The sequence below is a fragment of the Roseburia inulinivorans DSM 16841 genome (genome assembly GCF_000174195.1).
In the GTDB taxonomy this organism is placed as follows: Bacteria; Bacillota; Clostridia; order Lachnospirales; family Lachnospiraceae; genus Roseburia; species Roseburia inulinivorans.
Map to the genome: position 1 here is coordinate 1 of NZ_ACFY01000084.1, position 57671 is coordinate 57671.

At 42.1% G+C, this 57671-nt stretch carries 53 protein-coding genes, 3 pseudogenes and 2 riboswitches (1 of these 58 running past the window's edge); of the genes and pseudogenes, 7 read left to right on the plus strand and 49 right to left on the minus strand.

The features are described from left to right. The 32 genes and pseudogenes from ROSEINA2194_RS08030 to ROSEINA2194_RS08175 all read right to left on the minus strand — a co-directional run. Positions 1-516, minus strand: a 516-nt coding sequence (locus ROSEINA2194_RS08030) for a restriction endonuclease subunit S (RefSeq protein ID WP_007885485.1), incomplete at its 3' end; no start/stop codon positions are given. Further along, positions 497-2146, minus strand: coding sequence for an HsdM family class I SAM-dependent methyltransferase (locus ROSEINA2194_RS08035; protein WP_007885486.1), 1650 nt, complete (start codon positions 2144-2146; stop codon positions 497-499). The genes ROSEINA2194_RS08030 and ROSEINA2194_RS08035, both read right to left, overlap by 20 nt. Continuing rightward, positions 2146-4872 carry a DEAD/DEAH box helicase family protein gene (locus ROSEINA2194_RS08040; protein ID WP_252832568.1) on the minus strand — a complete coding sequence of 909 codons (2727 nt, stop codon included), beginning with the start codon at positions 4870-4872 and terminating at the stop codon, positions 2146-2148. Before ROSEINA2194_RS08040 ends, ROSEINA2194_RS08035 begins: the two co-directional genes overlap by 1 nt. Before the next feature lie 2 nt (positions 4873-4874). Further along, positions 4875-5159, minus strand: a complete 285-nt coding sequence (locus tag ROSEINA2194_RS21955) for a hypothetical protein (RefSeq protein ID WP_007885488.1) — start codon at positions 5157-5159, stop codon at positions 4875-4877. Between the two features lie 35 nt (positions 5160-5194). Then, positions 5195-5572 (minus strand): hypothetical protein, encoded by a 378-nt coding sequence (locus ROSEINA2194_RS08045; protein WP_007885490.1) that lies wholly within the window; start codon positions 5570-5572, stop codon positions 5195-5197. 136 nt (positions 5573-5708) lie between these two features. Next, entirely contained in the window at positions 5709-6083 is a 375-nt protein-coding gene (locus ROSEINA2194_RS08050; protein WP_007885491.1) for a hypothetical protein, read from the minus strand. 4 nt (positions 6084-6087) lie between these two features. Beyond that, positions 6088-6744, minus strand: coding sequence for a DUF3990 domain-containing protein (locus ROSEINA2194_RS08055; protein ID WP_007885493.1), 657 nt, complete (start codon positions 6742-6744; stop codon positions 6088-6090). Between the two features lie 243 nt (positions 6745-6987). Beyond that, the gene (locus ROSEINA2194_RS08060) at positions 6988-7398 is read right to left on the minus strand and encodes a YolD-like family protein (protein WP_007885494.1); all 411 of its coding nucleotides are present in this window, start codon (positions 7396-7398) and stop codon (positions 6988-6990) included. After that, positions 7391-8938 carry a Y-family DNA polymerase gene (locus ROSEINA2194_RS08065; RefSeq protein ID WP_007885496.1) on the minus strand — a complete coding sequence of 516 codons (1548 nt, stop codon included), beginning with the start codon at positions 8936-8938 and terminating at the stop codon, positions 7391-7393. The genes ROSEINA2194_RS08060 and ROSEINA2194_RS08065 overlap by 8 nt, the downstream gene beginning before the upstream one ends. A 404-nt stretch (positions 8939-9342) precedes the next feature. After that, positions 9343-10959 (minus strand): sirohydrochlorin cobaltochelatase, encoded by a 1617-nt coding sequence (locus tag ROSEINA2194_RS08070; protein WP_044927505.1) that lies wholly within the window; start codon positions 10957-10959, stop codon positions 9343-9345. A 204-nt stretch (positions 10960-11163) separates the two neighbouring features. After that, a riboswitch (cobalamin riboswitch) is annotated at positions 11164-11374 on the minus strand. Positions 11375-11465: 91 nt separating this feature from the next. Further along, the gene (locus ROSEINA2194_RS22920; protein ID WP_330370383.1) at positions 11466-12011 is read right to left on the minus strand and encodes a hypothetical protein; all 546 of its coding nucleotides are present in this window, start codon (positions 12009-12011) and stop codon (positions 11466-11468) included. Next, positions 11954-12991: a cobyrinic acid a,c-diamide synthase CobB gene (locus tag ROSEINA2194_RS08075; protein ID WP_007885511.1), complete on the minus strand. Its 1038-nt coding sequence runs from the start codon at positions 12989-12991 to the stop codon at positions 11954-11956. The genes ROSEINA2194_RS22920 and ROSEINA2194_RS08075 overlap by 58 nt, the downstream gene beginning before the upstream one ends. After that, positions 12992-13180 carry a hypothetical protein gene (locus ROSEINA2194_RS21960; protein WP_252832569.1) on the minus strand — a complete coding sequence of 63 codons (189 nt, stop codon included), beginning with the start codon at positions 13178-13180 and terminating at the stop codon, positions 12992-12994. It lies immediately after the preceding gene. Between the two features lie 5 nt (positions 13181-13185). Continuing rightward, positions 13186-15039: a precorrin-6A reductase gene (cobK, locus tag ROSEINA2194_RS08080; RefSeq protein ID WP_007885513.1), complete on the minus strand. Its 1854-nt coding sequence runs from the start codon at positions 15037-15039 to the stop codon at positions 13186-13188. A gap of 56 nt (positions 15040-15095) precedes the next feature. Further along, the gene (gene cobJ, locus ROSEINA2194_RS08085) at positions 15096-15845 is read right to left on the minus strand and encodes a precorrin-3B C(17)-methyltransferase (protein ID WP_007885514.1); all 750 of its coding nucleotides are present in this window, start codon (positions 15843-15845) and stop codon (positions 15096-15098) included. Next, positions 15835-16794, minus strand: coding sequence for a cobalt-precorrin 5A hydrolase (locus ROSEINA2194_RS08090; RefSeq protein WP_007885515.1), 960 nt, complete (start codon positions 16792-16794; stop codon positions 15835-15837). The genes cobJ and ROSEINA2194_RS08090 overlap by 11 nt, the downstream gene beginning before the upstream one ends. Beyond that, positions 16791-17564 (minus strand): precorrin-4 C(11)-methyltransferase, encoded by a 774-nt coding sequence (gene cobM / locus ROSEINA2194_RS08095; protein WP_007885517.1) that lies wholly within the window; start codon positions 17562-17564, stop codon positions 16791-16793. Before cobM ends, ROSEINA2194_RS08090 begins: the two co-directional genes overlap by 4 nt. A 250-nt stretch (positions 17565-17814) precedes the next feature. After that, entirely contained in the window at positions 17815-18978 is a 1164-nt protein-coding gene (cbiD, locus tag ROSEINA2194_RS08100) for a cobalt-precorrin-5B (C(1))-methyltransferase CbiD (RefSeq protein WP_044927517.1), read from the minus strand. 81 nt (positions 18979-19059) lie between these two features. Beyond that, positions 19060-19701, minus strand: coding sequence for a precorrin-8X methylmutase (locus tag ROSEINA2194_RS08105; protein ID WP_007885523.1), 642 nt, complete (start codon positions 19699-19701; stop codon positions 19060-19062). Positions 19702-19923: 222 nt separating this feature from the next. Continuing rightward, positions 19924-20991: a pyridoxal phosphate-dependent aminotransferase gene (locus ROSEINA2194_RS08110; RefSeq protein WP_044927506.1), complete on the minus strand. Its 1068-nt coding sequence runs from the start codon at positions 20989-20991 to the stop codon at positions 19924-19926. 256 nt (positions 20992-21247) lie between these two features. Then, positions 21248-22234 (minus strand): adenosylcobinamide-phosphate synthase CbiB, encoded by a 987-nt coding sequence (cbiB, locus tag ROSEINA2194_RS08115; protein WP_007885525.1) that lies wholly within the window; start codon positions 22232-22234, stop codon positions 21248-21250. Between the two features lie 20 nt (positions 22235-22254). Continuing rightward, positions 22255-22962, minus strand: coding sequence for a histidine phosphatase family protein (locus ROSEINA2194_RS08120; RefSeq protein WP_007885526.1), 708 nt, complete (start codon positions 22960-22962; stop codon positions 22255-22257). Then, the gene (locus tag ROSEINA2194_RS08125; protein WP_007885530.1) at positions 22935-23267 is read right to left on the minus strand and encodes a bifunctional adenosylcobinamide kinase/adenosylcobinamide-phosphate guanylyltransferase; all 333 of its coding nucleotides are present in this window, start codon (positions 23265-23267) and stop codon (positions 22935-22937) included. Before ROSEINA2194_RS08125 ends, ROSEINA2194_RS08120 begins: the two co-directional genes overlap by 28 nt. Positions 23268-23304: 37 nt before the next feature. Further along, positions 23305-24069: an adenosylcobinamide-GDP ribazoletransferase gene (locus tag ROSEINA2194_RS08130; RefSeq protein WP_007885532.1), complete on the minus strand. Its 765-nt coding sequence runs from the start codon at positions 24067-24069 to the stop codon at positions 23305-23307. A 4-nt stretch (positions 24070-24073) separates the two neighbouring features. After that, positions 24074-24658, minus strand: coding sequence for a bifunctional adenosylcobinamide kinase/adenosylcobinamide-phosphate guanylyltransferase (locus ROSEINA2194_RS08135; protein ID WP_007885533.1), 585 nt, complete (start codon positions 24656-24658; stop codon positions 24074-24076). A gap of 54 nt (positions 24659-24712) precedes the next feature. Further along, positions 24713-25752 (minus strand): annotated as a pseudogene (gene cobT / locus ROSEINA2194_RS23795) (nicotinate-nucleotide--dimethylbenzimidazole phosphoribosyltransferase). A 75-nt stretch (positions 25753-25827) separates the two neighbouring features. Next, positions 25828-27417, minus strand: coding sequence for a cobyric acid synthase (locus tag ROSEINA2194_RS08145; protein ID WP_007885547.1), 1590 nt, complete (start codon positions 27415-27417; stop codon positions 25828-25830). Continuing rightward, the gene (locus tag ROSEINA2194_RS08150) at positions 27405-28517 is read right to left on the minus strand and encodes an ABC transporter ATP-binding protein (protein WP_044927507.1); all 1113 of its coding nucleotides are present in this window, start codon (positions 28515-28517) and stop codon (positions 27405-27407) included. The genes ROSEINA2194_RS08145 and ROSEINA2194_RS08150 overlap by 13 nt, the downstream gene beginning before the upstream one ends. An 86-nt stretch (positions 28518-28603) precedes the next feature. Further along, positions 28604-29639: pseudogene (locus ROSEINA2194_RS08155) on the minus strand (FecCD family ABC transporter permease). After that, complete coding sequence (locus ROSEINA2194_RS08160; RefSeq protein WP_007885561.1) at positions 29608-30759, minus strand: ABC transporter substrate-binding protein; 1152 nt, start codon at positions 30757-30759, stop codon at positions 29608-29610. Before ROSEINA2194_RS08160 ends, ROSEINA2194_RS08155 begins: the two are co-directional and overlap by 32 nt. Continuing rightward, entirely contained in the window at positions 30756-31235 is a 480-nt protein-coding gene (locus ROSEINA2194_RS08165) for a hypothetical protein (protein ID WP_007885563.1), read from the minus strand. Before ROSEINA2194_RS08165 ends, ROSEINA2194_RS08160 begins: the two co-directional genes overlap by 4 nt. 221 nt (positions 31236-31456) lie before the next feature. Continuing rightward, positions 31457-31655, minus strand: a riboswitch (cobalamin riboswitch). Between the two features lie 57 nt (positions 31656-31712). Continuing rightward, positions 31713-32618 carry a LysR family transcriptional regulator gene (locus tag ROSEINA2194_RS08175; protein ID WP_007885567.1) on the minus strand — a complete coding sequence of 302 codons (906 nt, stop codon included), beginning with the start codon at positions 32616-32618 and terminating at the stop codon, positions 31713-31715. A 114-nt stretch (positions 32619-32732) separates the two neighbouring features. On the opposite strand from ROSEINA2194_RS08175, the gene ROSEINA2194_RS08180 reads away from it, so the two are divergent. Together ROSEINA2194_RS08180 and ROSEINA2194_RS08185 are read left to right on the plus strand one after the other, a co-directional pair. Then, positions 32733-33494 (plus strand): DUF4866 domain-containing protein, encoded by a 762-nt coding sequence (locus tag ROSEINA2194_RS08180; protein WP_007885574.1) that lies wholly within the window; start codon positions 32733-32735, stop codon positions 33492-33494. Next, positions 33481-34820: pseudogene (locus ROSEINA2194_RS08185) on the plus strand (threonine/serine exporter family protein). The gene ROSEINA2194_RS08180 and the pseudogene ROSEINA2194_RS08185 overlap by 14 nt, the downstream one beginning before the upstream one ends. Positions 34821-34838: 18 nt before the next feature. Here the strand turns inward: ROSEINA2194_RS08185 and ROSEINA2194_RS08190 are convergent. The 7 genes from ROSEINA2194_RS08190 to nadA form a co-directional block, all read right to left on the minus strand. After that, positions 34839-35117, minus strand: coding sequence for a DUF2325 domain-containing protein (locus ROSEINA2194_RS08190; protein WP_007885578.1), 279 nt, complete (start codon positions 35115-35117; stop codon positions 34839-34841). Positions 35118-35148: 31 nt separating this feature from the next. Then, positions 35149-35580 (minus strand): flavodoxin, encoded by a 432-nt coding sequence (locus tag ROSEINA2194_RS08195; protein ID WP_021923525.1) that lies wholly within the window; start codon positions 35578-35580, stop codon positions 35149-35151. Positions 35581-35695: 115 nt separating this feature from the next. Next, positions 35696-36286, minus strand: coding sequence for a DUF3793 family protein (locus ROSEINA2194_RS08200; protein WP_007885580.1), 591 nt, complete (start codon positions 36284-36286; stop codon positions 35696-35698). A 108-nt stretch (positions 36287-36394) separates the two neighbouring features. After that, positions 36395-37741, minus strand: a complete 1347-nt coding sequence (locus tag ROSEINA2194_RS08205; RefSeq protein ID WP_007885583.1) for an MATE family efflux transporter — start codon at positions 37739-37741, stop codon at positions 36395-36397. A 16-nt stretch (positions 37742-37757) separates the two neighbouring features. Next, the gene (locus tag ROSEINA2194_RS08210; protein WP_007885585.1) at positions 37758-38207 is read right to left on the minus strand and encodes a hypothetical protein; all 450 of its coding nucleotides are present in this window, start codon (positions 38205-38207) and stop codon (positions 37758-37760) included. Between the two features lie 66 nt (positions 38208-38273). Continuing rightward, on the minus strand, positions 38274-39203 hold the full coding sequence (locus tag ROSEINA2194_RS08215; protein WP_007885586.1) for an RpnC/YadD family protein: 930 nt from the start codon (positions 39201-39203) through the stop codon (positions 38274-38276). Between the two features lie 373 nt (positions 39204-39576). Further along, on the minus strand, positions 39577-40431 hold the full coding sequence (gene nadA, locus ROSEINA2194_RS08220) for a quinolinate synthase NadA (protein WP_334292513.1): 855 nt from the start codon (positions 40429-40431) through the stop codon (positions 39577-39579). Between the two features lie 327 nt (positions 40432-40758). Here nadA and ROSEINA2194_RS08225 point away from each other — a divergent pair, with 327 nt between their 5' ends. The 3 genes from ROSEINA2194_RS08225 to ROSEINA2194_RS08235 are packed head-to-tail and all read left to right on the plus strand — an operon-like array spanning position 40759 to position 43360. Then, positions 40759-41925, plus strand: a complete 1167-nt coding sequence (locus tag ROSEINA2194_RS08225) for an L-aspartate oxidase (RefSeq protein WP_007885588.1) — start codon at positions 40759-40761, stop codon at positions 41923-41925. Position 41926: 1 nt separating this feature from the next. Next, positions 41927-42781, plus strand: a complete 855-nt coding sequence (nadC, locus tag ROSEINA2194_RS08230; RefSeq protein ID WP_021923519.1) for a carboxylating nicotinate-nucleotide diphosphorylase — start codon at positions 41927-41929, stop codon at positions 42779-42781. A gap of 15 nt (positions 42782-42796) precedes the next feature. Then, positions 42797-43360 carry a transcription repressor NadR gene (locus tag ROSEINA2194_RS08235; RefSeq protein WP_007885591.1) on the plus strand — a complete coding sequence of 188 codons (564 nt, stop codon included), beginning with the start codon at positions 42797-42799 and terminating at the stop codon, positions 43358-43360. Positions 43361-43439: 79 nt separating this feature from the next. Here the strand turns inward: ROSEINA2194_RS08235 and ROSEINA2194_RS22930 are convergent, their stop codons facing one another. From ROSEINA2194_RS22930 to ROSEINA2194_RS08275, 10 genes are all read right to left on the minus strand, one after another. Continuing rightward, positions 43440-45446: a phosphotransferase gene (locus tag ROSEINA2194_RS22930; RefSeq protein WP_081453891.1), complete on the minus strand. Its 2007-nt coding sequence runs from the start codon at positions 45444-45446 to the stop codon at positions 43440-43442. A 19-nt stretch (positions 45447-45465) separates the two neighbouring features. Beyond that, positions 45466-47634, minus strand: a complete 2169-nt coding sequence (gene gnpA, locus ROSEINA2194_RS08245; protein ID WP_007885595.1) for a 1,3-beta-galactosyl-N-acetylhexosamine phosphorylase — start codon at positions 47632-47634, stop codon at positions 45466-45468. 11 nt (positions 47635-47645) lie between these two features. Then, a complete protein-coding gene (locus ROSEINA2194_RS08250; protein ID WP_044927509.1) occupies positions 47646-48818 on the minus strand; it encodes a glycosyl hydrolase family 95 catalytic domain-containing protein in 1173 nt (390 codons plus the stop codon). After that, complete coding sequence (locus tag ROSEINA2194_RS21035) at positions 48784-49023, minus strand: glycosyl hydrolase family 95 catalytic domain-containing protein (RefSeq protein WP_438942528.1); 240 nt, start codon at positions 49021-49023, stop codon at positions 48784-48786. The genes ROSEINA2194_RS08250 and ROSEINA2194_RS21035 overlap by 35 nt, the downstream gene beginning before the upstream one ends. A gap of 4 nt (positions 49024-49027) precedes the next feature. Next, positions 49028-49870, minus strand: a complete 843-nt coding sequence (locus tag ROSEINA2194_RS08255) for a glycoside hydrolase family 95 protein (RefSeq protein ID WP_007885603.1) — start codon at positions 49868-49870, stop codon at positions 49028-49030. A 32-nt stretch (positions 49871-49902) separates the two neighbouring features. Next, positions 49903-50748 (minus strand): alpha-L-fucosidase, encoded by an 846-nt coding sequence (locus ROSEINA2194_RS22935; protein WP_081453892.1) that lies wholly within the window; start codon positions 50746-50748, stop codon positions 49903-49905. Then, on the minus strand, positions 50748-51320 hold the full coding sequence (locus tag ROSEINA2194_RS22940) for an alpha-L-fucosidase (protein WP_007885606.1): 573 nt from the start codon (positions 51318-51320) through the stop codon (positions 50748-50750). Before ROSEINA2194_RS22940 ends, ROSEINA2194_RS22935 begins: the two co-directional genes overlap by 1 nt. 47 nt (positions 51321-51367) lie before the next feature. Beyond that, the gene (locus tag ROSEINA2194_RS08265) at positions 51368-52222 is read right to left on the minus strand and encodes a carbohydrate ABC transporter permease (RefSeq protein WP_007885608.1); all 855 of its coding nucleotides are present in this window, start codon (positions 52220-52222) and stop codon (positions 51368-51370) included. Between the two features lie 15 nt (positions 52223-52237). Then, positions 52238-52945 carry a carbohydrate ABC transporter permease gene (locus ROSEINA2194_RS08270; RefSeq protein ID WP_007885610.1) on the minus strand — a complete coding sequence of 236 codons (708 nt, stop codon included), beginning with the start codon at positions 52943-52945 and terminating at the stop codon, positions 52238-52240. A gap of 285 nt (positions 52946-53230) precedes the next feature. Beyond that, positions 53231-54643: a carbohydrate ABC transporter substrate-binding protein gene (locus ROSEINA2194_RS08275; RefSeq protein WP_007885619.1), complete on the minus strand. Its 1413-nt coding sequence runs from the start codon at positions 54641-54643 to the stop codon at positions 53231-53233. Positions 54644-54834: 191 nt separating this feature from the next. On the opposite strand from ROSEINA2194_RS08275, the gene ROSEINA2194_RS08280 reads away from it, so the two are divergent. Together ROSEINA2194_RS08280 and ROSEINA2194_RS08285 are read left to right on the plus strand one after the other, a co-directional pair. Then, positions 54835-56625 (plus strand): cache domain-containing sensor histidine kinase, encoded by a 1791-nt coding sequence (locus ROSEINA2194_RS08280; RefSeq protein WP_007885620.1) that lies wholly within the window; start codon positions 54835-54837, stop codon positions 56623-56625. Between the two features lies 1 nt (position 56626). Next, positions 56627-57671: the 5' portion of a response regulator gene (locus ROSEINA2194_RS08285; protein ID WP_007885621.1), read on the plus strand. It continues 551 nt past the right edge of the window; only the first 1045 of its 1596 coding nucleotides appear in the window; its start codon is at positions 56627-56629; the stop codon falls past the right edge of the window.

A 57671-nucleotide genomic window follows, 5' to 3' on the forward strand; every position in this document is an offset into this window, starting at 1 on the left:
CTTCTCATTGCTAATAATTTTATCATTCAAATCACACAATATTTTCGCCACTTTATTCTGGCTTTCTAAATCTGGTAAATCAATCAACATTTCCTCCGCAGATTTTACATTAAAATGCTTCTGTATAGCACCTACTTTATTGTTTTCTACCTGTTTCTTTCCCCACACATTAATATAGGCAGCCAAATAATGCGGATTTACTACTTGAAGATTTGGTCTTACTAATACCACATCAGCACAATTACATCCCTCATAATCTTTTGATACAACACAACATGTGCCTGGTATTCCGGTTCTTACGATAATTAAATCATTTTCATGAAGAATTGACTTTCGCAGTGATTCATTAAATTCTCTAGATATATATTTCAAATCATCTTCTACAATACTAAAAGGCTTTATATTCAGCGAACGAAGAAATTTTACCCCTTCATCTTTATACTGCTTTGCCATATTTCCAACAAATCCCACTGTTAATTCTGCAATATCTGATAATCTAACTCTTCTGCTCTTCATATTTCACCTTCTTTAACTGTTCCAAAATTTCTGCCTGCAGTGCAATTCCCTCAGCAAACAATTCCGTTAATTTTTCTGTGTAACTGTTCATTTTTTCTTGAAACTCTTCCTGCGTCAGTTCCACATACTCAATCTTCACTTCAAAATACTGTCCTGCACTGAATGAACATTTTTTCTGCACTATCTTGTCATAATCTACAACTACAGAAAAATCATCCTTTGGTTCAAAGTTATTAAAGGTATTGATAATATCCTCTATTTCTTCAGGTGATAAAACCGTTCTTTGATTTTTTCCATCTACCTTAACCTTTGTTCCAAGTTTAGATGCATCCATTAAGATTGCCTGCTCATACTTCTTTGAATTGTCCAAAAATAACACAGATACATTTGTTCCTGTCGTAGCAAAAATATTGCTTGGCATTGAGACAACACCTCTGAGCATTCTGTCTTCAACAATGCGTTCTCGTATTTTCTTAGGGATTCCGGTTCCAGCTGTTAGAAATCCTGTCGGAACAACTACTGCTGCTCTACCACCATTTTCCTTCATAGAAAATATGATGTGCTGTAAAAACATCTGATAGATTGCCATACTATCCTTTTTCTTATTTGGTACATTAGGTACTCCAGCCCAAAATCTTTCTTTGTAAATGTCACCTGCAAGAGTATCTCTGTTATCAGAAAAATCCACATTAAATGGAGGATTGCTAACAATATAATCAAATTTCATCAAACCATTTTTCTGACGGTTCAAATGCTGTGGAGAAAGAAGTGTATCTCCATGTACCACATGACCAAGTGAATGTACCAAGTTATTTAAAATAAGATTGAGTCTCAAAAATTCATTAGACTTTTGAGAAATATCCTGTGTATAAATCGTACAATTACTTTCGCCAATTTCATGTGCAAGTGCAAGTACCAGAGTTCCAGAACCTGCCGCCGGATCATATACAGTTACATTCTGCACCCCTTCCGACACCATGATTCTTGCAATAATACTTGCAATAGAATGCGGTGTATAATATTCTGCATACTTGCCAAAATCCTTGTTATAATCCTTAATCAGATACTCAAAAATAGTTGCAAAAAAGTCATACTTCTGTGAAAAAGCCTCTGCAAAACTGAATGTAACTAATTTATCAATCATAGCTTTGCAAAAATCAGACCTCCGATTTGACTCTGTTACATTTTGAGATAAATTCTGATCAAATAAACGAATCTTATCACCGGAGCCAGTACTTACAGAGAACACATCCAGATTAGTGTTAGAAATATCCCATAAAGTTGAATCAAATAATTCGTTAAACTTCTCATCATTCTTATGATTGAAAAGATAAGATATAAAATGCTCTCTCTTGAGTTTTGCAGTAGCCGGTGGTAGAAGCATCATAAGCATTTCATAGTCATCTTCTGACATATTATTTAATGCCTGCTCCATATTCTCGGAATTTTTTAGCTTTTCATCCGCCTGCTGTACCTCATATAGGAACTTATCATTTAAAAACTTATACAAAAAAATCTCTGTTATAATCTTATATTCACTACTGGCATTACCAAGTCCAAAATTGGCACATACTGTCTTAAGATCATCAATCATCTGCTTTGTATTTGCTATTATCGCTTCTGTTGTCATTAGGAAACCCAATCCCTTTCTAATATATATTCTTTCGACAGGCAATTATCTATAAACATAAGTTGAGGTTTGTCTACTTTAACATTTTCTCCCATACATGCTCTCAAAATAATTGGCTGTAAAGATTTAATGAAATAATCCTCATTATCAAGGATATTCTCATTATGAGCAATCTGATCATCTGCTTTAGACTTAACACTCATTAAAATTCTGTGTACCGTAATTGCATCCGCAATAGGTGGTGGACTACCCATAATTCTCTTATGTGTTCTCATGTATTTAACATCACCTGAATACTTTGCCGCAAGCATGCGATCTGCCAGATTCCTTTTTTCCGCCTTCTTTTTCAAAGTATCCAGTTCTCCCATCATCTGCTTCATTTCATCTGCTGTGAGTTCCTCAATATTTTTCTTCTTGAATACCCGCTTTAATTCATCAAGAAGTGAAATATATTCAGGATCTTTTGGATCAAGACATCTATCTACGATTTCTCTTCTTGTTTTTTCCAGGCTATCTCTAAATGCATCAGCAATGATAAGTTCTTCTTCTTTTATCTTACGAAACTGAAAATCTATCTGATCCAATGCCATATTGAGTACCTGTGACATATCCTCTGATGAATCAATGCTATTTTTTAAGTTAATAATGCTAATTCGATTATTGACCTCATTCAGGCACTTGATTGCATTCTCGACATTGAAATGTTCGTATAAATCCTCATACCCATACAAACGGATCAGATTATACATCGCCTTATAATTTTCTAATGCTTGTCGTAAATCAAGTAACTGCTTCTTATCATCAATCTCGCTAATTTGATTAATGAAACTTACCACATTGCTTGTATCATATAGAAAAAGCTGATTTTTTACAACATTCAGATCTTTTTCAATCTCTTCTTTGCTCTTGAAAATATTACTATAGTTTTGTACCTCGTCTCCCAATTCAGATTGAAGTTCATCAAAATATGCTTTATTTGTTTTATCAAACTCATCTTTGATATTTGCAAAATCAACAACATATCCATAATGATAACCTTTATACGGGCGATTTACTCTAGTTAGCGTTTGAAGCAGATTATGTGCTTTAATCATTCGTGCCAAATACTGCTTTTTTAATCGAGGAGCATCGAAGCCGGTCAAAAGCATGTTATAGACCACCAAAATATCTATATTGCCTTTCTTAAACTCTTCCTGATCGTTTTTTCTATCCTGCTTTGTACCTTCATCATGAAGTACCAGTGCATGTGTATAAGCTGAAAAACGATTTAACTGCCTGTCCACTTCCCTTGCCTGTTCCGAAGAATCACAAACAATCATTGCTCCGATAGTGGAATCTAATGCTGTCCTGCCTTCCCCAAAATCATGAATGATATAATCAACCATCTTTTCTACAAATTTAGGATGGGCATATAAATCTTTCTTTGCTATGCTTCCCTGTCTTACTATTTGATCAAGTGTATCATTCATCTGATTCTTATAAGTCGTTTCAATCTCCTCTCGAATCAACTTTAATGTGTAACCATCTGCAATTGACTGATTATAATAATATTTGTGAATATAATTGCCAAATACATCTTTTGTATTGTATCCATCTCCAATAAGCGGTGTACCTGTAAGAGCTATCTGCACTGCATCTCTATCCGATGCCATAAGATTTGCCAGAAATGATCCTGTTGGATTATAACTTCTATGTGCCTCATCCAAGAAGTAAACTCTCTGTACATCCACATTATAATCAGAAGGTTTAGTCACAGAATCCCTGGAAAACTTCTGTATATTGATTACAGTCATTGTCACTTTCCCACTGGTATTTGACTCTCCGGGATTTGTAATATCTGTAATAAACTCTTCCTTATCTTTTATCAATTTTACTTTAAGACCTCTAGCTTCAAATTCGTTCTTCGCCTGCTCTGCTAAATCTAAACGATCCACTATAAAATAAAACTTGGCAATCTTCCCCTCTTCTTTACTAAAATAGTCAGTAAGGAATTTTACGTTGGAATATGCAAGTGCTGTTTTTCCGCTTCCCTGCGTGTGCCAAATTACACCTTTTCTAACTCCTTCTCTCAATTTATCTCGAATTGCCAATGTTGCAAATAGCTGAGGATATCGCATAATATGCTTCTCTATCTCTGTAATACCATCTTTGTTGGTTGTGGTTTTATAGCATATTCCATACTTTAATAAAAACAATAATCGTTCTTTTGTATATAAAGATGTAATGATACGATTGGTAGGCGAGTTTTCCGATAAGGAAGAGGCATACTCTGGAGTTCCTTTAATAGAAATCAGATTTGTATCACTTAAAATAAAAGCTTCATACTCTGGATCAATTGCCTTCATTTTTGCCTCTAATTCTTCTGCTCTCTGCTCACGAAACTTGCTAAAAAACATTCTTTTATAGCTGCTGGAAGCGTAAAAAGCTCCTTGGATTGGTTCAATATCAGAGTCATCATATTCATTATTATTAGAAAACACTGTAAACTGAGTAATTCCAACAAACCGTCGATAAATCTTATTTCCAAACCTTCTCTCCATACGACTTCGTTCTGTCAGAATTCCCTCACGGTTATTATGACGCTTGACCTCTATAAATGATAATGGCATTCCATTAACCAGCACAACAATGTCTGGGCGAAAATTATCATCACCATTTTCATATGGCAATTCAGTTACAACTGTATAGTCATTCTCTGTTCCGCTTATATCATTAAAATTAATCAACTTTATTCCATTAATATCTGATTGCAATATCTGAAAAATGATTTTCCAAGATCATCATTATCTAATTTAATCTTTAGTTCTCCGATAATTTTCTTCGCATCCGCAAGTGTTAATTCTGTTTGATTAATTCGATTAATTGCATCCAAAAACTGACTATAAAAAATATTAGTATCACCATCATAATCTATATTACGTTCTTTATCTTTAATTGACATATAAGTATATCCAAGCCTTGTCAAATGTACAAGTGCTGGAATTTTTACTCTGGAATCTTCTGGTCTTCCCATAAGTGCTTTTCACCTCCAATACGTCATCTATTTTCTTATGAATAATCACATGTATCATTAAGCGAATGGTATACTCTTCTTATCGACTCGATAACATTTTCCCGTGATTTCAGATTATCTAATATTATTGTTTGATATATTTTCCCTACAGATGTTTCTGTTGGTATATCATTTCCATATGAAACAATATTATCGTAATCACCTTCTGGTATCGCATAATCTTCAATCCATTCATCGCATACCTGTTCAAATGAAAGACAATGGTTTACACTTGCCACTTTTAGCTGATGTAACAATACTTTATCAGATAATTTTTCTACTACATCCCTGCTCCTATTATGAGTTTTTCTTGCAACAACCTCTATCATTGTACATACAAAGAACAGATCATCCTCATTCCACTGCAATATCATTCACTTCTATGCTCCTTGTCTCTAACCATGATTAATGCAAATCACTTAAAAATCCATACTCTTCCATTGAATTATGAAAACCGATAGTCTGTATTAAACCTTCCCCACTTTCTTGACAGCAAGATCAAGTTCTAAATCATGTAATCCATAATAAGCTTTTTTCAAAAAATCTACCGTAATTTTTTTTCACAACTTCGGCACTTGGAATATCAAAATACCACTGATAATAAGCATAAAATTCTCCAATCCAGTCTGGGACAAAACCTTCCATTGCTTTTCCCGGTTTCAGCATGTACTCTTCTGTTTCTGTAAAATAATTCCACAGTTCCTTTGCGTCCATTGTATTTACATAAGCTTTTGCTTTATCTATACTTATTCTCGTTTTACTTCTCATATAAGTATTAATAAAATCTTCCGTATCCATATCTGGGAATGACTGTGCAACATAATCAAACAATTTCCCCTGATTTTCCACCACATCATTTAGATAGGCTTCTGAATATGCCCGCATCTTTTTACCTCGTTTCTAATAGCGTACTAAATACCTTTGTTACCTTATTACTGTCAGAATCAACAAGGGCACACATTCTCTCCCTTGCTGTGATATCTCGTTTATTATATTTATCATTAAATTCCGCATATTCAACAAGTTGCAAATCTGATTCCATCTCACTTAATTGGTTATATGCTTTTTGCGTTTTGATACAATATTGAATTCCTAATCCGCCAAGTGAAAGCAACTCTTCCAAAATATCAATATCAATGTTATCCCGAACAAATTCTTTTGCAATATAGAAATAGGATGCATTTGCTCTCCAGCCTTTTATCACATCATATCCATTGGTATCTATTCCATACTTTTCAATAAATTTTGCTGCAAGCATTCGATATCTTCTTGAATCAGCCGCATCACGATGCTTCATTAATTCTGCCAGCCAGGTAAGAACATCGTATTCTTGAAAATCTAGAATTGTCAATCCTGCACAATCCAATTCGTATTTGTGAACCCATCCACTTTTATCATTTGGTCTGCATACTGCCCATTCCTTCGCAAGCTCCAGATTATCCGTCAAATAAAATCCACGTCCATAATCATGCTTGTCATTACCACCACCATATATCGGCGTTATAACTTCATTTGGAGAACCGTGGTAAAGTATAATTTTATCCATTTTGCCTTTCTCCCTGTTTAAGTGTAAGCATAAATAACTTAATCTATTATAACACAGAGAATGACTGATTCGCCATATATTTAGCAAAACTGGCGACAACTGACGATAATACCGATGGCAATCAATTTACTGACTAGGATTTTTCTCTGAATAAAAAGCAAAAATCCGCTTACCTGTACAAAAGGCAGTGGATTTTAGTTTTTACTTCTTCTATTTTATTTTTCTGGAGTTTCTTCACATCTTCTAATGACATATTTCCAACTCATGAATCATGTCACACGCAATGTGCGTTCCATCCTCTAAAATAAACATTTTGTCATAATCACGGATTTTTCTAAATGTTCCTGTCACTGTCTCATATTTGCCGCCCTCTTTTCTGTCATCCGGCTTAAAATATGTCACTGTCACTGCCAGATGTTCCTCTGCATGTGCCATCAGTTCCTGCAGTTTTTCGTTCAGTTCCTCCTTCTTATCCTCATTCAGCTCTGCCTGTTCTTCCGTAAGTCTTGCAGTCTCCTGGATTGCCGCCTCATGCCCGGTCAGTGCTGCAAACGGAGAGAACTGTGCCGCTCTGTCATAAATTGACATCTGCGGATGTACTTTGGAAACGTGATGTGGAAGCCCAATGATATCCTCATACTCTTTTTTATACATGATGACCTCCAATCTGATTATTTCGCTCCTGCATGGTCGCCCCCTCCTGAAGGTTTGTTCCTTTTAGCATTGCATTTTTACCATATTTTTTCTTAACCGAAAGCATTGCCTCCTGCAGCCTTCGCTCTTTTTCGCGTTTTTCCTGTTCGGCTTCCTGTTCCTCTGCCACTGCCTGATAATCAGTAAATAAATCCATCTGTGTAAATTCTGTCTCTTCCGATATCGATTGCTCGTCCAGGGCATGGTTCGCTGTAACATAAACCCGGCGAATCAAAAGATTCTCATCAACAATCCGGTCATACAGTTCTAATACTGCTTCCATGATCTGTGATGTAGAAGATGTCTTTTTCTTAAGATTTGCTGTCCCATGTGCATGCTTTGGCACAACTCTGCCATACCGGTCTGCTTTCACCTCTCCACGGTATTTTTTCCTGCGTTCCGGGTCTGCCAGATTCTCAATATCATACCCGACATCAAGCACAAGCTGGTCTGTCACAAGCTTTTTCTCCACAAGATCGAGCACCAGTGCATCGGTCATCTCACGGACAATGATTTTTGTCTGGTTAAAATCATACGGACAATGAAGCACCTGACCGGAACCGATACTGTTTGTCTCCGGCTTATATCCCTTAATATCCGCAATTGTGACAGGCTCATATCCCCAGGCATGATCGATCAGAAGCTCTGCATTAATGCCAAACATTTTATAAAGAAGCTCTTCGTTATAATAATCTCTCTCACCGCCGATGGAACAGCGTGCAATATCGCCCATCGTATAAAGTCCGGCCGCTTCTAACTTTTTCCGGTAGCCACTTCCTACCCGCCAGAAGTCCGTCAATGGTCTGTGATTCCACAATAATTTCCGGTAAGACATCTCATCAAGTTCCGCGATCCTCACTCCATGTGCATCCGGCATGACATGTTTTGCCACGATATCCATTGCGACTTTACACAGATAAAGGTTGGTTCCGATTCCGGCTGTTGCAGTAATCCCTGTCTCCTGCATCACATCAAGGATCATCTTTGATGCCAATTCCTTCGCCGTCATATGATAGGTGTTCAGATAATGCGTCACATCCATAAACACTTCATCTATAGAGTACACATGCATATCTTCCGGTGCGATATATCTCAGATAAATGTTGTAAATTTGTGTACTGAATTTCATATAGAGTGCCATTCGTGGCTTTGCTGTTACATAAGTAACAGAAAGCTCCGGGTGTGCCTTCAGTTCGTCCGAAAAATAGGAACTTCCCTCAAACACTCTTTTCGGTAACTTTTGCAGTCTCTCCCGGTTTACCTCTTTCACACGCTGCACAACTTCAAAAAGTCTCGCTCTTCCCGGGATTCCATATGCTTTTAAAGAAGGCGAAACTGCCAGACAGATTGTTTTCTCTGTCCGCTCTGCATCCGCCACGACAAGATTGGTCGTCAGTGGATCAAGATCTCTTTCCCGGCACTCAACAGAGGCATAGAACGACTTTAAATCAATTGCTATATAAATATGATTTTCATTTTCGCTCAAGAACGCACCTCCCATTTTTTACGCCACTGCATTCGCATTAATATTATCTATGACCTTTTTGATTCCCATCCAGTGCTACCATACACGGCAGGCGGTTAATCCTCACTCCAGAGGACTGTGACCTCTGATTACATAGAAATCTGCTTGCAGAAATCTTGCGAATGGAGGATTTGCTTTGCTCTTGGTTATATCGTTGGTTCTAAGAGCAATGACAAGACGCAAAAATAACCGCCTGGTCCTGAGAAAACTTGGCGGTTACTTTTGTAATCTACTATTTCAGGCTAACCATCTATCGGTAGCACTTTTATATAAATATACTAACATTCAATCTCTTCCATGTCAAACATATATTCTTTTTTAATAGTCTACCTTGCCAGTCAATGACTGAATTAAATATCCTATATGTTTTTTACACCAGCTTACTCTGCTTTTGCATCCGAAACACTGACCTTATGGTCATACCATTTTCCTTTTGTTCCGATCAGTGCAAGGTCAAACTCCTGATCTAATGCTTCTACCGGAACGTCAAAAGCATAAACTTCCTCTTTGGAACCATCAGAGTATGTAACTTCTTCTGTTGTTGGCTGGATCAGTTTTGCTCCATCCTTCTGTGCATCTTCTGCTGTTCCTAAGAAAAGATTTACAATGTTCTGGGATGGCATCACAATGTGAAGTGTCATTTTGCCATCCTTTACCATAAGTGTTCCACGTCCGTCATAGACTTCGTTCACATGAAACATACCGCTGTCAGTGTCGAATTTTGCAGAATATGTTCCGTCTGCAAGAGCTTCACTCTTACTTGCGGAAGAAAGCATAGCAGAACCGAGGGATTCGATGGCTGCTTTTGTATGGGCTGCATAAATCTGCTGGATAGCATCGATTCCGCCGAGTCCAGCGATCTGGCAGTCAACGCTTTCAAAGTTACCGCTTGCAACAAACTGGCTCTTCCAGGAATCATCATCATCGCCAGCCATATCGTTGTTGGCGTGATCTCCGGCTACGACCATTAAAGGACGAAGGATCACTTTTGTGTATCCTGCTTCTTTTACTGCTGCGATCACGTTCTCACATGCTGTCTCTTCCGGCTCACCTTCTACTGTTCCGATGAATACGTTGTCATAACCTAATTTTTCCATCTGGGCAGCCATCTGGCTGTAGCTTACTTTTGCAGTATGGGAAGTACCATGTCCCATGAATACAAATGCTGTACCATCTTCTTTTGCTGCCTCTAAGGAATCAAAACCTGCTGTCTTTACTGCCTCTGCTGTGATAGCTTCTGCAACGGCTGCTTTATCTTCATTGACAACAGTTGCATCACTTCCAACTTCGCCAAGTAACGGTTCAGCGATCGTAACTGTCTCAAATTTATCTTTGTATCCGTCTAATGCATCTACGAGTTCATCATACTCTGCACCATGCATTAAATGAGTTGGCTGTACAACGAGATTTTTTACACCATTCTCTACTGCTCTGTCGAGTGCCTGTTCTACATTGTCAATTTTTTCACCATCTCTTGCCTGTACATGGTTGATGATGATCTGAGCTGTGAAAGCTCTTCTTACAGACCAGTCCGGATTTGCTTCCTGCAGTGCTTTTTCCACACCACCGATATCCTCTGCCCTGCTGTCATTGAAGGATGTACCAAAGCTTACAACTAAGAGCTCGTTCTCACCAATTCCGTCCTCATTCAAAGGATCATCCTTGGATGCATCTCCTGTATCTCTTCCGAAGTAATCCGGATCTGCATTTTCTCCCTCGACCAGCTCTTTCTGAGCGTCTGTCAATTTGTCCCATGCTGCTTTTGCTGCTGCACACTGCTCATCTGTGTTCTCATTTCTGGTCTGCACATAGATGGCATCGATGAGTGTTGCAACTTCGTCTGCTGCGGCCTGATCATCGACCTCTTCACTCTCTGTCTCAGCAGCTGTTTCTGTCTGTGGCTGTGTTGTCTCTGTCTCGTTCTTACTTCCGCAGCCTGTAAAAAGAGCTGCTGTCATTGTAAACGCAAGAACAAGTGCAAGTGTTTTTTTCTTCATTTTTTTCTCCTCTTTGTGATTTACTTCTGCTTCATAGAGATCTGTACACAAAGAAAAATTTATTATCCAATCCTTACGGAAACAGACAATAAAAAACTCCGGTCAGATGTCCTGAACGGAGTAAAAAGTCAATGAAAATCAGGCTTTTTGTCAGAAAGCCCTCTAAACAGTACGACCAATTACTCGTGATCTGGGAATTCATTTCCCTGTACCAGACGATTGGCAGGTTTCCTGGCTGAAAGATCCTCATACAGATTCTGCCTTCCCAGTGCCATGCACCAGTGGCTTTCCATGCGGAAAAAGAATCTGCACTCCCTTATCACAGTGACGAGATCGTACAGGAATCACACCTGTTTCCCTTTTAACCAGTCTGGTCTTAACAAAACCGGCTGGCACCAACTGTCTTCTCTATGAAACTGTCATTTTTTTACGCTTCCATACCGCGTGAATGATATAGCAGTCTAAAGCCTTATCCATGTTAGCACACCCATGTTTTTTTTGCAATCTCAAATGTGTTTTTCTGTTCTTTCCAAAAACCATTTCACAAACTTTGGATCTGACGGATAATACAGATGTGGAAATCCCCAGAAATGGTCGTCCGATGCATGAATGCACTTCCAGCTTCTTCCTGTCACCGGTTTTGTGGCAATGCAATCCTCTCCATTCGCTGTGCTGTCAAAATAGTGGAACTCATGCGCCTTTATTTTTTCCGGCTCCGGCATTTCTGCTGTTCCCTTCTCCGTAAGCCCTTGCGGCAGTTGTACTTCCACATAACCAAAACGTACCAGTTTTCCCGTGTACTGACACTCTGCCGGGATCACACCTGCCATTTGATAAGTTGTTCCCTCCCTGTCTGTGAGCGTGTCATGCAGATACATAAATCCCCCACATTCTGCCAGGGAAGGTAACTGCTGTTCCAACGCTTCTTTGATTGATTTCCGCATGCTCTCATTTTCTTCAAGCTGGCTGGCGTATAATTCCGGATAACCGCCGCCTAACAGTATGCCATGAATGTTTTCCGGAAGCTTCTCATCATGCAGCGGTGAAAAAATACCAGCTCTGCTCCATAGTGTTCCAGCATTCTTAGGTTGTCACGGTAATAAAAACAGAATGCTTCGTCTTTCGCTACTGCGATGCGGGGCGGTATTGTATTTGTATCAGAGTTTCCTATATCATATAGTTTATTTTTTTCATTGGAGATTGCTTGCAAAAAAATTTTAACTTTCCCAGATGCTTCTTTTTCTTCCAAATTTTTTTCTGGCTTCATTTCATTTTCTTGCTCTATTTCATCTTCTAGCTTTGTTTCATCATCTTCTACAGTTTCTTCTTTCTCTCGCAAAGCGCATTCCGCAATCCCGATCATCGCATCGACATCCACATATTTTTCCAACAATTGTCCGGCTTTTTCCAGCTGAAAATTCAGTTCTTTCATTTCTTCTGGCAGAATCAATCCAAGATGTCTGGAACCTAATGTCAACTCTTTTTCATTTGGAATACATCCCAATGCTTTTATCGAAAGTTCTTCTTCGATCAATGGTGCAATGGTATCAAAAAACATTTTACTTGTCCGGTTTAAAATAACCCCTTTGATCAGCTTCTTCTCGTCATACTGTAAGAATCCTGCAATGAGCGGGATCACAGATTTTCCCATGCCATGCGCATCCACGACCAGAATAACCGGGACATCCAGCGTCCTGGCCAGATGGTAAGAAGAACCTTCCTCCCTGATTCCGCCAAGTCCATCGTAAAGTCCCATAACACCTTCTAACACTGCGATATCATGCCCCGGTAGCTCCATCTCATACAATGTCTGTATTTGTAATGCATCCGAAAAAAATGTATCCAAATTTTTGGATGGAATTTTTAACACCTGTTCATGAAACATCGGATCAATATAATCCGGTCCACACTTAAAGGACACCGGATGTTTTTTCCTGCATAATAACTGTTTTAAAAAAGCACATGTGACGGTTGTCTTTCCACTGCCGCTTTTTACCGCAGCGATCATAACTTTCGGTATTTTCAATCCCATTTAAGACACCTCCCCGGTAAAATCAAAAGAGCAGATGTAGATTGGATTTTCTCCCTGCATCAGATGATAATCGCCGATTGTTTTTGCACGAGATACCTGCACCTGAATGATCTCGAGATCCGTGATACGGCTGTCTGTTTTTAGCAATGTCAGTTCACTGATCGTCTCTAAACTGATGCAATTGATCACAATCCTCATTGCATGATTTTTTTATATAAAACATCTAAGATTTCTTTTAATCTGCCACTGCTTCCACCGATGAACGCATGTGTCGGATGCTCACTACGTTCTTCTGTCTTAAGACAGTCCGGTGCCTCACCGGCGATTACCTGAATGTTCGGCAGAGCGAATTTCTCGATATTTTTCTGGATCAGTTCCAGTGCAAGAGGCTTTTTTTCTATCGCATAAACCTGGATCTGTCCGCTTCTCTTTGCAATTTCTATTGCAATCGATCCTGTTCCGCTTCCGATATCATAGCAGACGGAATCCTCTTGTAAATGCAATTTGCAGATGGACAACGCTCTTATCTCTTCTTTCGTCATCGGAACTTTATCCCGCAAAAATTCCTCATCCCGCATCCCACAGGTAACTGCCTTTTTTTCTGCATCCGGATTTAAGATGAGACATATATATAATCCGGTTTCTTCCACATGTTCACATGCTTCCGGCGTTAATGCCAAAACTTTCTCCTGCGGATAGGACAGCTGGAAACCTGCAAGTACCTTACAGTTCTGTAAATGATATTTCTGTAACAGTCTGCCGAGTTTTTGCACATCCTCTTTTCCGGACATCAGCAAAAATGTTTTTTTAGAAAAACGAATGGTTTCTGTCAGATTTCCGATCCACTCTGTCTCCACTCCGTGTCCATGGATACTTAAAACAGCCGCATCCTGATAACTGTACCCGGTCAATGCCGCAAAATAGGATACCGATGAAATTCCGGGATAGATACGCACACTGCTGTCACTTCTGCCCTTCAGTGTTTCATATAGTTTCCCGCATCCGCTGTAAAAACCGGTATCACCGGAAAAAAGAATGACCACTTTTACCCCGCAGCCGGATAACCGGTCCAGCTCTGGGACAATATCCGCTGCAAGATAATAGGGATAACGGACTGCCTGCTCATTTTTTGTTGTCCTTAGCAGCCGTTTTGCTCCAAAAATGTAGTCTGCTTCCCGGATTTTTTCTGCTGCTTCCATCGTGAGCGTCTGCGCATTTCCCATACCGATTCCGATCAGGAAAATATGATTTTTTATTGTTTTTCCTGTGATTTCTGAAATTTTTCTGCACACCTGTGCAAAAGAATCCCCACTGTTTTGTTTTTCCGGATTGCCGATCACACAAGCAGTGATCCCTTCTGCCCCGGCAGCTTTTATTTTTTCCAGAAATCCCCCGGTTCTGCCACTCTCCTTTGTGACCAGGTACCTTATATGAAACTGTCTGATCAGTGCACGGTTCATTTCCAATGAAAAAGGTCCCTGCATCGCAATAATCTGTTTTCCACAGATGCCGTTCTGCTCGCAGAGAGATATGCTCTCCAATCCCGGCAATACACGGACAAACAGGCGGTCTTTTAATGCTTCCTTCTGACTGTATGTGGCAAGATCTTTGCTCCCGGTTGTGAGCAGGATGTTTCCATCTGTGAAGTTTAAAAAGTCTGCACATTCTGTGGTGTCACTGCACAGGATCACATCTGAGTGATTTTCCTGTATTGTATCCTTATTTAAAGCAATATCCGAAGTCTCCCTCTGCAGCCGGATATATGGAATCTCCGTATTTTTCAGGCTTTCCCTGATATTTTCCGAAACTGCCGTTGCAAACGGATGCGTTGCATCCACCACCGCTGCCACCTCGCTCTGTGCGATGAACTTCTGCATTTTCTCCAAATCCATCCTGCCTTTATGAACCGTAACTCCATCCATCTCCGGCATGACGCTCTCACCATATTCTGTTGCCACGAAAACAATACAGTGGATTCCATTTTCAGACAATGTCTGTGCTAACATGCGTCCTTCTGTTGTTCCTGAAAAAATTACAATTCTATTCATGAATTTCTTTCTCCTGTTTACACGATTGTCACATGCAAATTAAAATACGGCATACTTTAAACCACCGGATCCGGCAGCACATACCCTCTTGGTGTGACAAGTTTCCCACCTATGATTTTTGTTCTGGAATTTCCAATAAATACCGTTGTAAACATATTTACCTGACGCTCCCGCAATTCTGCGAGTGTGCAGACTTCACAGGCTGTGTTTTCTCTTCCGATATTTTCCACATATCCGCAGGCTCTCTCCGGCTCCACTCCGTTTTTTTGTAAAATGTCACAGGCCTTCTTGAGATAATCTGCCCTGTGGTGGCTGGATGGATTATAAATCGCCATGCAAAAATCGCCCACTGCCGCTGCCGCAAGCCTTTTTTCAATAATCTCCCACGGTGTCATAAGATCACTTAAGCTGATGACGCAGTAATCGTGGTTTAGTGGTGCTCCAAGCGCCGCTGCCCCACTGTTTGCCGCTGTGATCCCCGGGATCACCTCAAGTTCACATCCCGGATGCGCTTCCGACATCTCATAGAGCAGGGATGCCATTCCATACACACCTGCATCCCCACTGCATACCATCGCAACCGTTTTTTCTTTTTCTGCTTCCTCAAAACACATCTCACAGCGTCTGACTTCCTGTTTCATCGGTGTGGATAAAAATTCTTTTTCCCGATATTTACCGCCTAATAATTTTAAATACACCGGATATCCGACGATCACATCGCTGCCGCACAATGCATGATCTGCCTGTGGAGTCATCATTTCCCCGGTTCCCGGTCCCATTCCCACGATATAAATTTTACTGCTCATCGATCCTGTACTCCTTTGCCAGTTCTCTTTCCAATTTCCAGTCGTATTTTACAATTGCGATTGTCATGCCGTTTTCCGCCTGCTTCCTCAAAATGAAAGTTCCTTCTTCGTTTGCCGCTTTCATTGCAGCCCGCTCGCAGACATTGTCCACGCCTGTCTTTTCTCTTACAAAGGAGGACTCCTGAAAGTCTCCCTTTACCTGTTTTAACTCCTCCGCAGAATAGGTTAAAAACGGAATCCGGTTTGCCATGCACCACCGCAGCAGGCCTTCCTCCTCTTTTTTCAGATCAATGGAAGCTGCTGCGCGCACAAGTTTTTTTTCAATGCCTGCATGATCCAGCCACTTTTGTATAAATGCATTCAGTTCTTCAAAGCTTTTTCCCCTGCGGCAGCCGATTCCTAAAATATATTCTCTCGGCTGCAATCCGAGTACTCCCTGCTCTAAGTCTGTTTTCTCCGATGAGATCACAATATCCGGCGTTTTTCCATCCAGTATTTTGGCTGAGACTTTTGCGATCCCCTCCCGGTTATAAATGGAAAGACCACATTTTTTTGCAAACAGATCCACAGAAAACGCATGATTCACATCGGTTGCTGTTGTGATGACCGGAATCCCGCCGATCTGCCCTGCAATCTGTTCTGCGAGCTCATTTGCACCTCCCATATGCCCGGAAAGCAGCGGGATCACAAAAGTCCCTGCCTCGTCTGCCACAACCACCGGACTGTCACTCAGCTTATCCGACACAAATGGTGCGATCATGCGCACTGCAATGCCACAGGCTCCAATTACAACAATGGCATTTTTCTCTGCAAACTGCTGTCTTGTCCAGTCAGATAGCGATAATCCAAGGTTTTTTGCTTCTTCCGTTTTCGCGCTCGCAAAAGCCTGTCTGATTTTTTCTGCAAGTTTTGTTCCGTTCTCTGTAAACGTAATAATACTGATATTCATTCTTTTTCCCTTGATTTTTTTATCTTACGAAATTCCGTCTCAAAATCCGGCGCATACAGTCTGGATTTCCCATAATGCTGATGTGCCACAATATCTCCCACGATGATCAGCGCTGTTTTTGTAATGTTATGCGCTTTTGCCGTCTCTTCTAACTGTTCCACCGTACACAGATACGCTTCTTCCTCCGGCCAGGTCGCCTTGTATACAATCGCTGCCGGTGTGTCTTTCCCATACCCGCCTGCGATCAGCCGTCTGCCCAGTTCTCCCAGCATTCCTGTACTTAAATAGATTGCCATGGAAGCATGATGTGCTGCAAAACTCTCAATGCTCTCTCTCTCCGGCACTTTGGTTCTGCCTTCCATGCGGGTAATGATCAATGACTGGGACACTTCCGGTAAAGTATATTCCAGATTTAACAAAGCTGCTGCTCCAAAACAGGCACTTACCCCAGGACAGCTTTCATACAAAATACCTTTTTCATCCAGCAGATCCATCTGTTCCCGCACTGCTCCGTAAATGCTCGGTTCCCCAGTGTGAAGCCGCACTGTCGTAAGCTCTTGTTTTTCTGCCTCTTCCATGACAGCGAGTACCTCTTCTAAGGTCATGTATGCACTGTTATGTATCTCACACTCTTTTTTGCAATAAGATAAAAGTTCCGGATTCACAAGCGACCCCGCATAAATTACCACATCCGCCTTTTCTAACAGACGCATTCCACGTACCGTGATAAGATCTGCCGCTCCAGGTCCTGCTCCCACAAAATAAACCATTGTTTTGTTTCCTTTCTAATTTATGTATTTGCGAAACCCTTCATAATCTTCTTTAAATTGTGAAAAATTAACAAAATTTTCGAAAACACGCTTTCGCTACGTGTCGCTGGTAACGGTACTAAGAAGCCAGTCACAACTTACGTTGTATCTGCCTTCTAAGGACCGACCGCTCCCCAGTGTTTTCTCAAGCTTTTGTTAATTTTTCACAATTTAATTTAGGTTTTCAAGAGTTTCGCAATTGTCTAATAAATCACATTAATTCCTGTAAAAACTTCTCTGCTCCAGCGGACTTTGCCAGCTCTCCAAATTCATTGGAGTAAAGGATAACCTCGATCTGCATTTTTCCTGCCGCCCGTTTATTCAGATAAAACATGATTTTTGACAGTAGATCCTGCATCACAGCATCTTTTTTCCCACAGGCATCCAGTTTCCTGACTGCTTCTTCCGTGGTGACACATTGCAGGATTTCCTCTAAAACCGGATAAGGCACCTGATTTCTCACAGAAGCTGCGGCAAGCACTTCCATACGGCAGTCTCCCTCTCTGGAATGTGTGTTCATGATTCCTCCTGCCACTTTCACAAGCTTGCCGATATGTCCTGTGAGCAGCATTTTTTCAAATCCAGTGGTGATCGCCATATCAATGGTGTCTCCGATAAAATTACTGCACTTTACGCTCCGGTCAAGGTCGTAACCATATGTTTTTTTCATGTAATCCAACCCGTAATTACCGGGCGAAACAGCGGCGATTCCATAACCTTCTGCCTTTTTCTGGTTCAATTCCACTTTGATCGTATCAAGAAGCGCCTGACTGCTCATCGGTTCTACGATCCCGGAAGTTCCCAAAATGGAAATTCCCCCGACGATCCCAAGTCTCGGATTGAAGGTCTGCTCCGCCAAATGTTCTCCGTCGGGCACCGAGATCGTGATATGAAGTTCTCCGGAGAAATCTGCCAATGCGCATACCTCCTGCACTTCTTTTTCGATCATCTCCCGTGGCACATGATTAATGGCTGCATTTCCGACCGGCTGGTCTAATCCGGGTTTTGTCACTCTGCCAACCCCCTTTCCACCGTCAATGCAAATGACTGCCCTTTTTTCCTGCATCGCTTTCACATGAATGCCTGAAAATTGTCTGTTATTCTGCCCCGGTATTTTTTTCTCCCCATCTGCAAAACGCACTGTGGAAAAAATGAGTGTCCCGGATGTAATATCGGGATCATCTCCACCATCTTTTCGTACTGCGCAGGTAACTTCTGTTTCACTTCTTGTAATTTCAAGTATCTCTGTTTGAAACAGAATCCCTTTCGGTGTCTGTATTGTTATATTTTGTTTTAACTTTCCTGTCAGCATCATATATGCTGCTGCTTTTGAGGCAGCCGCCGCACAGCTTCCTGTTGTAAATCCATATCGCATCATTCATCCACTCTTGCATGATTTTCTTATGGTCTGCACGGAAACTCAGCAGACCAGTGAATCTATTACTTAAATTTACATTTAATTTTCATCTCGAAGTTCATATAAAAGTGCATTGCAGATTGCCGCTGCAATGTTACTGCCACCTTTTCTTCCCCGGTTGATAATATACGGTACATCCGTTTTTAAAATCAGATCCTTTGCAGCCTCCACATTCACAAAGCCAACCGGAACCCCGATAATAAATGCCGGGCGGTATTTTCCACTCTTTATCATTTCATATAATTCGATCAATGCTGTCGGCGCATTGCCTATGGCAAAGATCACCGGCTTTTCTATCTGTGCTGCTTTTTCCATGCTCACAGCTGCCCTTGTGACACCGCGCTCTTTTGCAATCTTTGCCACCTCTTCCTCAGCCATAAAACAGTGTGCCTTTCCTCCGTATTTTGCCAGTTCTTTTTTATTCACGCCGGCAAGTGCCATGTTTGTATCGGTGACAATGTCTGCACCATTTTGTATCAGTTTTTTTGCAATCCCGACCGCATGGGCGGAATAAGTCATGGTCTTTGCATAATCAAAATCTGCGCTGGTATGGATGGCTCTCTTCGTCACAAGCTCCTGCTCTTTTGGAAGAACGATTCCTTTTTCCTCCAGCTCTTTTGAGATTATGGCAAAGCTTCGTTTTTCGATATCCTGTGGTCTGACGTATTCTATGTTTTCCATCTGATGCTCCTTACTTTCCTGCAGTGTTGATATGGGTGATTGCGAAACGCTTTATAATCTATCTCGAATTGTGAAAAATCAACAAAAACATTCAAGACACGCTCTCGCTATGTGTCACTCGCAGCGGTACTAAGAAGCCAGTCACGACTTGCAGTCGCACCTGCCTTCTAAGAACCGGCGGTTCCCCAATGTCTTTCATGTCTTTTGTTGATTTTTCACAATTTAATTTACACTTTGAAGAGTTTCGCATTTATCCATAATTGTATCCTTTAATTGCGCAATCAATTTTTCATTCTCTTCATGTGTCTTCACTGCAATACGATAGTATCCTGTACGTAGTCCCCGGTAATTGCTGCAGTCACGAATTAAAATTTTTTTCTTCAGCAAATCATTATAGAGCTGACGCTCTGTCTTTATGAGCAGGAAATCTGCTTCCCCGGGGTAGACTTTGATCCCCAGCTTTTCCAGTTCTGCCCTTAGATATGCACGCTCTTTTCCAATGTATGAAATGGTCTTGTTACGGTATTCCGTCTCATCTAATGCCGCACGTCCTGCTGCCTCCGCAATGATTGAGATGTTCCACTCCGGCAATTGATTGAAAATCTGCCCTGCCTTGTTCTGGCTGCCACAGAATAAGAAGCCCAGACGCACACCCGGGATCGCATATAATTTTGTGAAAGCCTTCACAATGATGACATTTGGGTATTCCTGCATGGAATGTGTTTCAAAAAATCCCTTTTTCCTTGTAAATTCCAGGAAACATTCATCTATCACAACGGTTATCTTTTTTTCCCGGCATCTGTCACATATTTTTTCCAGCAGCATGTCTTCTATTGTATTGCCAACCGGATTATTCGGGTTCGCCAGAAATAATAAATCCACATTCTCCTGCAATTCCTGCAGAAACACTTCGGTCAGGCAGAACCCGTCCCTCTCTTTCATCTCATAATAGGAAACCTCTGCCTCTGTCACGTTTGCAGCTTTCTCATAACCATAAAAGGATGGCGCCGGTATTACAATTTTTCCCGGTTTGATCGCATGGACGACTGCCACAAATAACTCAGATGCTCCGTTCCCACACAAAATATGTTCCTCCGGGATATGATAGTGCGCTCCGATTTTTTCAATCAGTTTCGCATGATGAATGTCCGGGTAATGCTCACAGAGTTCCAAAGATTCCTGCATTGCCTCCTTCACTTTTTCCGGTATTCCAAAAGGATTGATATTGACCGAAAAATCCAGTTCTATTTCATTTTGATAGATGTCTCCTCCGTGTATGACCGGACGCATTTTCTCTCCTCCTCTCTGGTCTAAGAAAAATAGGCAATTGCAAAACTCCTCATAATATTCTTTCAATTGTTCATAATTAACATAATTTTCGAAAACACGCTCTCGCTACGTGTCGCTGGTAACGGTACTAAGAAGCCAGTCACGATTAGCATCGCACCTGCCTTCTAAGTGCCGACCGCTCCCCAGTGTTTTCTCAAGCTTTTGTTAATTTTTCACAATTCAATTTAGATTTTTACGAGTTTCGCAATCATCTAACTTAAGAAATAAGCAGGATGATCCAAAGTACCGACAGACAGATTGCTTCACACAAGATAGCCGTCGCATACAGTAACCGGTTTGTGCGCTTAATATCCTCTGTCTCCACTGCTCTTTCTGCATCCCCGATATAAGGCTTTTCCACGATTTTGCCAAAATAGCTTGCATTTCCCGCAAGCCTGATTCCAAGGGCTCCTGCACACACCGCTTCCGTCTGTGCCGAATTGGGGCTCGCATGTCTGTAGCGATCTCTCTTAAAAATATACCATGCCCGCTTTCCGTCAAACTCTTTTCCACATAAAAAACAGGAAACCACCATGAGCAGTGCGCTGATCCTTGCCGGGATGTAGTTTACGATATCATCCAGTTTTGCCGCAGTTCTGCCAAAATACAGATATCTGTCATTCTTATATCCTACCATGGAATCCATGGTATTGACAGCTTTGTAGAAAAATCCAAGGATTGGACCGCCGATCGCTGTGAAGATCATCGGTGCGATCACGCCATCCGAAGTATTCTCTGCCACAGTCTCGATTGCAGCCTTTGCAACGCCTGTCTCATCCAGACATTCCGTGTCTCTGCCGACGATCATGGATACCGCTTTCCGTGACGCCGCAATATCCCCTTTTTTCAGCTCCTGATAGACTTTCATGCTCTCCACTTTCAGGCATTTCGTGGCAAGGATCTGGTAGGTCATAATGCTCTCGATCACAGCACCAAGATAAGGATGCAGCCTATACGCGCCAAGTAAAAGCACAGCCGTCACAAACACCGTACTGCTCAAAACTGCAAGTACAAGCAGCATTCCTCTCCTTTGTTCCTGCTCCGGTGTGGTATGTTTTTCTTCCGTTTTGCTGCCGAGAAGTCTCTTTTCCAGAAAACTGATCGAGTTTCCAATCAGACGGATCGGATGCGGCAGCCAGTAAGGATCTCCAAGCAGCAGATCCATGAGAAATCCCGCCAGCATGGAAGCAATATGATAAATCATGATTTAATTTCCTTTCTTATCTATTGTAAATGTTCACTTTTTGAGTCCTCACATCCTATCTTAGTCAGACTTGTTATCTTCCATCTGCCCTGGATCCATTCCAGCACAGTTTCATATCCTTCCCCGTTTTTCACCTGAAAATCAAAATATTCTCCTCCGGTAAGACTGCTTAACACCGCCATGATCGTACCGCCATGCACTACGGCCACGACCGGGATTTCTGTTCCACAATTGCTTTTCAGATATTGCGGATCTGTGTCGTTTTGTATTCCGGTGTTCTTTTCTGATCTTTTTAAAATATCAGACATCATCCGGTCAAAACCTTCCATGGAACGCCGGATAAACTGCTCTCTCGACTCTCCACCGGGAAATGGCAGTGTTCCATTGCTGTCGATCCACTTCTGATAGCAGGGATTGTCCTTTAATTCCTCATAATTTTTTCCCTCAAACTGCCCGAAATCCATCTCCTTCCATTCCGGGATCAGAATTGGATTTCTCTCAAAAAGCAGTTCCGCTGTCTGAACGCAGCGTTTCATCGGAGATGTATACAAAAATTCCGGTGGACTGGAAAAATATTCCTTCTTTTTTTCCTGCAAAAGACGGATTCCTGTTTCAGACAACGGTTCATCTGTTTTTCCAAGATAACGGTGTTCTCCGTTCGCCTGTGTCATACCATGTCTGATCCATGTGATTTTTGCTTTTATTTTATCTTCTGTCCTATTCCACATATGATGCGCTCCACTGTCTCCGCTTCCCCTGCAAGCCGGATCAATAATCTGCCGACACGTTCCCTGTATTCCCGCTCCTGCTTCTCCATCGGCACAATGCCGTTGCCGATCTCATCGCAGATAAAGATACAATCCGAGTGCTCCTTATAATATTGCAGCACGATCTCTTCCGCCGGTTTTCCCTCCTGTAAAAGCTGTTTCACCCAGAGATGCAGGTCATTTACAACAGGCACCTCCTGCCCTTTCAGCTTTTCCTGCACATAGGCAAGCTTGCCCTGCGCATATCCTCCGATATATAATTGCATGCTTTTTCTCCCCTTCTGCCGAATACTATTTTGAAAGTTACAGGAAATATCCGGCCATCGCAACCGCAGCTGCCGCAGCCGCCTCACAGACTGTCACAAAAAATCCGGCAGTGTCACCTGTGATACCACCAAGCTCTTTGTAACTTTTCTTTTTAAAATAAAAGAAACTGAGCAGCGCCGCCCCAATTGCCGCGGCTCCATACCATCCGGATACGAGCAGCATAAGTACCACGCAAAGCGCTGCCTGAAAATATAAGGCTGCTTTTACCCTGACTTTCTGTGCACTGGATGCAAAGGTATACAAAAGTCCCTCTTTCTTTGCCGGCTGCAATGTCATAACTGCAATCCCACTAAAGCATCTCGCCAGAAAAAATACGGCTGCCAGTGCAGACACTGCCTTTTGGGTATGTATTTCTGAAATTGCTGCGATATCGATCATATAATAAAGAGCCAGCATGATCGCCGCAAATGCACCGATATGGGAATCTTCTAAAATCTCCAGCTTTTTTTCCCGGCTCTGGTACGAATGAAATGCGTCCATCGTGTCCATGTACCCATCCACATGAAATCCACCGGAGATCATTAACGGAATTGCCGCACCGATCAGTGCATAGCAGACATTTCCTACCGCAAATTTCTCACATAACACCGCCCATCCGAAAAAAAACAGTCCGATCACCCCGCCGATCCACGGAAAAAAGCACATCATATACTCCATGTCCTCTTCCTTCCACTCGAACTGCGGCACTGGGATTTTAGAATAAATGGAAAATGCGATTGCCATCGCTTTTAATAATTTCATAACTTCATCCTTTCAGCTCCACCGGAATTCCAACCACGACCTCTGCCACCCGGTCTGCCAGATGCGCAAGTGCTGCATTGATCCTGCCAAGTGCTCTCAAATACTCCATTGTTCCGGCGTCATAGATTACACCATCCTCAAATACATTGTTCGTGACGATCACAAGGTTGTCGAGTTTCTGTGAAAGAGTCTGTATCTCAGATACAATTTTTTCAACTACTTCCTCCTCGGATTTCATGCCGTCTTTCGTGAACATTTCGTTTGCTGTGAGATTTGACATACACTCAAGCAGTGCCGATTTCTTTTCTGAGCTGCACTGCCCTTTCCTCTCTGCTTCCTGCCGGTATTGCGCCTGCCCTGATTCTCCAGCACATACAAACTGGATTTTTCCTACATTCATCGGGCTTTCGATCGTAAGAAACCCTTTTCCTGCCCGCAGTTTCCGATGCCGCTCTACTTTTTTTTCGCCCTCTGCATCATAAATCTGCATGGTTGCAATATAATATCTGATTCCTTCGCAGGAATACAGCAGGCTTTCTGCATATGCAGATTTTCCGCTGCCGCTTCCCCCTGTCACCAATGTGATCATCCTGATAACTGCACCTTTCTGTCACATGTAAAAAATATGTTCACACTGACTTTATCAAAACCTGTGATACTCCTCAATTTTAAAATCGCCAAAAGTAGCCCCTGTCTCATATAAACTCATGGCAATATCTAACAGGGAAAACATCATGACTGCCCCCGTTCCCTCTCCTAATGCAAGTTCTGCATCCAGAACCGGAGAAAGCCCCAGCTCCCGCATCAAAAGTTCCGAAGCCGGTTCCTTTCCTTTGTGGGAGGGAATGATAAATTCTTTTGTTCCCGGACAAAGCCGCTCTGCTGTAAGCGCTGCCACCGCACTGATGACACCGTCTGCCACGATCGGCATATGGTATTTTGCACCACCTAAAAACACGCCGCAAAGTCCTGCGATATCCAGCCCGCCGACTGAGCATAAAATACGCATCGGCTCAGTCTCTCTCAACTGATATTTTTCCAGTGCCTCTGCAATCACCTGTCTTTTTCTGGCAAGCCCTTCATCACTTAATCCGGCGCCCCGCCCTGCCACGATCTCCGGCGGAACGGAAAGCAGAGCTGCTGCCATCGCCGCACTTGTCGTTGTATTGCCAATTCCCATCTCTCCGGTGCCAAGCAGCGTATATCCAGCTTCTTTGCACTCTTTTACAAGTTCCATCCCAACCCGGACCGCCTGCATGGCTTCTCTCTCTGACATCGCAGGTTTTAGCAGAAAATCATTTGTACCTTTTTTACTTTTCTGCTGATGACTCCCGGAAAAATCCGGTCGGTGTTCACACCGATATCCACCGGAAAAACCTCTGCGCCAACTGTTTGCGCCATTTTGCAGACCGAAGTATTTCTTTTTCCGAGATTCTCTGTCACCGCTGCCGTGATCTCCTGCCCGGACTGGCTGATGCCTTCCGCCACAACGCCATTATCTGCGCACATGACGATCACTGCTTTTTTTGCAATATCAATCTCTGGCGACCCAAGGATTGCCCCGATCCTTGCGAGAAGTCCCTCAAACTCCCCCAGACCATCCAGCGGTTTTGCCACGCGATCCCAGTTTGCTTTGATTTCCTGCCTGATTTTTTTATCCGGTTCCTCTATTTTAAATTCCATTATTTTTCCTCTTTATGCACTGCGCATTTTCGTTACTGTTCACTCGTACCTCGTTCCAGTAACAACATTTCTGTTTTAAATCGCAGCTTCCCGCAGCATCGCATACACTGCTTCCATGTCCATGGATTCCCGCAGACCGTCTGCAAGTTTATCATACTGCATCTGCTTAAACTGCCCATAACTTATCATCTGCCCGGTATCCAGCACCACACCCTTCCGTTCAGCCAAGATACCAACCAGTGTCTCTGCCAGCGTTCCCTCGTCAAAAATGCCATGAACATATGTTCCATATACGTTACCGGAAAAGATTCCGTCGTATTTTACACTGCCATCTGCTTCGTTTTGTATTCTGCACATGTAACGCTTCTCATTACCTCTGCTTTCCGGATCTATGACACACTCACTGTCTACGATGCTTCCACCGTCTGCGGTGCTTCTATTATCCGCGTTACTTCGACTGTCTCCGGTACTGCCCATGTGGATCTCGTATCCGCGCACGCTCTTTCCGGAAAGTCCGGAGAGTGCTCCGGAAATTTCTCCAAAAGTTCCCGTTACCTGTGTTCTTGTTTTTTCCTGTTTCAGCTCCGTCGCAGCCGGAAGCAGTCCCATGCCCTTCATGCTTCCACCGTTTTCCACCTGATATGGATCGCTGATCGTCTCACCCAGCATCTGGTATCCGCCACAGATTCCAAAAACAATGGTATCCTGCGCTTTCTTTTTGATCAGCGCCTCCAGACCATTTTCCCGCATCCATTTCAGATCGGCCATTGTATTTTTGCTGCCCGGAAGCACGATCATGTCCGGGTGGTGTAAGTCTCTCACACTGTCCACATAGCGCACGGAAACCTGCCCGATCTGCTCTAAGACAGACAGATCCGTAAAATTGGAAATTCTTGGATAACGGATGACTGCAATATCGATCAGGCCTTCCTCCCTGCGGTCAAATCTGCTGCTTAAGCTGTCCTCGTCATCAATGGACAGCTCCATATAAGGCACAACGCCCACGACCGGCACATGTCCCCGCTCCTCCAGCATCACAACGCCCGGATCTAATATAGTTTTATCCCCGCGGAATTTATTGATGATGAGCCCTTTTACACGTTCCTTTTCCGGTTCCTCAAGCAGCATCAGCGTTCCGAGAAGCTGTGCAAACACGCCGCCCCGGTCAATGTCTCCCACAAGAAGCACCGGTGCATCCAGAAGCTCTGCCAATCCCATATTGACAATATCATTCTCCCTCAGATTGATCTCTGCCGGACTACCTGCGCCTTCGATCACGATAATGTCGTTATCTCTTTCTAACTCCCGGAATGCCTTTTTGATTTCCGGGATCAACTGTTTTTTATACACAAAATAATCTCTGGCGCTCATATTCCCAAGCACTTCACCATTCACGATCACCTGTGAGCCGACATGTGTGGTCGGTTTTAACAGAATCGGATTCATTGCAGCTACCGGCTCCACCCCTGCTGCCTCCGCCTGCATCACCTGTGCGCGTCCCATCTCAAGCCCTTCCTTTGTGATAAAAGAATTCAGTGCCATATTCTGGGATTTAAAAGGTGCCACCCGGTATCCGTCCTGTCTGAAAATCCTGCAGAGTCCTGCCACGATCAGGCTCTTTCCTGCGTTTGACATCGTGCCCTGCACCATGATCACTTTTGCCATAATTCTATCTCCATTCCACAGTCTTCTGCCTCCTGCAAAAGCTGTCTGTTAAGCACATTCTGTGATCCAAATACCGTCTGGCAGCAGATCACCTTTCTGCATGCGCACATCACCTGTTTTGCCGCCTCATAATGTTGCCTCTCAAAGTCCTGATACGCCTCCGCAGCGATCACCTGCACCGCAAGCGCTTCTGCCGCCGGATAATCAATATCATTTTTTCCTAAGATCCCCACTGCAAATGGAATCCCATTTCTCTGAAGCTGCCGGAACAGGAAACTTCCCGTACCATTTCCGGCGATCACAAATACCTCCGGTATGCCACCGCACTTTTTCAGTTCCACGCAACCGCTTTTCTCCTGAAACGTTCCGTCCGTGATCTCATAAAGCTGATCGACAAATCCATCGGTAAAGACTTCCTCCGGCATGCCATAATGCTCAATGTTTTTCCCTTTAACGCAGACAATTTTGTCCGACACACGCTCTGCAAGATCAAGTTCATGCAGCGACATGAGAACACCAATTTTTTTCTTCCGTGTCATCTCCTGCAGCATGGATAAAAATTCGAGTTTGTACTTTACATCCAGATAAGATGTCGGCTCATCAAGGATCAGAATCTCCGGCTCCTGACACAGCGCCTTTGCAAGCAGTACACGCTGTTTCTGCCCATCACTCAGACTCATAAAATTGCGTTCTTTTAACGGTGAGATGCGGATCTGTTCCATGCACTGCGCCACCACCGCCTCATCTTTTGGTGTCAGGATGCCAAGTCCTCCGGTATACGGATATCTCCCCATCGCCACAACGTCTGCCACTGTCATCAGCTCCGGTGTGATGCGCTCTGTGAAAACAATGGACATTTTCTTCGCCAGTTCTTTTTCCGGCAGTTCACACAGCCTGGTGTTTTCCACATAAACACTGCCGCAGATTTCCTGCAGCTGCTTTGCGATAGTCTTTAAAATAGTGGATTTTCCTGCCCCGTTTGGTCCGATCAATGTTACGATCTCTCCCATTTTCAGAGAAATCCCTATCTCCTTTATCAGTTCTTTTCCGTGATATCCAACGGACAGTCCGTCCGTATGTAAAAGTTCCCGTTCTTCCATTCCGTTCCTCATTTTCCATTGTCAAGATATTTCATTACCTACCGAATGCCTGGATGCATGCTTCTCACAATTTCAATTTTTCTTCCTTAGTACCGCTCCTGTCGCTGCTTCAACATGACTGCGATCATTACCGGTGCACCAAAAATCGCTGTCACGGTACTGATACTCATCTCCGTCGGTGCGAACACCATCCGCGCCAGAAGATCACAGAACATGCAGAATACTGCCCCACCTAAAAAAACATGCCGGTATCATGATGATCGGTTTTGCCGTCCGGAATAACCGCTTTACCATCTGCGGCACCGCGATCCCGACAAACGACACCGGTCCTGCAAACGCTGTTACCACTGCGGATAAGATGCTCGATAAGATCACGAGCAATACGCGGAACATTTTGATATTGACACCCATATTTTTTGCGTAAGTCTCTCCTAACTGGTACGCTTCCATCGGTTTTGACAAAAAGAATGTCAAAATGCCGGTAACGGCTACAACAAACACGATCGTTTTCACATTCTCCCATGTGATGCCGGAAAAGCTTCCCATCGACCAGTTATGAAGATTCACAATGTCAGAATCCTCTGCAAATGTCACAAGAAAATCTGTGACTGCAGAACAGATATAGCCGATCATCACTCCGATCAGTACTAAAAATGACATATTCTGAACTCTCGGTGACATCAGAAGCACGCAAAACATCGACAGCATAGATCCTGCGAACGCCGCCACGATCAGATCCACAGAAGATAGTGTTCTGGAATATCTTAAGAACACGATCATCACGACCGCCACAAATAATTTTGCCCCGGAAGAAATGCCAAGGACAAACGGTCCTGCGATCGGATTATGAAAAAAAGTCTGCAGCAGATACCCGGACAATGCCAGCGCACCGCCGAGCAGGATTGCCGCAAACGTTCTCGGGATACGGATCTGAAAGAGAATGGCTGCATAAAGTTCATCCTGTTCCCCTCTGAACTGTCTCCAGATATCTGAGAGCGGAATCTGCACACTTCCGGCACATACACTGATGATAAAAAAGAGTACTGATAATGTGATCAGAATGACAAAACAGACCGTATATCTTATTTTTCTATTTGAGCTTATACATGTAGGTAAGTTCATCCGTATCCTCCGAGTTCAGCATCTCATGAAAATCATGGATAATGCTTCCGGTATCCATTGTATCCTGATAAAGGTTTTTCCCGATACACCATACATTTCCATTCTGGACTGCTTTAAAATCTGCAAAAAGACTGTTTTTCGCCAGCAGATCATCAATGGAAGCAAGATTGCCGTCGATCGTGCTGTTATAGACAAGATAGTCCGCATCTTTTGCCTGCGCATAAAATTCTTCCATCTGCATATTGACACTGGAAGCTGCGTTATCTTCCCCCTTTAAATTCCGGAACACATACTCCCCACCGGCAATGTCTATCATTTTCGGAACATAGTCATTGCTCTTTCGCACACTGACCGTTCCTGCTGTTGTAACATAAAAAAATGCGACTGTCTTTCCGGTAGCTTTCACATCAGAAAGCTCTTTCACATACTGTTTCTGTTCCTCAAATGCTCTCACCGCCGCATCCTCATTTCCGGTCAGCACTCCATAAAGCTTTACCCACTCGGTCCTGCCAAGCGGATCAGACTCATAGCTGGAATGATCGACTAAAACCGGAATGCCAAACGATTCCAGATTCTCCTTTACCTCCGGTGAATGTCCGATCATCGTTGACTCAATGGCAAGCCCGCACTCTTTCGAACAGATCAGTTCATAATCAGGTGCATTATACTTTCCGGCATATACGATCTGTCCGCTCTCCATTGCCGCCTTTGCCTCCGGGATCTCCCATTTTTCTTCAGGCAGTCCGGACAGGCAGATGTGATCCAGTGCACCGATACTGCAAAACATATCCATAGCCGCAGAGGCAACCAGATAAATATTGGACACCGGGGCATTTAAGACTGTGATCCCATTCTCTAAATCCTCCGGTACCTGTTCCCCTTCGGTATTCAGCAAAAATCTGCTTCCATCCGATATGGAAATCAGTGTAAAACCGTTCTCATAATAATCCACTGCAAACTCTGTGGCATAATCTAAATCCATGCTCTTTTCATAAGTCAGCTCACTGCTGATCTCATGATCCCCACTCTTCCAGGAGGTCTGGCTGTCTCCACAGCCCAATATCTGGATGCAGGCAAAAAGCAATATACACCACAGACCGATTTTTTTTATCTGCTTCATTCTTTTTTTCCTTTTCTCTTCCGATGTATCTGCCACGCTGTGATACTTACTGCGATCACGGCTGCGACGTAGACAACTGCGATCACTTCCATCGGTTTTTTTCCGGCGTTTGCAATGGAAGCACTGTCGAGCAGAATCGTATATTCAATCTCATGCGGCACGCTCATGGCTGTCGTATCTGCCGTTACCGGCACTTCTTTGTCAAAAGCAGTCACAGGCAGTTCGAAAACAGAATTGCCCTCTGTATTGACCGGAAGATAAGTCTCTCCGTCCATCGTCATATAGTCATAATTAGGGCTGCTCCACTCGATCTCGATGACGGCCTTCTCATCCTGCACCTGCAGAATTGCCGGTGATGTGACAGACGCCCTGCCGCTTCCCCCTGTCAGCTGCACTTCAATCTCATACTCTCCATCCGGGAGATCAACCTGTATTCCTTTTTCCCATACTTCGGTTCCGTTTCCGTTGCTTTGCATTCTGTTTTTCTCTCTTTCCTGTTCGGCAGTCTGTTCCAGATGATGTTCTATGGAGTCCTTCTGCCTGAATATGAAAAAAGCGTCTCTTTTTCACAAAAGAAACGCTGCACTCAAATCACAATATAAAAATTTTCCTGTCCTATCTTACAAAAATGATCTAAAAACAGGTCAAATTTTCTCATCCGTACAGCCAGTTACTCGTGGCGTGGAAACATTTTTGTTTCCCGTACAACAATCAGGCAGGTCTCCTGACTTACAGATCATCATGCATTGCCCTCTTCCCGGCTGCCCAGTGAGTTTTTGGCATGCACTCCCTAAATACAGTGACGAGTTCGTACAGGATTCGCACCTGTTTCCCTTTTCACCAGATCCGGCAGAGTGAGGTCACCCTGCCTATCTGACACCTGTTTGTTTCATTATCAAGTTCGTTTGAACTATAACATATGCTTTTAAAAATATCAATCGTTTTCCAAAAACCTATTCAACACTGGCAAAACTATTCGCAGCGATCATCTTTTTCAATTGTGTGGCAGCCTCCTTAAAAGGGTGCTTGCTGTCATAGATCAGACAGATATTCCGGGACGGTATCTTCTCACACAGGGGTATCTCTGACACCTCTCCCCTGTCAATCGCATCCTTTGCCATCGGTTTTGGTATAAAAGCCAGCCCCAGTCCGCTTCTTACCAGTGGAAGGATCTGATCCGCCGTTGCAGTCTCTGTATCCGGCTCAAAGTCCAGACCATAAGAAGCAAATAACTGCCTGTAAAACTGAAAGGTCACCGTCTCCTTTCCAAGACAGATGAGCGGATATTGCATAATCTCCTCAAATGTTGTTTGCCTTCCTGCCAGATGCCCAAACTCTGTTCCACCGATCAGTATTTCCTGATATGGATGAAGCATTGTCATGTGGAGCGGTGCATCCGCTTTTACAGGTGTGGAAACGACTGCAAAATCAACCGTTCCCCTTCTCACCGCTTCCACCGCCTGCGGTGTGGAATGATTGTAGATCTTCAGCCGGATTCCCGGGTATGTATTGTGAAACTCTTTTAACTTATCCAGAAGGAACAAATTTAACGCGGTCTCACTGGCTCCGATTGCAATACTCCCATGGGACAGTCCCACACATTCTGCCAGTTCCTCCTCTGCCGTAAAAAGCTGTTCCATGGCCGCTGCTACATGTGTATACAGCTTTTCCCCTTCCGTAGTCAGAAAAACTCCACGGTTCGTCCGCACCAGAAGCGTACAATGAAGCTGCTGTTCCAGACAGTTCATTGCCCTTGTCACATTCGGCTGGCTGTTTCCCAACACCCTTGCAGCCCTCGTAAAATTATTGTATTTCGCAACGTAATAAAAAATTTTATAATACTCAAAATTCACATCCATAGCTCGCCCTCAATCATATCAAATTATTATTTCTGCTATATCAATTATAGCTTTCACATATTTCTATTTCAATAGTATAATTTTAGCGAAAAAAGAAAAGGAAGCGATTCATTTATGGCAGAAAAAACAATTTTTCCACGCGAAGAAAAAGCAGATGTTTTATTCAACAAAATATTAAATGATCCATGGGCATGTGAAAAACTCCAGGGGACTTTCTGCAATTCCCTGTTTTGCAACGAGGATAACAATTTTCCATTATCTCCCGCTGAATTTTCCCAGGCACTTTTTAATGCTTATCACAACAGAGATCTGTCAGCTTTTCTTATGGCAATCTGTCAAAATACATTATTCGATCTGCTCCGGAATTCGTTTCTGATTCCGTACCGTTTTAACGCAGACGGCAGAACGAATCCGATTATCATGACTGACGAATCGGGCAATTTACTGCCCGGATATAAAACAACCGTACGTGAAAAAGATTACCAGCATTTTTATGATGTCTACTGTGATCTTGACAATAAGAAAAATATTTATTTTGCACAGGCCTACCGTTACCGCCATGCCTATGCTTCTGAAAAAATGGATATGGAACAGCAGATTCTGGAAAAAAATACCGGTGTACTGATCATCCGCGAGCTGCCCGACACTGTCAAGCTGAAAGAGACAGAGGCAGAAGCTTATTCTGCTGTCTGGGATCTTATGATCAAACTGGAGAAAAGTCTTCCTATGGCGTACATTTTCTATGGGCAGGATTCTCTGGTAGAGGAAAACACCCGCTATGATGAGATTGGTATTTTTCTACCGGATTCGCTGTTTTTGAAGAATCTGGAACGACATGTAAAAAAAGCAGAGGCGATCATTTATGCAGAAGAATAATTATATGGATATCATGGAAAAAAATCATATGGAAATCCCCTGGCACGATTACACGGAAAACGACAGCAATGTTCTGATCAATAAAGCAGGGCTGATCGAGAAGGCTTCTGTTATCGGAAGAGTCGGATTGATCATGCTCTCCTGTGGAACCGGAGCATGGCGTGTCCGCACTTCCATGAACCGTCTTGCAAAGGAACTTGGTGTCACCTGCACCGTGGATGTCGGACTTATGTCCATCGAATTTAACTGTTTTGACGGAAAAGAATGTGTCTCACAATCCTTAAGCATTGCCAATACAGGTGTCAATACCTCAAAGCTTTACCGTATGGAACAGTTTGTTGACAATTTTCCAAAACAGGAAGCCCATCTGACAGGTGAAGAGATTCACAGACGTCTGGATGAAATCGAGTCTATTCACACACTCTACTCCCCTGCCAAACTTGGTCTCGCCGCTGCACTCGCATGTTGTGCTTTCACGTTCCTGCTGGGTGGTGGTCCGATTGAAATGGTTCTCGCCTTTATCGCAGCCGGTATTGGAAATGTGATCCGCACCAAACTGATCAAACACCATTATACGTTATTTTTAAATATTGCAGTATCAATCTCTGCCGCCTGTCTGACTTATACCGTATGTCTGCATCTGGCAGAAATGTTATTCCATATTCCGTCCTTCCACGAGGCAGGATATATCTGTTCCATGCTGTTTATCATACCAGGATTTCCATTCATCACAAGTGGAATCGACCTTGCCAAGCTTGATTTGAGATCCGGACTGGAACGCCTCACTTATTCCGTGATCATCGTGCTGGTCGCTACCATGTTTGCATGGATCATGGCATTGCTCTTAAAATTGCAGCCACAGGATTTTTCCTCATTATCCATCGATCCTGTCCTTCATCTGTTACTGCGGTTGATCACAAGTTTTTGCGGTGTATTCGGATTCTCTATTATGTTCAACAGTTCGATCCCGATGGCAGCCACGGCTGCCTTTATCGGTGCCATCGCAAATACATTGCGTCTGGAACTGGTCAACTTTACGGCTACACCTGCCGCTGTCGCCGCTTTTATAGGCGCATTAACCGCCGGACTTCTGGCTTCCATCATAAAAAATGGAACGGTTATCCACGTATTTCACTAACCGTTCCATCCATTGTTATTATGGTTCCAGGACTTTACCTTTATCGTGCAATTTATAATTTCGGGATCATGTCACTGACAGAAGCTGTCTCCTGGTTTGCTGCTGCGATCATGATCATCATTGCGCTTCCGCTTGGTCTGATTTTTGCAAGAATCCTGGCCGACCGCACGTTCCGCTATTGCACCTGATGTAAATTTTTCTTTCCATTAACAAACTTTTTCTAAGATTTCATTTAAGGCATTGCCACTGCTGGAATGACTTCTTACCACTTCGGCTTTGCTGCGCTCCGCCTCCGCTACCGCACATTTTACCATCTTGTGGGAAACTGTATTGGTAAACAGGATAATCAGATCCGGTGACCCAATCTGGCTGCTTAACTTTGCCGGCATCTGGGTAAATACTTTTGCCTTACATTTATGCTCCTTACAAATCTTTTTATACTGACACACCATACGGTCATGTCCTCCAATAATGACTACGCTCATAAATTATCCTTTCGTTATAATGCTTACCTTATTATAATGCTGCGAGCTGTTTTCCAAGGTCTTTACATGCATCTAAGGCAGCATCGTCCGGTGCTTCCTGACAGATCACGCCCTCTCCGTTCACAACGGTTGCTCCGGCTGCTGTCATACGGTCTACCCAGTCACGCATCCACTGTCCATCGCCCCATCCATAAGAGCCAAACAAAGCGATTGTCTTACCTGCTGCAAATCCTTCCACATCGCATACAAATGGTTCCATCTCGCCTTCTTCGAGCACTTCTGCTCCCATTGCAGGACAGCCCATTGCAAAACCTTTTGCAGCTTTTAAATCATCTAAGGATGCACTTGCAACATCAACAACCACTGCTTCTTTTCCTGCTGCCGTTACACCCTCTGCAACTGCGTTTGCCATACTCTCTGTGTTTCCTGACTGTGACCAGAATACGATTGTTACTTTATCCATGATTCTTTCCTCCATACTACCTGCAGTTTTATGATTTTTTTATTTTTTCACATTCCTGCATTTTCTATTCTTTATCAGTTTATGAAGTTAGTATTTGCTAACCTGTAAATAAAAATTAAGCATAACAGGCAGCCATCTCGCTCACACTGCGTCCACTTGCAAGCAGCTGTATCAAAACTTTTCTTGCCTCTTCATATCTGTTAAACAAAGCCTTCTTCTCCTCTACATGTCCGTACACTTTCCAGTAACCGGCATACAGATAATTGTGACCTTTGTTCTCAATGAATCCCTCCACATCTTCCACAGGATAACCGAGCAATAATCCCATCTCATGTGGAAATTCTGCAATCTGCTCCATACAGTCTGCATAGCGTTTCTGAAAACGGCTTAAAACATCGCTTAAATCCAGGCTTTCGTATCCAAAACTCTTCATCGACTGACAGACTCTATCCTGCATCAGGTACGCTTTCAACCCATCCTCGCGGTACACTAAAAAGGTTGCTTTATCTTCGCTTTCCAACAGCAGATAATAGGAAATACCGGAACGTTCCAACACCTGTTTCATCTGTGGTGCAAGTTTTTTCTCCACATTCAGCAAATTAGAAACCTTCATGCCGGAGATCATCGGTGCACACTGTACGACCAGATGTGTCTCAATTCTTTCTCTGTCTAATCTTGTGATCATCTCATATACTTCCTGACTCACTTTGCTCTCCTTTGCTTTTCGGTTAGTTATATCTAACTTATAGGCATATATTACACAAAAAAAGAAAACGTGTCAACACTGTTATTGAAACGTTTTCTCGTTAAGCTTCTATCTCAATTCCTTCCTGCACAAAAATGCGCAGATCAAAACAAAAATACAGCAGACCACCCATGTGACCGGTTCGCAAAGGCACACTGCAAAATACCCATATGCCGGCACGACCCAGATAGCAAAAATTACCTTTCCTATCAATTCCAGACTGCTGCACACAAGCGGCATCATCAAATGATTCATTCCCTGCAGCATATTTCTCAAAATAATAATCACCGCCATCGTAGGAATCAACGGAAAACTGATCCTGAGATATAATGCAGTATTATAAATAACATCCGCATTACTGCTTCCTGTTACCAGTCTGACGGCATCTTCCACGAAGAAAGTCACAAAAACCATGGAAAAAATCCACCAGATTGCAAAAAGAAAGAATGCTGACCATACTCCTTTTTTGATTCTGTTTCGATTTCCGCCACCCATGTTCTGGCTCGTATAAGTTGCAACACTCGTTCCAAGCGCAAGTCCCGGCGTATGGAAAAGTTCCGCCAGCCTTCTTGCGCCTACCTGCGCCGTAATATACAGGTTTCCGAGTGCGTTGATACTACCCTGTAAAATAACACTTCCAATATTATAAATTGCACTCATCAAAGCCATGCTAAACCCTGCGACAACCATTTCAAGCACAAATTTTTTCTCCACCTGATAATCTTTTCCTTTAAAATGAAGCAGTGGATAATTGCGCCAGATAAGTATGAATGCCAGAAATGCACTTACCCCCTGTGATAAAACCGTTGCAAACGCTGCACCTCCGATTCCCATCGCCAGTGGTGCCATAAACGCATAATCCAATGAAATATTCAAAACGCTGCTGAACAGCAAAAACAAAAGGGGTGTCATACTGTTTCCAACCGCCTGAAGCATAGCTGCTTCCATATTATACACCATCGTAAATGGTATTCCGATCAGTATGATCGTAAGATATTCCATCGCACCTGCCATCGTCTCTTCCGGAACCTGCAAAAGGATCAGCAGCGGTTCTTTACACAACAGAAAAATGGACATTAATACAATGGATACCGACATGGAAATTGTTACCATCCAGCAGGAGACATGCTTCATTTTTTGCTCATCCCCTGCTCCAAAGCTGCGGCTTAAAGACAACGCCAGTCCATTGTTCATTCCAAATGCAAAATTTGTGATAAGTCCATATAGCGCCGAAACTGCTCCAATCTGTGCGAGTGCGTGATCTCCCAGAACATGTCCGGCAATTGCAGTATCCGCCAGATTATAAAACTGCTGTAGCAGATTTCCAAAAAACAGTGGCAGCGCAAATTTTAATACAAGCCGGAACGGATTTCCCCTTGTCATATCCAGCACACGGCTTTTTTCATTTGTTTCCATCGTAATCCCCGCTCCTTTAATCTTTACTCAGAAACCGGTCCCACTCTTCGGCATCTGCGCTTCCGCTTACTTTAATCATGAAAGTATGGTCTTCCGTATCAATGGATACCGTATAGACACCTTTCTCCTGCTCAATGGAATAGATTTCACATCCTTCCAGTTCCTTTAATTTTGCTGCCTGATCTTCTGCCGCAATCAGTATATCCTCTTTCTTTTCTTTCAGATTACCGTCTGCGTCATAAACTTTATAGCCTTCCTCGACAAATGCCGTAATCTCCGGCTCACGGATTTTCAGTTTCAGTTCATTTGCACGCATTTCGCGGATATCACGATTGCACGAATTTTGTGGTAAAATCGTCACATTGTCCAATATCATTTCAAAGATCCCATTGACTGCGCAGGTTTCTGCAATGTATGCGCCCTCAAATCTGAAGTTTTGTAATTCATTTTCAGTATAGTATTTCATTTGTTTTCTCCTGTCATTGATATCATATCTGTAAATTCATTCATCTACTTTACTTTTTCTGACCGTCTACTCCTGCAGCTTTTTCACTTCATCTAACGAAAGTCCTGAAATAGCTGCAATCTTTTCAGATGTGAATTCCTTTAAAGCAAGCATACGCTTTGCTGTTTCAAAAGCTGCCTGATTTTTGCCTTCTGCCAGTCCAGCTTCATGTCCAATCTCACGACCAGCCTCAAACTCTGCCTTTCTCAACTTCTTCTCTTCCAATTCTTTATCATACTCAAAAATGCTCATATTAATAACCTCACTCCGGTTTCGGATAAGGAATTCTGTCAGGATTCCTTCCCGGATACATTCGTTTACAGCACGTTCCACTGCCTGGTTCAATTGCATGTATGCCGCATAGTGACGTACTTTGGCAACATACTGTGCATATTCTTTTAACATACTGCAATGCTGCATCAACTCTGCATTGTGTCCTTCATTGACATTGAAAACCGTAACAACCAATTCAAGTTTTGGCTCGCCTGACAAATGCTCAAATGCCGAGGAAAGCCGAAGTTCTGTGCAATCAGCAATTCCCATCGAACCATTATAAAATTCAATAAAATTGGGGGCAGGAATTTTCTGTAAGGTGGAAGAGAACAGTGATTTCTTATCCACGAGTTTCTGATATTCACTGCAAATATAAAACAAATCTCGAAGTGGCATATTAGGATTATAAGTTGACTGATGCTCATAAAGATATAAATTGGTATCCATGATAAATGCCAGATCATTTTTCATACCCATATATATGGCATTCTCTAATGTAACAATTTCCAACTCTTCCGGATTTCTATAATCCGTCTGATTCACTGCGTTATAAAGCGATAACAGATTTTTCCTGTCAGAAAACAGCATCCGAAAGACAGTGTCTTTATAATTTCGGTTTGCCTTTGGTTCTTTGACTGTAAAACTCCTTTTTGTCCTGTTCCGGTTTCTTTTGCATTTTGCCATAAATCGTTTCCTCCTGATTTTGGTGGGACAGTTCATAATAAACACTGTCCTAACAGGAGAGTAACAGATACTATCTCTAAATTCGTTCGTCTCCTGCTTTTCAATTGTTGATGGGTAACAAAAAGCATAGATACGAATGAAACACACAGATTATTTGGGAAACTAATCTGTAGTTCTTAGAATATAGATGACAAAATTGTCATGAAGATTTTGTAAAATATGCTTTGTTTGATTATAGCACAAAAGCAGAAGCAGAAGCAAGAAAATACTTCTACCTTCTGTACCAACTGAGATTGTATAGACGCTATTCTCACAGTCTATAGAATAAATTTCACAGCACAGGTCGTAGAATCTACCTCTACGACCGCCTGTGTTAATTTAATTCGAGCATTCTGTCAATACAGCGTTTTGCTCCCTTACTTACTTCCTCAGGTAAAATAATTTCTTCACCTGCAAGGCCTTTCAGACAATTATATACATCTACTAAAGTTGTAAGTTTCATATTGTGGCATACACAATCCTTGGAAAGTGGATAAAACAGCTTATCCGGACACTCATACTGTAAATGGGAAACTATGCTGTTTTCTGTTCCAATGATAAATTCCTTATCTGTACTCTTCTTCGCATAGGACATAATTCCAGTTGTGCTTCCTATGTAGTCTGCATTCTTGGTTACTGCAGCGGCACATTCCGGATGGACAAGAAGCTTCGCATTTGGATGTGCTTTCTTTGCTTTTGCCACATCTGCTTTGCCCATTCTAAGATGAGTTGGGCAACCACCCTTGATAAATTTAAAAGTTTTCTCAGGAATCTGTTCTGCTACCCATGCTCCGAGGTTACAGTCCGGAATAAAAAGAATCTTGTCGTTCTCCAGCTTCTTAACAATAGATACTGCTGATGCAGATGTAACACATACGTCACACAATGTCTTCAATTCAGAAGTTGTATTAATATAAGCTACTACTGTATAATCCGGATACTGTTTTTTTAATTCTTTCAATTCTTCCACAGAAAGCTGTTCTGCCATAGGACATCCTGCTTCACCGCTGGAAAGAAGTACTTTCTTGTCTGGTGAGAGAACCTTCACGGTTTCTGCCATAAAACGGACTCCGCACATAAGGATCGTCTGCTCCTGTGTTTTGGCAGCCTGCTGGCTCAATGCAAAGGAATCTCCCATATAATCCGCAACTTCTAATATCTCATGATTTTGATAGGCATGTGCCAGAATACATACTTCTTTTCTTTTTTAATCTAAGGATCTCGTCCTGAATTTCTCTTGTCGTCATCTTTCCCTCTTTTATCACAGAAAGGCTTTCTTCTTCCGGTATTCGTTCTGTCTTAATGTGATCTCATTTTTAATTTGTTTTCCAAACGACAGTATCAATACCGGATCTCACTGCCTTTTGCTCACTTTAGTAAAAGTATACGATTTGAAATATACACTGTCAACACAAAAAATTTACAGGTGTCTTGTCAGTTGTAAAATTAAGTGTTATACTTGAAGCAATCTGTAAAAAAACACTATTTTATTAACATAAAAGAATAGGAAAAGAATATGAAAACAGATATACTTATAGTTGGAAGTGGCTGTTCCGGATTATATGCAGTCTTAAATCTTCCTGAGGAATTAGATATTATGCTGATCACGAAGTCTGATTTTGAAAGCAGTGATTCCTTTTTGGCTCAGGGAGGCATGTGTACGTTAAAAGATCCGTCTGATTATGACAGCTTTTTTGAGGACACATTAAAAGCCGGACATTATGAGAATGACCAGAAGTCTGTCGAGATCATGATCAAGTCTTCCCCTGATGTAGTGAAAGATTTGGTAAAATACGGTGTCTCTTTTACCCGGGACGAAAATGGTGATTTTGTCTATACAAGAGAAGGTGCACATGCTCATCACAGAATACTTTTCCATGAAGATATCACTGGAAAAGAGATCACAAGCCACCTTTTAAATGCCGTCAAAAAATTAAAGAATGTAAGAATGTATGAATATACGACTCTCTTAGATATCCTTTGCGATGGCAGCAAGTGTTGTGGTGGAATTATCAGGTGGCCGGATGGCAGGGAAGAACAGGTTGAAGCTGACTATGTAATACTTGCAACCGGCGGTATTGGTGGAACATACAAGCATTCCACTAATTTCAAACACCTGACCGGTGACGGCGTGGAGATTGCCAGACGTCATAATATTGAACTGAAAAATCTTGATTATGTCCAGATTCATCCTACTACTCTTTACTCTGATAATAAAGAAGAAAGAAGCTTTCTTATTTCTGAATCTGTAAGAGGTGAAGGTGCCAGGCTTTATGATAAGAATATGAACCGTTTTGTAGATGAACTGTTGCCAAGAGATCTGCTTACACAGGAAATCTACAAACAGATGGAGAAAGACGGCACCGATTTTGTGTGGGAAGATTTAAGAACCATCCCGCGTGACGAATTAATAAGTCATTTTCCAAATATTATTGAACATTGCAGCCAGGCCGGTTATGATGTGTTCCATGAATGTATTCCCATCGTTCCGGCTCAGCATTATTTTATGGGCGGAATCAAGGTAAACCATAACAGTAAAACTTCTATGGATCATCTCTACGCAGTCGGTGAAACCGCATGCAATGGGGTTCATGGTAAAAACAGACTTGCAAGCAACTCCCTTTTAGAGAGTCTTGTATTTGCAAAAAGAGCAGCAAAAGAAATTGCTGGCGAAAGGAGATAATATGTACGATCAGGTAACATTAGGGTTAAATGTAGACCCATTTATATTAAGTGCTTTAAAAGAAGATATCACAAGTGAGGACGTATCCACAAACAGTGTTATGCCACATCCACAGCAGGGCGAGGTAGACTTGATCTGCAAAGAAGATGGCATTATCTGCGGTCTTCAGGTTTTTGAAAGAACCTTTACTCTGCTTGATTCCAATACAACCGTAGAATTTTTTGTAAAAGACGGTGACCATGTAAAAGCCGGTGAACTTATGGGCAAGGTTCATGGTGATATCCGTGTGCTTCTCTGCGGAGAGAGAACTGCTCTTAATTACCTTCAGAGAATGAGCGGAATCGCAACCTATACAAGCCAGGTGGCAAAGCTCCTTGAAGGAACCGGGATCAAGCTTTTAGACACAAGAAAGACTACACCGAACAACCGTATTTTTGAAAAATATGCCGTGAGAGTCGGTGGCGGAAATAACCACAGATACAACCTTTCTGATGGAGTACTTCTCAAGGATAACCATATCGGTGCCGCAGGTGGTGTAAAAGAAGCTGTCAAAATGGCTAAGGCATATGCACCTTTTGTAAGAAAAATCGAAGTTGAAGTTGAGACTTTTGAAATGGTACAGGATGCCGTGGAATCAGGTGCTGATATTATCATGTTAGACAACATGGATAATGATCTTTTAAAACAATCCATCGATTATATTGCCGGCAGAGCTGAAATCGAAATTTCCGGAAATGTTACAAAAGAAAACATTGAAAGAATTAAGAACTTTGGTGTAAACTATGTATCAAGTGGAGCTCTGACTCACTCAGCTCCAATTTTGGATATTTCACTTAAAAATTTACATGCAGTTTAGAAAGGACTTTGACAGATGAACGGAGAGATCAGGAGAGCAAAAATAGAAAATATTTTGAAATCCAGCGCTGTGCCTGTCCCTGGAGTTACTCTGGCAAAAGACCTGGATGTAAGCAGGCAGATCATCGTTTCGGACATTGCTCTTCTTCGTGCAAATGGCCTGACGATCCTTTCCACAAACAAAGGTTATATTATTCCAAAACAATCCGCCTGCCAGCGGGTATTTAAAGTGATCCATACAGATGATCAGGTTGGAGAAGAACTCTCTCTGATCGTTGATAATGGCGGTGTTGTCAAAGATGTTTTTGTTTATCACAAGGTTTATGGTGTTATCCGGGCTGATATGAATATCCGTACAAGACGCAATGTCAAGAAATTTTTAGAAGGACTCTCTTCCGGAAGTTCCAGCCTTCTTAAAAATGTAACCGGTGGTTATCATTACCATACGATTGAAGCTGAATCCGAAGAGATTTTAGATGATATTCAAAATGAACTCGCAGAAAAAGGTTTTCTGGCCAAACTGCAGGATTATGAGCCTGTAGATTTCTGGGGCGAAGAAGAATCAAATACAAACGTTTAATGCAATCAAGGCGTCAGTCCGGTATTTCCGGAACTGACGCCTTTTAAGCATTGGAAATTGTCAATGCCACTGTTTTGTCTTACATATACTTCTTCACAATATTCTCCATTACTTTCCACTTATGTTCCATATCAGAGACAAGTTTAAACTGTGTCCTTGCCCGGTCCAAATTCTGCCCCGGTCTGTGAATTTTAAAATAAATGTCTCCCTGAATATAATCCATAAGAAACCTCATTCCACATTCATAGGTCATAAGCCTAGCGCCCATCGGAAGCAGCTTTATCTCTTCCTGTGAAAGTTTTCCACCACATCCCTCTATAAAGCCCTTCGCACATGCTTCAAAAAGCTCTAAATCGCACCACACTTTATCCAGATTTTGTTCATCCTCTAATGCTGTACTTGCTCCAATCCGCACCGCATCTCCAAAATCATTCATGGCTACCCCAGGCATTACAGTGTCCAGGTCAATCACACATATTCCTTTTTTGGTATCCTTATCCATGAGGACATTATTAATTTTTGTGTCATTATGAGTCACACGAAAACTGATTTTCCCACTTCTCAGCAAATCCTGAAAGCAGTCCACAATTTCTTCCCTGTCCAATACAAACTGAATTTCCTCCCGGACCAAATCCACTCTGCTGCACACATCCTCTTCCACTGCCTTTTTGAATGTCTCAAATCTTTCTCTGGTATCATGAAATCCCGGAATTGTCTCATGAAGTGTTTTCGCCGGATAATCCGCTAACATACTTTGAAATCTGCCAAATGCCAGACCGCCCTCATAAAGTATTTCAGGATTATCTATCAAATCATAGCTTACAGTATTTTCAATGAATACATAAGCTCTCCAATACTCACCTTCCGAGTCCACGTAATAGGGTTTCCCGTCTTTTGCAGGAATGACATTTAATGTCTCCCTCTCTGGATTTCCACCGTTAGCTGAAATTTTTCTTTTTAAAAATTCAGTGACTCCAACGATATTTTCCATTAATTCAACCGGGTTTTTAAAGATACTCTTGTTCATCTGCTGTAAAATATAATGCTTTTTTACTCCCTGCTCGTTTTCAAATGTAACACGGTAAGTATCATTAATATGTCCATTTCCCCATGGAATTTCTTCTTTATATACACCTTCAAAACAGAAGTTTGCAGCCGCTTCTAATTTTCCGCAGAGCTGTTTTGGATAAAAATCATTCTCTTCCAGCTTTTTCACTGCTGCCATAACCATTGGTTTATCTTCCCTGTAGGTAACTCCATACCACTTTTCTGTTGTAAGAAGAACTTTTACTTCTGCTTTATTGCTATCTAACAGTCTGCTGACGACCGACGGAAGATAATATTCACATTTCAGTGGATTATGTTGCAGCCCCTCCTGCAGAAAATCACGAAATCCATACTCAACTTCTGACAAAAATCCCTTGCTAAATCCCCATAAATTCATGGAAACAATCGTATCTCCTGCCAATTCCGTATAACTTTTTCCATCATCTTCCGTATATGCGGCATTCTCTCCACGTTTTACAATCGTTGTATGTTCTATTACACTGACAAGTTTTCCAGCACCATCAATCTCACAGACACCTCTTGCCACACTTCCATTCTCCGTCAAAGTATTTTTCAACCGATATCCTACCATTGCATACTGATACTTTTCATTATCTTCCTGCCCACTCAGATAATCATAAATCTGCTTAAATGCTTCTCTTCCATAATAGTCGTCTGCATTAATTACTGCAAATGGTCCATCTATCATATCTTTACAGCTTAAAATTGCATGTGCAGTTCCCCATGGCTTTACTCTTCCGGCCGGAACCTCAAATCCCTCCGGCAGATTTTCCAGCTCCTGAAATGCATATCTTACTTTCATAATCTTTTCTATACGATTACCTATAACATTATGAAAATCTTTCTCATTCTCTCTCTTTATTACAAAAATAACCTCTTCAAATCCTGCAAGATAAGCATCATAAATAGAAAAATCAACAATAATATGTCCATATTCATCCACTGGATCAATCTGTTTCATTCCACCATAACGGCTTCCCATTCCGGCCGCCATAATTACAAGTACAGGTTTCTTCATCCTCTTTATACCTCCTTGGTTAAACAGCGTACCATTTAATCTCATTTGCCTCCATTTTCAACGCAAAACTGCTTCCATCGCCGCGGTAAATAACCGTGTTCTGTGGCTCATAGGTATTATTTACAACACAGAATTTGCCATTTTTTACATATGCATGCACTTCTACGTTGAAGTTCGTGCTATACCACTGATGAAGCTCTTCTTCGCTGTGTGTGCTCCATAAAATACTGCGGTACAGGATTCTGCTGTTCTCAAAACTGTATGGAAGTCCGCTGATGTATACAGAGCGGCCTGCTCCAAATCCGTTGACAGCCATCTGTACTTCCTTCTCTCTCTGCACAAGGATCTCTGTTCCCTCGTATGCATAGATACTCTTCTTTCCTTCTCCGAAATCTACCGGTTTTGTGGTATCTGCAAGAATGAAGTGTTCCGGATGTTCATCCCAGTTATACTTGTCATAGTTTAACGTAAATCCTGTTTCTTTCTCTACCCCGATCAGATCTGCAAGCTGTAAATAGTGTCCCTGATACTGGTGTCCTGCCGGTTCCCCGATACCGATGAATCCGCCTCCTTCATATACAAATCTGCGGATCGCAGAAGAAATGACCGGATTCTCCCAGACTGCTCCACCTGTATGTGCTGTATCACCATCACCTACGTTAATGATCACATCAATATCTTTTAATATATCTTCATTTTCTAAAATATCATCAAAAGAAATGAACTTCACATCAAATGGTGCTCCACTTAACGCTTCGATAATACCTGCATAGCTGTAATTCTGTTTCTGGTACAGTGCGTGATGTACCATATGGCATCCCCAGCTTCTGATCCTGCCCCAACTGTTTAATACTGCTACTTTCTTCACGCAATACGGTGTCGTGCCTTTTGCATTTTCATACAATTCGCGGAACTCGTTGCAGACACTCTCCACATAGTCTAAAAATTCCGGGAATTCCAGTGCAAGTTTTAAGTATCCGCCATATCCGATACGGTCGATCGGTTTTCTTAAGATGGCACGGCGTGCTGTCACCCAGTTTTCCTTTGCTTCCTTGACAGGATCCCCGCCCTCATGGAAGGTATCCGGGAAAAAGTATGGAAGGAATCTTCCTTCTGTATATTTGACACCTTCAATATCAGAGATCAGACGAAGTGTGCTTCCGTTTCCAACGCTTCCTACCACTGCGTCAAGACCGATCGTTGCAAACTCCTCCATGAATGGTTCTGTTCCGATCCAGTGATCCCCCAAAAACATCATTGCCTCTTTGCCGCATTCATGTGTGATGTCAACCATCTCTTTTGCAAGCTTTGCAACTTCCCTGCGCTGGAACGCCTGGAAATCCTTGTATTCTTTGCTTGGCACACGATACTGGTTATTATGGTAACCCTGATCGATGATAAATTCCGGACGGAATTTATAACCGACCTCTCTCTCAAACTGCTCTAAAATATATGGACTTACAGAGGAAGAATAACCGTACCAGTCAACAAACTTCTCTCTCTTAAGCTCATCAAATACGAGTGTGAACTGATGGAAGAACGTTGTATAACGGATCACGTTCACATACGGATGCTCTGCACAGTATTTGCGCAGACGCTCCATGGAATACTTATGTGTTTTCGGCTGTCTGACATCGAATGTGATCTGATGTTCAAAATCCTTCCAGCCATTTGTCACAGCATTGTACATATGAACCGGATCCCAGATGATGTAAGCTAAAAAGCTGACTGTATATTCATGGAACGGTTCTGTATCGTGGATGCAGACACAGCCGGTTTCCTCATTGTATTCCCATTTATCTGTGGATACCACTTCCCCTGTGGAGCGGTCGATGACTTCCCACCAGCGTTTTCTGTCATCTCTTGTATTTACCTGCATCAGTTCATCCGAAATTCCTTTCATTAAAGGAATCTGAAGTTCGTTACCGGTTGCAGTGTAAAAATTAGTCATGATATAACTCTGCTGCACTTCATCCGGATTTGCTTTTGCCCACGCATTATCTTTTCTGGTGGTATAATAAGTTGCATATATTTTTGCACCGGTTTTGGTCAGTTCCTCAGGGAACTCTGTACCGTCGCAGTCACGGATCGCATCTGCTCCCCAGCGTTTCATTAACTCAATTGTCTCCGGAACTACATCCAGGTTTGTTGGAATCGTCACTCTTCCACCGTGTTCTTTATTACCCATAATCTTCTCCTTTATCCTGTAATTTTTGCATTTCCTTTTTCTAACTCTAAAACAAAAAATCCTTCTGTTTCCTCTATTATCTGCGTTTTCTTGTCTGTCTCCAGTCTGGCTCTTTTTGTTGGAAATGTATTTTTTATTTTTATAAGCATTTTCTCAGGTATCTTCAATCGGATTTCTGACAGATAACCATTTTTAATTTTTCCGCTTACGAGAATACCACCATAACTCCGAAAACCATTAAATTCTATCCCCTCGTTTTCCCATTGTTTTGGAATTGCTGGAAATAAATGCAAATATCCCCGATATTCCTGTAAAAGCATCTCTTGTAATGCATCACAAAATCCAAATAATGCTTCCAACGTAAAACGTCTGTAATGAAAGGTTGAATAACCTTTTTGCTTGTAATCACCATTCAGGTGAAATCCGTTTTCTTCTACAAATCCATCCGCAAATTGTCTCAGTTTTTCATAAGCGCCTGCTCCATTCTCTGCCATAGCATAGAGCTGTGCACACATTGCGAACGAAAATCCTACCCACATTCCAGTTCCGAGTTTCTCTATTTCTGATAAGGCTTTTTTATAAAGTTCCCTGTGTTCTTTTGTATCATAATGTATCAAATGAAGCGGATACAGACACATTAAATGTGAAAAATGCCTGTGTGACTCTTTCAAACGTTCTACTCTGTTCAAGCCGATATATCCATCTATAACTGCAATCTCATCTAATTTAGAAAGTATCTCTTCATATGCTGTTTTTTCCTTATTTAATATTTCTGAATACTCCTGCAACCGCACAAACAAGTATCTGATAAGTGCAAGATCAAAATTACTGTTTGGGATCAAATATGCCTCTGGCGTATCATCATATATTTCCGGTGAGGTGGAGAGTGGCAAATATAATTTCCCATTCTTTTCCTCTAAAAGACCCATAATGGCCTTTCCAACTTCATAAAAAAATGGATATGCCTTCTCTTTTAAAAAAAGAACATCACCTGTATACAAATAATACTCATCAAAGCTTAGTGCCACCCAGATACTCATAGTTGGAGAAAGTGCATATTGTGACCAGCCACCCATTGGTTTTCCGTCAATCGTTGACACACCCGGAATGAGCAGACCATCCACACCATAAAACTCGTTTGCAAACTGTTCAAAACGAGGTTTTAAATTCCATAAATAATCCAAAAAAAACTTCTCCCTCAGCAAGCCTGTCCGCTTTCAAATATGCCTGATAGGACAACTGTGTATTCGTATCATGGTGATAATCTCCGCGCCATGGCGGAATCTTCCCATCATCCGCAGTCCAGACTCCTTGCAGTGGCATTGGATAATTTCCTTTTCTGCTGCACGATGCAAATAAATACCACGACCGGTAATAGGTTTTTTCCAACAGTTCATCGTTGATTTTCAGTGAAGCCTTTTCCCAATATTTTTTTCCACCATTTTATATGCTCTTCCTTTAACTTGTCGTATCCTGTCCTGGCAGCTTCTTTTAATTCCTCTTTTGCGATCCTGTCAAAGTCATCTCCGTCTTTGCTTGTTTTAATTGTAAAATAAATCTCAGCAAATTCCTTTTTTAAGACGGTATATGCGAACACACCATAAGAGAATTCACTTTTTGTTTCCTGTATATAATACAGAAAGCCATCTTCCTTTTTTATGTCAGCCTGTGGGTAACCCATTCCGCATGTCGGAGTAATCTGTCCGCCATCCTTAAACATTTCCCTTTCATTATGACAGTCTGAAGAAATGTATTCCGGGATGCAGAGTTCTGATCTGAAATCACCTTTTATTCTTGCTGCTCCTACAGGCTTCCATGCATCCATGAAAAGTTCAATTTCTCCACCATCAAAATGCATTTCCCCAATGGCACTTTTCAAATCAATTTTTGCATGTACGTTTTGGAGTTCACACCCATAATCTAACTTAAAATGTCCTGCAGAGATTTTAGAAGGATAAGATAATTCATCATATATTTTTTCAAAAAGTCTCTCCCGTTCTTTCCATGCTTCCTCTGTACGAAGTTTAGACAGCTTTACAAGATTTTTGTAACAAAATCCAGCTTCCAATGTATTAGGATGCTCTCTGGTATCCCACAGATCTATTCTGTCCACTGCCAGATAAATGGCATCTTCGCCATACACAATACATCCCAGCCTGCCATTTCCAAGTGGTAACCCCATATCCCACGAAGTAATGGCATGTTCATAACAAATATCATATTTACTTAAATCCATACTCTTTTCACTTTCTGACTGTTCAGATTTTCTTATGATTCTTGATAAACCTCAAGTAATCTTAAAGCCGCTTCTGTTCTCGATGAAGTGATTTTTATGATAAGTTCCTCTGTCTGTACCGGATCAAACATGCAAATACGTTTATGTCCTACAACTGTAAAATCAGCAATTTTATTTTTTCCCGCAAGGATCTCTCCCTGTTCAATATGTTGTCCCAATGGCAAATATTCTCCCAGCACAACTGCGGAAATATTCTTAAGCTCCGGAAAACGAAGTGTGATGACTGCACTCGCACTGTCCTCTGATGCCAACCAATATGTCCCGTTGTCTCCATCTGTAAGAAATTCTACCGAATGATCTGTTTGTACGGTATCCGCTTCAATTTGTGCCGTGGCAGCTATATTATGTGCAAATTTGTTTTTCAACATTTCCCCAAGTTGTTTCAACTGCTCACAATCCGCTTTAGCTATACGTCCGTGTTTATCCGGTGGAATATTCAGCAACAGGCTTGCATTTGCACCAACCGCATCCAGATAAATATGGAATAACTCCTCCGCTGTGCGTACCTGTGCATCCTCTTCCTCATGATAAAACCAGCCGGTGCGGATCGAAGTATCAACTTCTGCCGGATACCAGACCAGTGTTTCCGCCTGTTTTATTGCTTCCCGGCTGCCCAGATCCTCATCCTGCGAGTCGAATTTTCTGGAAAATGTTCCGTCATCTGACTTTTGCGACTTTTCCGAGGTTCGTTCTGCATCACGGAGTTCTGCCGGAACAACACTCCACTCACTCTTCCTGCAATGTCCTGCCTCATTTCCACACCATCTTACATCCGGTCCACATATATTAATTACTGCCTCCGGCTGTAAGTTTCGTATTACACTGTAGTACCTCTCCCAGTCATAGACTTGTTTTTTCCGTTCGGTCCTTCACCGCATGCACCATCAAACCAAAAACAAAATATATCACCGTAATTGCTTGCGAGTTCTGTCAACTGGTTCACAAAATAATCATCATATGCTGTTCCGCTTCCATAACATGACTCATGCCGATCCCATGGTGATAAGTACACCCCGAATTTTATTCCACCGCGTCTGCACGCATCTGCAACTTCGCGCACCACATCCCCCTGTCCATTTTTCCATGGACTGTTTTTAACACTATATTCTGTATAGGCACTTGGCCACAGGCAAAAACCGTCATGGTGTTTGCACGTCAACAGCAGTCCTCTCATCCCTGCTGACTTAACAGCCGCTACCCATTGATCTGCATCAAACGCATCTGGTGCAAAAAGTCTCGGGGAATCTGTTCCATCTCCCCACTCACGACCGGTAAAAGTATTCATACCAAAATGCGTAAATGCATAAAATTCAAGCTGCTGCCATGCAAGCTGGCGCAGACTTGGTGCAATGCCAGCCGCATAATAAATCTGTTCTTCGGGTGTCCTCATCTTTTCCTCCTTCTCCTGTATCTGCTTTTTTTATTCCAGATAAGAAATTAACCTTTCAGACCTCCGACATTCATTCCCTGAATTAACTGCTTCTGTCCTATCAGGAAAATAATAATGGTCGGGATTAACGCTAATATAAGTGCTGCAAACAATGCTCCCCAGTCTGTAGCATAACGCTGAACCTCATACAGATTGGCAAGTCCGACCGGAAGTGTCTGCTTTTCCGGGTCAGTTAACATAACAAGTGCAACCGGATATTCGTTCCATGCAGCCATCGCTGAAATCATACACACTGTCACAATTCCCGGCTTTGCCATCGGCATAATTACTTTTATCAGGATACGGAACGGTCCACAGCCATCAATCATTGCTGCTTCCTCATAATCCCTCGGAATAGACCTTAAAAAGCCGGACAAAACAAATATGGCAAACGGAAACTGCATTGTTGCATACAAAACAGCCAGTGCCACACGGTTATTGAGTAAATGCAATGCATTCATCTGTAAAAACAGCGGTATCATAATAAAGGTTGCCTGAATAAAAATAGCTGCCATATAAATATTTAACATCAGCCTTGAGCCAAAAAATTTATACCGCACCAGGCAATAGGCACACGGAACAGCACATACCATGATGACGCACAATGTAATAAGTACAATCAGCACGGAATTTCCGACATTGCTTAAAAGATTTGATTTTTCAATTGCACGCGCATAGTTATCCCATGCCAGACTTTTGGGAAGTGAAAATGCATTTGTAAGAAATTCATTATTCGTTTTAAACGATGAATAAACATTCCAAAGCAATGGATAAATCATAATCACTGTCACCAAAATCATAAAAATGCGGACGACCCACCGCAATGCGGCTGCCTGGCGTCGGCTCTGCTCATTTGTCTTCATATTTCCTACCCCCCTTTAAGACTCACTGTTTGTAAGCTTACGTGAAACCATTGACAACGCAATCGAAATTATCAATGTAAATACTGTAATTGCCATTGCATATCCGAAGTTACCGTTTATAAATCCCTGGGTATACATGTACTGGAGCAATACGGAGGATGCACCGTTTGGTCCTCCACCGGTCATAACCTTGGATAAGGTAAAGCTTAAATTTATCGTTCCCGAAAGAGCCAATACAAACGTAATACCTATAATGTCTTTTATTAACGGCAGCGTAATTGAAAACATTTTACGGACAGGACCTGCCCCGTCAATTGTTGCTGCTTCATAAATCTCACTGGAAATACCATCCATTGCCGCAATATGCATTACCATATAGTAACCGGTCGCCTGCCAGATTAAAGTGACTGCAATACACCAGAGTGCTGTGCTTCCATCACCCAGCCATGATTTTGCCCAGGCAGACAAACCAACTCCATTTAAAAAGCTATTTAAAATACCCATGGTCGGATGAAAAACAAATGACCAGATAATTCCTACGACTGTAAGTGATATAATGTTTGGAAAATAGAATACTGTCCGGTACAGACCACGTTCCTTCAAATCAGACTGTGAAATAATAAACGCAAGTACCAGTGCAATCGCAATTGTAATTATTGGGACAACCGCCATAAGCTTTAGTGTATTTTTTAATGCAAGGATAAAATATTCGTCCCGGAACATATATTTGTAATTCTCCAGAAAAACAAACTTACTGTTTAATCCAAGAGAAGTTGCATTCGTTAATGATAATAAAAACGCCCGTATAGTCGGAATAATTGTAAAAATCAGTGTCAGTAAAAAGGCTGGTAAAACACATATACAGATAAAACCTACCGGCAGCTTCTGCCCTTTCTTTTTTTTCTTTTCCGGCAGCTTGCAGTTTCATTTAATTACCCCTTTCGAAAAAAAATAGCGCCATGCCACACAATGCGGCATGGCGCCTCATAAGTCTACAGACTTACTTGATTATTGCGCAGTTTCTGAAACCTCTTTAAAGGAATTTTCTACTTTCTGAGCCCACTCTTCTGCACTCATTTTACCTGTCATAACATCTGACAATACGTTAAATACATCATCATTCGGAACTACCTTGCATCCTTCTGGTAATGCTGCAAAACCAAATACCATGGATGTTCCATGCTCATAAATCTCATTCATATTATAGATACCGTCAGAAACAAGTCCCTTGGATAACTCAGTTGCATCTTTTAATGCGTAAATACCATTTGCCTTTTCTGCAAACAACTTCACAGACTCTTCTGTATACAGGAAACGTAAAAACTCTTTTGCCAGCTCAGGGTTCTCTGCCTTTGCAGGAATACTAAACTGCTCTACACTTGTCATAACATAGGCTTCATCCCCATCTTTTAAAACTGGGGCTGTCCAGAGTCCAAACTCGAAACCATCCGCTCTCGGAGCGTCTGCCATCTCATTTTCCATCCAGTTACCATTTGGAATAAACAAACATTTGTTCATCATCATTTCTGTCTGGGACTGTGTATGGTTCAATGCAACTGTACCCTCCAGCAAATATCCTCCGGTGCCGATCTTTGCTATATTTTCAAGAACTTCCATCGCTTCTGGTTTTGAGAAAGAACCTTCCACATAATTAGAAATGTCTTTGATATTATCTATCCCTGTAGCAGAAGCTAAGGCCGGCCACAATAAAGACTCTACATATGACGGATAAATTCCTGCATAAGTCATCAGTGCATATCCATCTTCTTTTGCCTGGTCACCGAGAGCAAAGAATTCGTCCCATGTCGTCGGGAGTTCATAATTCATTTCCTCAAACAGAGTCTTATTGTATACAAGTCCCATTGGGCTGCTGTTAAATGGCGCCAGATAAATCTTTCCATCAGCATACGGCTGACATTTTGCTGTCTCAAGAATACCCGTATTTACCTGATCTTTTAATGGTGTCTCATCATCAATGCCAGGTCCTTCAAACACATCTGTCAAATCCAATAATGCATGTTCCTTAATCATAGACGAGATAAGACCTGTAGAATCATTGTCGTTCATAACAATAAAATCCGGTACATTTCCGGCAACAATTTGTGGTCTGATGACATCACCAATTGATGGGCTGATCTGCATGTCAACCTCAACTCCCGGATAGGCTGCTTCAAACTTCTCGACTATTTCATTCCAGTAATCCGGACCATAACCTCCTTCAAATACCGCAATATTTAATTTCTTGTTCTCAAATTCTGCCGCATTGTCTGCTGTTCCATTCTTCTCCGTTTTTTCTGTGCCTACTGTGTTTTCTGCGCTGCTGTTGTCTGTGTTTGCGGATGTATTTGCATTTCCCCCGCATCCTGCCAGTGTTGCTGCACACATGCTTGCAACAAGTAGCGTACTAATCGCTTTTTTCATTTTAATTTCCTCCTGATTTTTAATTTTCTGGAAAACTTTTTTGTCTCCCTTGGAATGATTTCATTATAGCTGTAACAGGTGGCAGATTGAATGGACACAATTTACAAAAAGCTATACAATATTGACTTTTTCGACTGACACTGTTAGTATTAATGAACAGCTAAAAATAAAGTATTGGAAAAGAGGAAACTTTGAAATTAACAAAAACACGCCATTGCGTAAAACAGACAAATCTTTTAAGAACCATTAAAATCAGAAACCGGCTTTTATGCATTTTTCTTTTTATTTCCCTTGTTCCGGTTACTTTTATCGGCTTTTATGCATACACAGTATACACCCAGTCAATCAATGATAAGCTGGAACGTTCCAATGAACAGGCTCTGTATCTTTTAAATCAGAATTTTATTACCGAGCTCAACATATTCCGTATGTATATTGACACAATTTCCGTCAGCGATGAATGCCAGCAGATCCTTTCCAAATCATGTGATACCAATTTCACATTAAATGAACAGGATGTACAGGCACTCAACGATTTCCGCAGCCGTGTTCCATTCCCATCCATTCACCTGAAAAATCTGCGTATTCTCGACCGCAATCGAAATATCGTATATGATTTAGGATATGATGATATAGATGCCGAACGTTTTTCCCAGATTGTAGAAGAAATTGATGAAACCTCCCCTCATGACTCCCTTCAATATATCCACACCTATCGAAGCAGTGACAAAATCATTATCGGCCGTAAAATTTACAGCAGTACACGTCTGAGTGAGCATATTGGTTACATCCTTATTTATCTTGATGAAACCTTTTTCAGCAATACACTTTTTACAAACGTCTCCTTTGGAGATGAGTCCAATATTATGCTTGTGCGCGGTGACGGCTATATCATTTCCTCCCAGAAGCGTTCCGTACTTGGCGCACTGTTAGACGATGCCCTGCTTCAGCAGGTGAAATTAAATAAAAACTCCCTTGCCGAAACCTTTTACACAGAATATGAGGGTGAAAAGCTTGTTATTATCTCTGTGTATAACAGTGAATTTAATAACTACCTCATGGCTACCTTCCCCTATCGCTACATTACCGATGAGACGAGCAGGATTAATCAAAGACTGCTTCTCCTTGCAGCCATTTTAATTGCGCTCTGCCTGTGTCTTACGCTCATTGTATACACAAGTATTATGCAGCCAATTCACCAGATTGTCACAAAATGCAATGATATTTCCTATGAGGACTTAAACACAGCCATCAACGATACAAGCCCCGACGAATTAGGTTTTCTTGCCCGGACAATCGACCAGATGCTTCAACGCATTCACATGTTCCATATCGAACAGGCTCAGAATGAGGAGCAGAAAAGGCACCTGGAATTAAGAGTTCTGCAATACCAGATTAACACCCATTTTCTGTTTAACACCTTAAACTCGCTGCGTATCGTTGCACAGATGAACGATGTACCTATTTTAGAACAGGGTATCTCCTCCCTTACTTTTTTATTGCAGCAGACACTGGTCAAAAAACAGGAGCGGATACCTCTTTCCCTTGAGATTGAAAACTTAAACCACTATTTTACGGTGCAGAGTATCCGCTATGCCGGAATGTTCGATGTGAAATACCATTTGGAAAATGATACTCTCGCCTGTGAAATCCCACGCTTTGCATTACAGCCGCTCGCTGAAAATGCGATTATACATGGGACCGCCAATGCAGCTATTCCAATTATAATTTCGGTGGAAAGCCATTTTTCTGACAATAAAACACTTGAAATCATCCTTCGTGACAACGGATGCGGATTTGACCAGGACGAGGTAAAACAGACAGACAAAAAATGTGGCTCGGGTATCGGCGTAGACAATGTAAACCAACGGATTAAATTACATTACGGCGCTTCGTACGGCCTTAAGCTGGAAAGCCATCCGGGAGAAGGCACTGTCTGCTATCTGACACTTCCGCACATACTTTATAAGGAGGAAAATTAAAATGAGTTTACAAATTTTACTTGTAGATGACGAACCTGCCATCAAAATCGGTTTTCGTCAGTTAACGGACTGGTCCAAAACTCCTTATACTCTTTGTGGAACAGCCGGAAATGGAAAGGAAGCACTTGCCTATCTTGAAAAGAACCCGGTCGATATTATCATAACCGATTTAAAAATGTCCGTAATGGACGGTATCGGTCTTATTCACGCCTTAAAGCAGAATAATTCGGAAATTCCTATCATTGTGCTCAGCAGCTATTCGGATTTTGAGCTTGTCCGGGAAGCACTGACTGCCGGGGCAGCCGATTACATATTAAAAGCCAACATTTCCGCTGACAGCCTGATAGCGCATCTCGATAAGGTGGCCGGAAATCTTTTAAACAGACAGAAAGACCGTGCGGCTGCCCTTTTGCAAAAGCAGCAGTTAGAGGAACAGAATACACAGATTTTAATGAATGATATTCGTAATTTCTTTTTAGATGAAACAATTACTACCGAAGAACTTTTAAAGGAAACATCCGACCTTGCGTTTTTTTCTGTTCCGTGTATCGTGCTCACATTATTTTTTCACGAAGATATGAAACGGGAAAAATTAAAACGTGTTGCACCAAATATTCAGACCCTGCTGACAGAAACGCTCGCTTTGGCAGCTTCCCCTGTCAGCATTATGATGCACCACAATGAGCTTGCATTTTTTCTCCCTTACAGCGACACCTTAAAATACAATATCTCATCAAAAACACAGGTTCTCAATCGGCAGATTGCCACCTATTTCGGTGTTCTCCCTATTTTGTGCTACTCTGCACCGGCTGCCGGTGCAGCCGAATGCCGGAATGCATATTTTTCCTGTATAAATGCAAGGAGAATTACTTTTTATGAGAAGAACCGTTCCATTATTTTTACAAAGGATATTCGTTTTGTTTTTGAAATTTCCGCAGAAGAAATCCAGGAAACAATGAATTCCGTTTTAAACTTTGTGCAGACCGGAAGCCGTGAAAATCTGTTTGGATATGTCCGAAATCTCCTGGCAGAATGGTCTGCCCTTC

Excerpts from the sequence above, each read along its gene's own strand:
- nadC (WP_021923519.1), top strand. The coding sequence starts at position 41,927 with ATGTACGATCAGGTAACATTAGGGTTAAATGTAGACCCATTTATATTA.
- cobJ (WP_007885514.1), bottom strand. The coding sequence starts at position 15,845 with ATGAGCAGTAAAATTTATATCGTGGGAATGGGACCGGGAACCGGGGAA.
- gnpA (WP_007885595.1), bottom strand. The coding sequence starts at position 47,634 with ATGGGTAATAAAGAACACGGTGGAAGAGTGACGATTCCAACAAACCTG.
- ROSEINA2194_RS22930 (WP_081453891.1), bottom strand. The coding sequence starts at position 45,446 with ATGAAGAAACCTGTACTTGTAATTATGGCGGCCGGAATGGGAAGCCGT.
- ROSEINA2194_RS08215 (WP_007885586.1), bottom strand. The coding sequence starts at position 39,203 with ATGGCAAAATGCAAAAGAAACCGGAACAGGACAAAAAGGAGTTTTACA.
- ROSEINA2194_RS08270 (WP_007885610.1), bottom strand. The coding sequence starts at position 52,945 with ATGTTCCGGGACGAATATTTTATCCTTGCATTAAAAAATACACTAAAG.
- ROSEINA2194_RS21955 (WP_007885488.1), bottom strand. The coding sequence starts at position 5,159 with ATGGGAAGACCAGAAGATTCCAGAGTAAAAATTCCAGCACTTGTACAT.
- ROSEINA2194_RS08190 (WP_007885578.1), bottom strand. The coding sequence starts at position 35,117 with ATGAGCGTAGTCATTATTGGAGGACATGACCGTATGGTGTGTCAGTAT.
- ROSEINA2194_RS08150 (WP_044927507.1), bottom strand. The coding sequence starts at position 28,517 with ATGGAAGAACGGGAACTTTTACATACGGACGGACTGTCCGTTGGATAT.
- ROSEINA2194_RS08175 (WP_007885567.1), bottom strand. The coding sequence starts at position 32,618 with ATGGATGTGAATTTTGAGTATTATAAAATTTTTTATTACGTTGCGAAA.
- ROSEINA2194_RS08160 (WP_007885561.1), bottom strand. The coding sequence starts at position 30,759 with ATGAAGCAGATAAAAAAAATCGGTCTGTGGTGTATATTGCTTTTTGCC.
- ROSEINA2194_RS08195 (WP_021923525.1), bottom strand. The coding sequence starts at position 35,580 with ATGGATAAAGTAACAATCGTATTCTGGTCACAGTCAGGAAACACAGAG.
- ROSEINA2194_RS08120 (WP_007885526.1), bottom strand. The coding sequence starts at position 22,962 with ATGTGGAATAGGACAGAAGATAAAATAAAAGCAAAAATCACATGGATC.
- ROSEINA2194_RS08065 (WP_007885496.1), bottom strand. The coding sequence starts at position 8,938 with ATGGGAGGTGCGTTCTTGAGCGAAAATGAAAATCATATTTATATAGCA.
- ROSEINA2194_RS08070 (WP_044927505.1), bottom strand. The coding sequence starts at position 10,959 with ATGAAGAAAAAAACACTTGCACTTGTTCTTGCGTTTACAATGACAGCA.
- cbiD (WP_044927517.1), bottom strand. The coding sequence starts at position 18,978 with ATGCGATATGGATTTACAACAGGAAGCTGTGCGGCGGCTGCCTCAAAA.
- ROSEINA2194_RS08130 (WP_007885532.1), bottom strand. The coding sequence starts at position 24,069 with ATGAAATTATTAAAAGCGATGGCAATCGCATTTTCCATTTATTCTAAA.
- ROSEINA2194_RS08255 (WP_007885603.1), bottom strand. The coding sequence starts at position 49,870 with ATGGATTTAAGTAAATATGATATTTGTTATGAACATGCCATTACTTCG.
- cobM (WP_007885517.1), bottom strand. The coding sequence starts at position 17,564 with ATGGTTTATTTTGTGGGAGCAGGACCTGGAGCGGCAGATCTTATCACG.
- ROSEINA2194_RS08125 (WP_007885530.1), bottom strand. The coding sequence starts at position 23,267 with ATGCAATTATATATCGGAGGATATGCGCAGGGCAAGCTTGCCTATGTG.
- ROSEINA2194_RS08090 (WP_007885515.1), bottom strand. The coding sequence starts at position 16,794 with ATGAATATCAGTATTATTACGTTTACAGAGAACGGAACAAAACTTGCA.
- ROSEINA2194_RS08210 (WP_007885585.1), bottom strand. The coding sequence starts at position 38,207 with ATGAAATACTATACTGAAAATGAATTACAAAACTTCAGATTTGAGGGC.
- ROSEINA2194_RS08055 (WP_007885493.1), bottom strand. The coding sequence starts at position 6,744 with ATGGATAAAATTATACTTTACCACGGTTCTCCAAATGAAGTTATAACG.
- ROSEINA2194_RS08135 (WP_007885533.1), bottom strand. The coding sequence starts at position 24,658 with ATGATCACATTGGTGACAGGGGGAAGCGGCAGCGGAAAATCTGCATAT.
- ROSEINA2194_RS08060 (WP_007885494.1), bottom strand. The coding sequence starts at position 7,398 with ATGTATAAAAAAGAGTATGAGGATATCATTGGGCTTCCACATCACGTT.
- ROSEINA2194_RS08205 (WP_007885583.1), bottom strand. The coding sequence starts at position 37,741 with ATGGAAACAAATGAAAAAAGCCGTGTGCTGGATATGACAAGGGGAAAT.
- ROSEINA2194_RS08045 (WP_007885490.1), bottom strand. The coding sequence starts at position 5,572 with ATGATATTGCAGTGGAATGAGGATGATCTGTTCTTTGTATGTACAATG.
- ROSEINA2194_RS08105 (WP_007885523.1), bottom strand. The coding sequence starts at position 19,701 with ATGGAAAACATAGAATACGTCAGACCACAGGATATCGAAAAACGAAGC.
- ROSEINA2194_RS08265 (WP_007885608.1), bottom strand. The coding sequence starts at position 52,222 with ATGAAGACAAATGAGCAGAGCCGACGCCAGGCAGCCGCATTGCGGTGG.
- ROSEINA2194_RS08235 (WP_007885591.1), top strand. The coding sequence starts at position 42,797 with ATGAACGGAGAGATCAGGAGAGCAAAAATAGAAAATATTTTGAAATCC.
- ROSEINA2194_RS08110 (WP_044927506.1), bottom strand. The coding sequence starts at position 20,991 with ATGCGTCCGGTCATACACGGAGGAGACATCTATCAAAATGAAATAGAA.
- ROSEINA2194_RS08075 (WP_007885511.1), bottom strand. The coding sequence starts at position 12,991 with ATGGGATTGAAAATACCGAAAGTTATGATCGCTGCGGTAAAAAGCGGC.
- ROSEINA2194_RS08050 (WP_007885491.1), bottom strand. The coding sequence starts at position 6,083 with ATGCGGGCATATTCAGAAGCCTATCTAAATGATGTGGTGGAAAATCAG.
- cbiB (WP_007885525.1), bottom strand. The coding sequence starts at position 22,234 with ATGATTTATCATATTGCTTCCATGCTGGCGGGATTTCTCATGGATCTG.
- ROSEINA2194_RS08180 (WP_007885574.1), top strand. The coding sequence starts at position 32,733 with ATGGCAGAAAAAACAATTTTTCCACGCGAAGAAAAAGCAGATGTTTTA.
- ROSEINA2194_RS22940 (WP_007885606.1), bottom strand. The coding sequence starts at position 51,320 with ATGAGGACACCCGAAGAACAGATTTATTATGCGGCTGGCATTGCACCA.
- ROSEINA2194_RS08145 (WP_007885547.1), bottom strand. The coding sequence starts at position 27,417 with ATGGCAAAAGTGATCATGGTGCAGGGCACGATGTCAAACGCAGGAAAG.
- ROSEINA2194_RS08225 (WP_007885588.1), top strand. The coding sequence starts at position 40,759 with ATGAAAACAGATATACTTATAGTTGGAAGTGGCTGTTCCGGATTATAT.
- cobK (WP_007885513.1), bottom strand. The coding sequence starts at position 15,039 with ATGAATAGAATTGTAATTTTTTCAGGAACAACAGAAGGACGCATGTTA.
- ROSEINA2194_RS08165 (WP_007885563.1), bottom strand. The coding sequence starts at position 31,235 with ATGCAAAGCAACGGAAACGGAACCGAAGTATGGGAAAAAGGAATACAG.
- ROSEINA2194_RS08035 (WP_007885486.1), bottom strand. The coding sequence starts at position 2,146 with ATGACAACAGAAGCGATAATAGCAAATACAAAGCAGATGATTGATGAT.
- ROSEINA2194_RS08275 (WP_007885619.1), bottom strand. The coding sequence starts at position 54,643 with ATGAAAAAAGCGATTAGTACGCTACTTGTTGCAAGCATGTGTGCAGCA.